This window comes from Aquimonas sp., assembly GCF_044377145.1.
Lineage (GTDB): Bacteria > Pseudomonadota > Gammaproteobacteria > Xanthomonadales > Xanthomonadaceae > Aquimonas.
This window is the reverse complement of sequence record NZ_JBILJQ010000043.1, coordinates 1-43957: the sequence shown is the minus strand read 5'-3', so window position 1 is coordinate 43957 and position 43957 is coordinate 1. Positions and strand designations below refer to the sequence as shown.

At 66.6% G+C, this 43957-nt stretch carries 40 protein-coding genes, 2 tRNA genes and 1 pseudogene; 19 read left to right on the top strand and 24 right to left on the bottom strand.

Annotated elements, in window-relative coordinates; all coding sequences use genetic code 11:
* From ACIQ7H_RS13610 to ACIQ7H_RS13600, 3 genes and pseudogenes are all read left to right on the top strand, one after another.
* A pseudogene (locus tag ACIQ7H_RS13610) lies at positions 1–332 on the top strand (hypothetical protein); the annotation flags it as partial.
* Positions 329–571 carry a cbb3-type cytochrome oxidase assembly protein CcoS gene (ccoS, locus tag ACIQ7H_RS13605; RefSeq protein WP_395792356.1) on the top strand — a complete coding sequence of 81 codons (243 nt, stop codon included), beginning with the start codon at positions 329–331 and terminating at the stop codon, positions 569–571. The pseudogene ACIQ7H_RS13610 and the gene ccoS, both read left to right, overlap by 4 nt.
* Positions 572–843: 272 nt before the next feature.
* Positions 844–1575, top strand: coding sequence for a sulfite exporter TauE/SafE family protein (locus tag ACIQ7H_RS13600; protein WP_395792354.1), 732 nt, complete (start codon positions 844–846; stop codon positions 1573–1575).
* A gap of 280 nt (positions 1576–1855) precedes the next feature.
* Here ACIQ7H_RS13600 and ACIQ7H_RS13595 read toward each other — a convergent pair whose 3' ends face one another.
* Positions 1856–2848, bottom strand: coding sequence for a type II secretion system F family protein (locus ACIQ7H_RS13595; protein ID WP_395792352.1), 993 nt, complete (start codon positions 2846–2848; stop codon positions 1856–1858).
* Positions 2849–2977: 129 nt separating this feature from the next.
* On the opposite strand from ACIQ7H_RS13595, the gene ACIQ7H_RS13590 reads away from it, so the two are divergent.
* On the top strand, positions 2978–4135 hold the full coding sequence (locus tag ACIQ7H_RS13590) for an HD-GYP domain-containing protein (protein WP_395792350.1): 1158 nt from the start codon (positions 2978–2980) through the stop codon (positions 4133–4135).
* Positions 4136–4406: 271 nt separating this feature from the next.
* Here ACIQ7H_RS13590 and ACIQ7H_RS13585 read toward each other — a convergent pair whose 3' ends face one another.
* Entirely contained in the window at positions 4407–4973 is a 567-nt protein-coding gene (locus tag ACIQ7H_RS13585; protein ID WP_395792348.1) for a GNAT family N-acetyltransferase, read from the bottom strand.
* Positions 4974–5181: 208 nt separating this feature from the next.
* On the opposite strand from ACIQ7H_RS13585, the gene ACIQ7H_RS13580 reads away from it, so the two are divergent.
* The 7 genes from ACIQ7H_RS13580 to ACIQ7H_RS13550 all read left to right on the top strand — a co-directional run bounded on the left by ACIQ7H_RS13580 (position 5182) and on the right by ACIQ7H_RS13550 (position 15823).
* Positions 5182–6276, top strand: a complete 1095-nt coding sequence (locus ACIQ7H_RS13580; RefSeq protein ID WP_395792346.1) for an AAA family ATPase — start codon at positions 5182–5184, stop codon at positions 6274–6276.
* A 100-nt stretch (positions 6277–6376) separates the two neighbouring features.
* Positions 6377–9511, top strand: coding sequence for a DUF4132 domain-containing protein (locus tag ACIQ7H_RS13575; RefSeq protein ID WP_395792344.1), 3135 nt, complete (start codon positions 6377–6379; stop codon positions 9509–9511).
* Complete coding sequence (locus ACIQ7H_RS13570; protein WP_395792342.1) at positions 9508–11844, top strand: DUF5682 family protein; 2337 nt, start codon at positions 9508–9510, stop codon at positions 11842–11844. Before ACIQ7H_RS13575 ends, ACIQ7H_RS13570 begins: the two co-directional genes overlap by 4 nt.
* Complete coding sequence (locus ACIQ7H_RS13565; protein ID WP_395792340.1) at positions 11837–13144, top strand: VWA domain-containing protein; 1308 nt, start codon at positions 11837–11839, stop codon at positions 13142–13144. The genes ACIQ7H_RS13570 and ACIQ7H_RS13565 overlap by 8 nt, the downstream gene beginning before the upstream one ends.
* A gap of 43 nt (positions 13145–13187) precedes the next feature.
* Positions 13188–15029, top strand: a complete 1842-nt coding sequence (locus ACIQ7H_RS13560; RefSeq protein ID WP_395792338.1) for a hypothetical protein — start codon at positions 13188–13190, stop codon at positions 15027–15029.
* Positions 15005–15334: a hypothetical protein gene (locus ACIQ7H_RS13555; protein WP_395792336.1), complete on the top strand. Its 330-nt coding sequence runs from the start codon at positions 15005–15007 to the stop codon at positions 15332–15334. Before ACIQ7H_RS13560 ends, ACIQ7H_RS13555 begins: the two co-directional genes overlap by 25 nt.
* 117 nt (positions 15335–15451) lie before the next feature.
* A complete protein-coding gene (locus ACIQ7H_RS13550) occupies positions 15452–15823 on the top strand; it encodes a VOC family protein (RefSeq protein WP_395792334.1) in 372 nt (123 codons plus the stop codon).
* 76 nt (positions 15824–15899) lie between these two features.
* On the opposite strand, the gene ACIQ7H_RS13545 is transcribed toward ACIQ7H_RS13550, so the two are convergent.
* From ACIQ7H_RS13545 to ACIQ7H_RS13510, 8 genes are all read right to left on the bottom strand, one after another.
* Complete coding sequence (locus ACIQ7H_RS13545) at positions 15900–16349, bottom strand: iron-sulfur cluster assembly scaffold protein (RefSeq protein ID WP_395792332.1); 450 nt, start codon at positions 16347–16349, stop codon at positions 15900–15902.
* Positions 16350–16499: 150 nt separating this feature from the next.
* Positions 16500–17747 carry an aminotransferase class V-fold PLP-dependent enzyme gene (locus ACIQ7H_RS13540; RefSeq protein ID WP_395792330.1) on the bottom strand — a complete coding sequence of 416 codons (1248 nt, stop codon included), beginning with the start codon at positions 17745–17747 and terminating at the stop codon, positions 16500–16502.
* On the bottom strand, positions 17744–19036 hold the full coding sequence (sufD, locus tag ACIQ7H_RS13535) for a Fe-S cluster assembly protein SufD (protein ID WP_395792328.1): 1293 nt from the start codon (positions 19034–19036) through the stop codon (positions 17744–17746). Before sufD ends, ACIQ7H_RS13540 begins: the two co-directional genes overlap by 4 nt.
* Positions 19036–19797 (bottom strand): Fe-S cluster assembly ATPase SufC, encoded by a 762-nt coding sequence (sufC, locus tag ACIQ7H_RS13530; protein WP_395792326.1) that lies wholly within the window; start codon positions 19795–19797, stop codon positions 19036–19038. Before sufC ends, sufD begins: the two co-directional genes overlap by 1 nt.
* Positions 19798–20106: 309 nt before the next feature.
* Complete coding sequence (gene sufB, locus ACIQ7H_RS13525; protein ID WP_395792324.1) at positions 20107–21546, bottom strand: Fe-S cluster assembly protein SufB; 1440 nt, start codon at positions 21544–21546, stop codon at positions 20107–20109.
* Positions 21547–21583: 37 nt separating this feature from the next.
* On the bottom strand, positions 21584–22054 hold the full coding sequence (locus ACIQ7H_RS13520; RefSeq protein ID WP_395792322.1) for an SUF system Fe-S cluster assembly regulator: 471 nt from the start codon (positions 22052–22054) through the stop codon (positions 21584–21586).
* Between the two features lie 156 nt (positions 22055–22210).
* On the bottom strand, positions 22211–23119 hold the full coding sequence (gene rfbD, locus ACIQ7H_RS13515; protein WP_395792320.1) for a dTDP-4-dehydrorhamnose reductase: 909 nt from the start codon (positions 23117–23119) through the stop codon (positions 22211–22213).
* Between the two features lie 99 nt (positions 23120–23218).
* The gene (locus ACIQ7H_RS13510) at positions 23219–23641 is read right to left on the bottom strand and encodes a DUF6491 family protein (RefSeq protein ID WP_395792318.1); all 423 of its coding nucleotides are present in this window, start codon (positions 23639–23641) and stop codon (positions 23219–23221) included.
* Between the two features lie 197 nt (positions 23642–23838).
* On the opposite strand from ACIQ7H_RS13510, the gene ACIQ7H_RS13505 reads away from it, so the two are divergent.
* Together ACIQ7H_RS13505 and ACIQ7H_RS13500 are read left to right on the top strand one after the other, a co-directional pair.
* Positions 23839–23914 (top strand) — tRNA-Phe (locus ACIQ7H_RS13505).
* 769 nt (positions 23915–24683) lie between these two features.
* Positions 24684–25862 carry a S8 family serine peptidase gene (locus ACIQ7H_RS13500; protein WP_395792316.1) on the top strand — a complete coding sequence of 393 codons (1179 nt, stop codon included), beginning with the start codon at positions 24684–24686 and terminating at the stop codon, positions 25860–25862.
* A 152-nt stretch (positions 25863–26014) separates the two neighbouring features.
* Here the strand turns inward: ACIQ7H_RS13500 and ACIQ7H_RS13495 are convergent, their stop codons facing one another.
* From ACIQ7H_RS13495 to ccoN, 6 genes are all read right to left on the bottom strand, one after another.
* The gene (locus ACIQ7H_RS13495; protein WP_395792314.1) at positions 26015–27571 is read right to left on the bottom strand and encodes a 4Fe-4S dicluster domain-containing protein; all 1557 of its coding nucleotides are present in this window, start codon (positions 27569–27571) and stop codon (positions 26015–26017) included.
* A 3-nt stretch (positions 27572–27574) separates the two neighbouring features.
* Entirely contained in the window at positions 27575–27874 is a 300-nt protein-coding gene (locus ACIQ7H_RS13490) for a hypothetical protein (protein WP_395792312.1), read from the bottom strand.
* Between the two features lie 153 nt (positions 27875–28027).
* Entirely contained in the window at positions 28028–28942 is a 915-nt protein-coding gene (gene ccoP, locus ACIQ7H_RS13485) for a cytochrome-c oxidase, cbb3-type subunit III (protein WP_395792310.1), read from the bottom strand.
* Positions 28939–29121: a cbb3-type cytochrome oxidase subunit 3 gene (locus ACIQ7H_RS13480; RefSeq protein ID WP_395792308.1), complete on the bottom strand. Its 183-nt coding sequence runs from the start codon at positions 29119–29121 to the stop codon at positions 28939–28941. Before ACIQ7H_RS13480 ends, ccoP begins: the two co-directional genes overlap by 4 nt.
* A complete protein-coding gene (gene ccoO, locus ACIQ7H_RS13475; RefSeq protein ID WP_395792306.1) occupies positions 29118–29768 on the bottom strand; it encodes a cytochrome-c oxidase, cbb3-type subunit II in 651 nt (216 codons plus the stop codon). The genes ACIQ7H_RS13480 and ccoO overlap by 4 nt, the downstream gene beginning before the upstream one ends.
* A 31-nt stretch (positions 29769–29799) precedes the next feature.
* Entirely contained in the window at positions 29800–31248 is a 1449-nt protein-coding gene (gene ccoN, locus ACIQ7H_RS13470) for a cytochrome-c oxidase, cbb3-type subunit I (RefSeq protein WP_395792304.1), read from the bottom strand.
* A 161-nt stretch (positions 31249–31409) separates the two neighbouring features.
* On the opposite strand from ccoN, the gene queG reads away from it, so the two are divergent.
* The gene (gene queG / locus ACIQ7H_RS13465) at positions 31410–32495 is read left to right on the top strand and encodes a tRNA epoxyqueuosine(34) reductase QueG (RefSeq protein ID WP_395792302.1); all 1086 of its coding nucleotides are present in this window, start codon (positions 31410–31412) and stop codon (positions 32493–32495) included.
* Here the strand turns inward: queG and pgi are convergent.
* From pgi to pcnB, 5 genes are all read right to left on the bottom strand, one after another.
* Entirely contained in the window at positions 32492–34000 is a 1509-nt protein-coding gene (pgi, locus tag ACIQ7H_RS13460) for a glucose-6-phosphate isomerase (protein ID WP_395792300.1), read from the bottom strand. The genes queG and pgi overlap by 4 nt on opposite strands.
* Before the next feature lie 414 nt (positions 34001–34414).
* A complete protein-coding gene (gene panC / locus ACIQ7H_RS13455) occupies positions 34415–35272 on the bottom strand; it encodes a pantoate--beta-alanine ligase (RefSeq protein WP_395792298.1) in 858 nt (285 codons plus the stop codon).
* On the bottom strand, positions 35269–36096 hold the full coding sequence (gene panB / locus ACIQ7H_RS13450; protein WP_395792296.1) for a 3-methyl-2-oxobutanoate hydroxymethyltransferase: 828 nt from the start codon (positions 36094–36096) through the stop codon (positions 35269–35271). The genes panC and panB overlap by 4 nt, the downstream gene beginning before the upstream one ends.
* 153 nt (positions 36097–36249) lie before the next feature.
* Positions 36250–36741 carry a 2-amino-4-hydroxy-6-hydroxymethyldihydropteridine diphosphokinase gene (gene folK, locus ACIQ7H_RS13445; protein WP_395792294.1) on the bottom strand — a complete coding sequence of 164 codons (492 nt, stop codon included), beginning with the start codon at positions 36739–36741 and terminating at the stop codon, positions 36250–36252.
* A gap of 9 nt (positions 36742–36750) precedes the next feature.
* Positions 36751–38082 carry a polynucleotide adenylyltransferase PcnB gene (gene pcnB / locus ACIQ7H_RS13440; protein ID WP_395792292.1) on the bottom strand — a complete coding sequence of 444 codons (1332 nt, stop codon included), beginning with the start codon at positions 38080–38082 and terminating at the stop codon, positions 36751–36753.
* Positions 38083–38226: 144 nt separating this feature from the next.
* Between pcnB and ACIQ7H_RS13435 the strand changes: the two genes are divergently transcribed.
* Together ACIQ7H_RS13435 and fdxA are read left to right on the top strand one after the other, a co-directional pair.
* Positions 38227–38302 (top strand) — tRNA-Glu (locus ACIQ7H_RS13435).
* 49 nt (positions 38303–38351) lie between these two features.
* A complete protein-coding gene (fdxA, locus tag ACIQ7H_RS13430) occupies positions 38352–38675 on the top strand; it encodes a ferredoxin FdxA (protein ID WP_395792290.1) in 324 nt (107 codons plus the stop codon).
* Positions 38676–38760: 85 nt separating this feature from the next.
* On the opposite strand, the gene ACIQ7H_RS13425 is transcribed toward fdxA, so the two are convergent.
* Both ACIQ7H_RS13425 and dapA read right to left on the bottom strand, forming a co-directional pair.
* Positions 38761–39255 carry a hypothetical protein gene (locus tag ACIQ7H_RS13425; RefSeq protein WP_395792288.1) on the bottom strand — a complete coding sequence of 165 codons (495 nt, stop codon included), beginning with the start codon at positions 39253–39255 and terminating at the stop codon, positions 38761–38763.
* A complete protein-coding gene (gene dapA, locus ACIQ7H_RS13420) occupies positions 39252–40199 on the bottom strand; it encodes a 4-hydroxy-tetrahydrodipicolinate synthase (protein WP_395792358.1) in 948 nt (315 codons plus the stop codon). Before dapA ends, ACIQ7H_RS13425 begins: the two co-directional genes overlap by 4 nt.
* 238 nt (positions 40200–40437) lie before the next feature.
* Here dapA and ACIQ7H_RS13415 point away from each other — a divergent pair, with 238 nt between their 5' ends.
* The 3 genes from ACIQ7H_RS13415 to ACIQ7H_RS13405 all read left to right on the top strand — a co-directional run bounded on the left by ACIQ7H_RS13415 (position 40438) and on the right by ACIQ7H_RS13405 (position 43006).
* The gene (locus ACIQ7H_RS13415) at positions 40438–40998 is read left to right on the top strand and encodes a glycine cleavage system protein R (RefSeq protein WP_395792286.1); all 561 of its coding nucleotides are present in this window, start codon (positions 40438–40440) and stop codon (positions 40996–40998) included.
* A 2-nt stretch (positions 40999–41000) separates the two neighbouring features.
* The gene (locus ACIQ7H_RS13410) at positions 41001–41468 is read left to right on the top strand and encodes a peroxiredoxin (protein WP_395792284.1); all 468 of its coding nucleotides are present in this window, start codon (positions 41001–41003) and stop codon (positions 41466–41468) included.
* Between the two features lie 140 nt (positions 41469–41608).
* Positions 41609–43006 (top strand): PhoH family protein, encoded by a 1398-nt coding sequence (locus ACIQ7H_RS13405; protein WP_395792282.1) that lies wholly within the window; start codon positions 41609–41611, stop codon positions 43004–43006.
* Between the two features lie 130 nt (positions 43007–43136).
* Here ACIQ7H_RS13405 and ACIQ7H_RS13400 read toward each other — a convergent pair whose 3' ends face one another.
* Positions 43137–43592, bottom strand: coding sequence for a hypothetical protein (locus ACIQ7H_RS13400; protein ID WP_395792280.1), 456 nt, complete (start codon positions 43590–43592; stop codon positions 43137–43139).
* Positions 43593–43957: the final 365 nt, after the last annotated feature.

Sequence of the window (43957 nt, the reverse complement as noted above, 5' to 3'; positions counted from 1 at the left end):
GCGCACCGCTGGCCCACCGCGCGGCCGACATCGTGCTCGGCGGAGAGCGCCTGATGCGCCTGCCGCAGACCATTGCGCTGGCCCGCCAGACCCGCCGCATCATCCGCGAGAACCTGGCCTGGGCCCTGCTGTACAACCTGATCGCCCTCCCCTTCGCCGCGGCCGGCTGGGTCACCCCGTGGATCGCCGCGCTGGGCATGGCGGGATCGTCGCTGATCGTCACCCTCAATGCGCTGCGGCTGGGGCGGGCTTCTGCGCACCAACTGCGCAGCACGCAGCCCGGCCTGGCGCCGGGCCTGACGGTCGAGTCCTCCACAGGCGCCGCCCGATGAGTGTGCTGATCTACCTGGTGCCGGTGAGTCTGGTGCTGCTTGGGCTGGCGGTGTGGGCCTTCTTCTGGGCGGTCAAGCGCGGCCAGTTCGACGACCTGGACACGCCCGCGATCGACATCCTGGCCGAAGACGCCAAGGACCCGACCCTGCGCGATACCGCGGCAGCGCGGGCAGCGCGGGCGGCGCAGACGCAGGCGCAGCACAAGGCGCAGGACGGCGATGACGATCGAATCGCCTGAGCGCCAGCACGCTGCGCGAACCGCATTGATTGAGCTGGCGCATGGCCGGCACGCATGCGGCCTGCTTTCACGAGTTCCACCTGCGCGGATCGCGCGAGCCATGACGGCAACGCCCCGGCCGACAATCGATCTTGCGCCGATCGATGCGGTGCACAGCGATGCGCGGCACACCGTGAAATCACTCCCGCATGGACGGCCTTCGCGCGATGTGATTGCGCGGCGCATGTCACCCGAGCGCGGGTCCGAGCCGCTTCGCCCAGACAGTTCTACCCATGCCAAATGACTGGCTGAGCATTGGCGCCGCCCTGATCGCCGGCCTGCTCGGCGGCGTGCACTGCGCGGCCATGTGCGGCGGCGTGGCGGCGGGTGTGGCGGTCAGCGCACGCGCGCAGAACCCGCGCGAGGCCTGGGCGATGGCCCTGCGCAGCAATCTGGGCCGGGTCACCGGCTATGTGCTCGCGGGGCTGATCGTCGGCGGTGTTGGGGCGGGTCTGTTGGGTCTGCTGCGCAGCGATCTGCTCTTGCTTGGCGCGCGCATGCTGGTCGGTGCGGTGCTGGTGCTGGTGGGCCTGCGCATGCTGTTTCCGGGCAGCGGCTTCAACCTGTTGGCCAAGCCCGGTGCTGCGCTGTGGCAGCGGCTGGCACCCTTGCAGCGACGACTGCTGCCGGCCAACACGGCGCCACGTCAGTTCGCGCTGGGCCTGCTGTGGGGCTGGTTGCCGTGTGGACTGAGCCTGACCCTGCTCAGCGCCGCTTGGCTGTCGGCGGATGCACTGCAAGGTGGGCTGATCATGGCGGCGTTCGGGCTCGGCACCCTGCCGCTGATGGTTCCGCTGACCTACAGCGGCGCGCGCACCTTGCGCTGGCTGCAGAAGCGCGCCACCCGCCGCATCGCAGCCAGCCTGGTCATCGCATCCGGCCTGCTGACGCTCGCGGCGCCCTGGCTGGCACAGATTCCGGCTGTCCATGGCGTGCTCGCGGCGCTCGGCTGTCGCACGCTTTGAGACCAGTCCACCACGTGCGCTCAGCGGCGAAAACTGGCAGCTCACCGGTGGGCCTGCAACAGAAAACGGCGGCCGGCCACAAAGCCGGCCACCCCCTGGGAGCAGCTCCACCATCGATAAGCAACCCTGGAAGCCGGCGAACGCTCCAATGCCCTTGCATCCAAAGAGGCGAGTCGTTCAACCGGGTCCCAGCTACCTACACGCGGTTCGGCGGAAAACCTGATCACGCCCGGCGAAAAATTTTTCGCGGGTCGCTGCGCGCTTCGCTCACCGCCCCGATCTAGTCGATCCGACGCTGCAGAATCCCCGCGAAACTGCCGATCAGCTGTACCGCCAGCCACAGCGCCAGCAGCGCATAGGCGATCCGCGGCAGCCAGGTGGCGATCTGCTCGATCTCGCTCGACAGCAGCGCGGCCTCGCCGTCGGCATAGCGCTGCAGCAGCTCGGGGAGCCGACCGCTGCCCTCGCCGGTGCTGAGCATGCCGAGCACGGCCGTACTGCCGAGGTAGTCGAGCTCCTCGGCAGCCTGGCTCAAGGATGCACCCGCCTGCAGCGCCGGCAGCATCGATTCGAAGTCGGCGCGGATGCACTGCAGGCGCAGGGTGCTGGCCGCATGGGTGACCGCGTCGACCGCCGGCAGGCCGGCCTCCAGCAGCAGGGCCAGGTGCTCGAAGAATCGCTGCGCCTGGGTGCGCACGACCAGGCCACCGATCAAGGGCAGGCGCAGCAGCAGCGACTCCAGCGGTTCGCGGCCCGGCCAGTCTTCAGCCGCCGCCTGGCGGAGGTAGATTTCACGACCTAGCGCAAACAGTCCGGCCGCGGCGGACAGGAACAGCACGATGCGCGCGAGATACCAAACCACGCCGATGTGCCCGGCCACCAGGGCCGGCAGCGGCAGAATGAACAGGGCCGCCAGCAGCACGAAGGCCGGCAGCGCCAGCCGTGCCCGCACCTGTTTGAACTGGGCAGCGCGCGCCGATGCGCGCTCGGCCAGTCGCTGATGCGCGTTCGCCGGGCTGCCGCCCTGCACCGCCGCGGCGATCACCGTGGATTCCATCGGCGTGAACAGTCCGGCGATCCGCCCCGCCATCGCCAGCGGCTGGCCCGCGCGCAGCAGCTGCAGGGCGCGCTGCACGCGCGCTTGTTCGCCGGTTGGAAGCTCGAGCATGCCCAAGGCCTGCAGCACCGGCACACCGGCGCGCTCCAGCGCGGCCATCTGCAGATGCACGCGTGCACGCAGGGCGTCGGGCAATGCGCAGGCCGCCGCGTTCACTCGAATGCCCCCGCGCGGCCTTCCGCTCCCTTGTTCGGGCCTGAGATTTGCATCGCCGTCCAAGCCATCAAAGCCCCATTCGCCGAGAAACGCCGGCCCAACGCGCGCGACATAGGAATCCGACCCCCGGTGCGCCCCATCAGCTCACACGATATCCAGATCGGCCAAGGCCTGAGCTTCGCGGTGTTCGACCGTGACGGCAAGCTGCTGCTTGAGGCCGGCCACGTGGTCCGCAGCGAAGGCCAGCGCGATTCCCTGCTGCAGCGGGGCTTCGTGCGTGACGAAAACGCAGCGCGGCGCGGCGCAGGCAGCAGTGATGTCGCTCAGGAGTCGATATGCACCAGCGCGCCGGGCGCATGGCCGACCCGCGTCGGGCCCGGGCTGCGCCGGCTACGTGATGATCTCAAACCTTTGCTGCAGCGCATGGCGCAGCCGGACGGCGCCGACAACGGCAACGTGGCCGCCGCGCTCGGCGAGATTCGCGAGCGCCTGGGCGCCTATGTCGACAGTGACGCCGACACCGCGCTGGCCACCATGCAGCTCAGCACCCGCGACGATGGCCAATCCGCACGGCCGATCCACGCCACCATCCTGGTTCGGCTGATCGGCCAGTCGATGCAGATGGCCGAGCCGGAGATCAGCTCGCTGATGGGCGCGGCACTGACCTTCGACTGCACCCTGACCCGGCTGGCTGAGATCTTCAACGAGCAGCGCGCGGAACTGACCCCCGAACAGCGACGGGCGATCAAAGACCATCCGGAGTGCGCGGTGCAAGCGCTGCGGATCGCCGGCGTCGAAGACCCGCTGTGGCTGGACGCGGTGCTGCACCACCACGAGCGGCTGGACGGCTCGGGCTATCCGCACGGCCTCGCCGGCGATGCGATCTCCGTCGGAGCGCGACTGATCGCGCTGGTCGACACTTACTGCGCCATGATCCGCCCGCGCGCCTACCGTGGCGCCGTTGCCGCCACCGAGGCGATGCGCGCGATCTTTCTCGAGCGCGGCCGATTGGTCGACGAATCGATGTCAGCACGGCTGATTCGCGAAGTGGGCATCTACGGCCCGGGCGGCCTGGTGCGGCTCGACAGTGGCGAAATTGGCGTGGTGTTCCGACGCGGCCTGCAGGCGGGCAAGCCGCTGGTGCGGATGCTGGTGGACCGACACGGCCGCACCGATGTCGACCGCCCCATCCGCGACAGCAGCCAGCCCGGACTCGGGATCGCCGAGTCGCTGTCGGCGGAACGCTACCAGGCGCTGCTGCCGGGGCTCGAAAAACTCTGGGACTGAGAGCATGTGAAAAAACCATCCGCCTACTGCGGCCGCCTCTGGACGCCCGTGGCTGCAGCGCGCTGCGCGAATTCTGCGGTCACTGGCCCGCCAAACTCCCTTGAATTCACGTACCGCGCTTTGCCACGAACGCCCAGCGACGCCCTCGCTACGGCGCCTGGATTTTTCACACGCTCTGAGCACTTTGCGCGCAAGCCGGCGGGCGGACGAAAGCGCGGCTCCGAGTTCGGCATGAGGTGGGCTCGGCGCGCACCATGCGGCCCGACGCGGCTCAGTCCAGCAGGGACTTCTTCAGGATCTCGAAGCGCAGGTCAGAGCGCTTGGGCAGACCGAAACGTTTGTCGCCATACGGGAACGGCAGGTAGATGCCGGTCCGCTGGTAACCGCGGCGCTCGTACCAGGCGACCAGCTCGGTGCGCAGATCGATCACGCTCATGCGCATTTCCGGCAGGGACCAATCGTTGAGCGCAATGCGCTCAGCCTCGGCCAACATCTGCCGGCCGAGGCCACCGTTCTGCAGACCCGGCCGCACCGAGAACATGCCGAAATACGCATACGCCGGATGGCGCGAAAGGTGCGCGCTGGCAACCAGCTGACGCACGCCGTCGACATCGATCTCACCGAGCAGAATGCGACCGTCGGAATCTGCCAGCACCTCCAGAACGCCGTCGACACTGGTGCGCTGGCCATCAAGCAGATCGGCCTCGGTGGTCCAGCCGCTGCGGCTGCGTTCACCGCGGTAACCGCTCTCGACGAGATCGGCGATTGCGGCGGCATCATCCGTCGACGCGAAGCGGAACTGCAGGGTTGCAGCCTCTTGAATGGATTGGACCGACATGGGCTGAGCGAACCTGGGCGCAGAGGCGTGGCCCTCGATTCTGCCAGCTGCGCTGGCGACGCGGCAGTGGTTGGGCCGATGCGATGCGCGTACAGCGCGCCGCAGTCTCGCGGTTGACAGATCGGGTATTCCACCCTTTTCCGGGCCATGACAGGCTTGCGCTCCGAACCACACGAGCCGGCGCCGCGAGCGCCCGCGCAGAGTCCACATGAGCCCAACCCGAGACGCCCAGCGACTGCCGGCCGAACTTCTGCATGCAGACGAGCTGGCCGCACTGGCGCAGTCCGATCGCGCACCGCGGCCGGCCGGCTGGCGGCTGAGTCCGGTCGGCGTGCGCCGATTCATCCTCGGCGCTGCCGCCGATGCCAGCGGACCGCGCTGCACCCGCAAGATTTTCGGCAACGACATCGCGGTCGAGCGCGCCATCGTGACCTTGGCCGGACAGCGCGGGCTGATGCTGGTCGGTGAGCCCGGCACTGCGAAATCGCTGCTGTCGGAGCTTCTGGCTGCAGCGATCTCGGGCACCAGCACGCAGACGGTCCAGGGCTCTGCAGGCACCGCGGAAGAGCAGATCCGCTACAGCTGGAACTACGCCCTGCTGCTACGCGAGGGCCCGTCCGAGCGCGCCCTCGTTCCCGGCCCGCTGCATCGCTGCATGGCGCAGGGTCAACTGCTGCGCTTCGAGGAGATCACCCGCTGCCCGATCGAGATCCAGGACAGCCTGATTCCGGTGTTGTCCGATCGCGTGCTGCACGTGCCCGAGCTGGGCGATGCCGCCATGCTGCTGTCGCGGCCCGGCTTCAACATCATGGCCACCGCCAACCTGCGCGATCGCGGGGTCAACGAGATGTCGGCGGCACTCAAGCGCCGCTTCAACTTCGAAACCCTGCAGCCCATTCGTGAGCTGAAGGCCGAAGCCGAGCTGGTCGCCCGCGAAGTGGATCGCCTGCTGGCTGACGACGCCATCGACACCCGCCTGCCGCCGGACGTGAGCGAACTGCTGGTGACGGTGTTCCAGGAGCTTCGCAGCGGCGAAGCGCTGGGCGTGCGGCTGGAGCCACTGTCGAGCGTGCTGTCGACGGCCGAAGCCGTCAATGTCGCCTACAGCGCTGCCGCCGAGGCCTGGTACTTCGGCGCGGCCACGCCCAGCCCGGACACCCTGCTCCGCCACATGAGCGGCACCGTGCTGAAAGACGACGCCGACGATCGGCGACGGCTGGCGGACTACCTGCGCCTGGTGCGCAGCAAGCGCGGCAAGCAGCACAACTGGCAGCAACTGCTGGACGGCGAGCGCTGGCTCTGACCCAGATCCGCTGTGAAGCCCGGCCTGCACGCGCAGCAGCGCGCCTTGCTGGGCGACCCGATCGCATACCCCTCCGAACCGCACTGAACAAGGACCTGACGTGACCGAACTGCCGAGCCCGCCGCAACGTATTGAGCAGCTGCCCGAGAAATGCATCCAAGCCTGGCAGGCGCTGGGCGCCGAGCTGAGCGAGTCCAGCCTCACCGGCATCCGCCAGACCTGGACCTCCAAGCACTGGGGGGTGTTCGTCCACTACCTGCGCGGGGTGCGCGAGGGCAGTCCGCCGGTGGATCGATTGCCGGGCTGGCGCGATGCCCTGATGCGACTCCTGCAGGACAATCCCCAAGCCTATGCCAACCACGCCGCGTTTCTGATCGACGCCAGCATCCATCTGCTGTCCGCAAGTGACGTGCTGTCGATCGCTGGCAATGTCGAGATTCTGAGCCGCGAGACCGTGCCGCACATGTGGATGCGCGATTTCATGCCGCGCAATCGCGAAGAGCGCGCCGGGCTGGCGGCGCTGATCGCCTCGACCGACAATCCGAGCGTGCAGGCAGCCGCACTCGATCTGCTGGCGCGGGTGCGCAGCCGTCGCGACGAGAGTGCTGCCGAGAAAGCCGATCGGAATGGCCTGCTGGCGACCGCGATTGCGGCGATCAGCGACGAAGCGCTGCATCGCTTCCACGATGTCGACTCGGGCTTCGGCCGTCTCAATGCCAACGAACTGGTGCGCGAGATCGAACCGACCGACCTGCTGCTGACCCTGGCCGAGCGCGGTGGCCTGGCGCTGCGCCGGGCCGCGCTGGATCACCTCGACGGGCGCATGAGCCACGACTCCGCGAAACCCGATCGCGCGGCGATCGAGCGCTTGAGCGCGCTGCTGATCGCTGATCCGGTGAGCTTCCGCAAGGCCTATGTGACGTTTCCCGATGTCGGCCTGGCCGAGCAGGCCTGGGCGCTCAGCGACGGCGACAAGATGCGCGCCTACGTGCTGCGCTGGGCCGAGCACCTGTTCGAGTACGAACGCTTCGGCGCGGTCACCCCTGAGCACCCGGCCCTGCCGCTGCTGCAGCGGATCCTGGACGCAGCGCCGGACATCGCGAGCGTGTGGTTCTGGAATCGCGAAAATTATCGCCCCGCAGTAGACATCGAGTTCGGCCTGCTGCAGCAGCTGTGGCGCCTGCAGCCGGCGGCCCTGCTGCCGCTGTTCCTCCACTGGCTGGGAGCGCGGCTCGGTGATGACCCCAACTGGCCGGTGGGCTGGCGCGACGAGAAGGCTGGGAAAGCGCGCGTGGCGGCGGTGCACAGCACCTTTGCGACCTTCATGAGCGAGGTCTTGCGCGCGCGATCTGCCGATATCGTTGCGGTCAAGCCCACCGATGCGGTGCACCTGCTGCGATTCCTGCAGGACCCGGATCTACTGCGCCTGCTGAACCCCGGGCTGATGGAGCTTGCGGCCAAGAGCAAACCCATTCAGCGCGCGCTGCCAGCACGGCTAGCCGCTGCCGGCAGCGGACTGCTGTCCGAACTCGGCTGGCTCGATGACCGCCGCAAGGGCGTGCGCGACGTGGGCCTGGAGTCGCTGCTGCTTTGCACCGACACCGCGGCCGAGCCACTGCTGCAGAAGGTTCACGACGACGCGCGCACCGCCGATGCCGATCGCGACCGCATTCGGGCGCGACTGGGCCGCAAGGCCGCAGGCGCGACGACAACGCTCGCGACCGGCGACGACACCGCAACAGTCGACGCGCAGCCGGGCGTGTCGGCCCCTTCCGCCGCAGCCGCCGATCTCGACGCGCTGAAAGCCCGCGTCGCCAAGGCCAAGATCAAACCGGCAGTCGACAAGGTGTGGAGCGAGTCGCTTGCCGCCGCACTGGCGCCGCTGCCGCCGGAGTACGCGCGCTGGCTGCTGACGCTGGCGGTGGACACCAAAGAGGATCGCCTCGCCGACACCGCACTCAGCCTGCTGGCGCATCTGTCGCGCGAGCGTCAGGCGGCGCTGGCCGCGCAGCTGCTGCAGCTGTGGCTGGCGGAGAACGGTGATCGCAAGCTGAGCTGGCTGCTGCTGTTCGTGCCGGCGGGTGGCGACGATCGTCTGGTTGAACCGCTGTTCGAAGCGTTCAAGTCCTGGCACAAGCGCGCCAAGCCGAAGGCCGTCACCGCCCTGCTGACGCTCGGCGGCCTCGACACCGCCTATGCGCTCTCGCATGTGTACGAGGTCTATTCGAAATCGATCTACTCGGATGCGATCCATCAGGGCGCCCGCGCAGCCCTGCTGGCCGCCGCCAAGCGCCGGGGCTGCGACCTGGCCGGTCTGCTCGACGAGATCACGCCCGATTTCGGTCTGACCAACAGCGGCCGCGTGTTCGACTTCGGCCCCTGCAGCTACACCATGCGGGTCGGCACCGATCTGGAACTGAGCTTCACCCACAGCCTGAGCGGCAAGACCAGCAAGACCCTGCCGAAAGCCAAGGACGGCGAAGACCTGGACGCCCGTGCCGCGGCCGACGCGGCGATCAAGCTGCTGCGCGGCGGGCTGAAGAAGGTCATCAAACTGCAGGCGCAGCGGCTGGAGGATGCAATGGTCAGCGAGCGCCGCTGGCCGGCCGCGCGCTGGCGGGTGCTGTTCGTCGAGCACGCCGTGCTCGGCCTGATCGGCCAGGGCCTGATCTGGACGCGTCTGGCCGCCGATGGTCGGGCACTGGGCAGCCTGCGCATCAGTGAGGACCGTTCGCTGATTGATGCCGCCGACCAGCCGGTACAACTGGCGGACGACGACTGTCTGCGGCTGTGGCACCCCGCACTCGCGGAAGCCGGCGAGGTGGATGCGTGGACCGCGCACCTCAAGGACTACGAGATCAAGCCCTTTCTCGACCAGGTCGGTCGACCGGTGCTGGTGCTGAGTGCGGAGGAGATGAACTCCACATCGCTGCATCGGCATGCGGGCCTGCGCGTTGCCCAATCCACGCTCAAGTACGGCCTGGAAGGCTGGAACTACCAGATCCGCGACCAGGACGGCAGCCACATCTTCGGCTACCAGCGCCGCTTCACCGACGGGCTGCGGGTGCAGATCGATACCGAGGACATGGACGCCAGCCTGTACGGCGATGCATCGGTCGGTGCGGTGGAGTTCTACCGCGGCCAGCAGGTGCAGTTCCTCAGCCAGGTGCCAGCGCCGCTGCTGTCGCTGGCGGCCGAGCACGTCGGCAAGCTCGCGCTCAAGGCCAGCAAGTGAATTCAGCGGCGCCCGCTGAGCTGATGCAGCGGCTGGCGGCGATTCCCGCCAGCGCGCAGCTGCGGCTGGTGCCGGTGCGCCACCACAGCCCGCTCTGCGCCTGGCAGCTGCGCGCGCTGATCCGCAGCGAGCGCCCACAGCGCGTGCTGATCGAGGGCCCGGCCGAGGCCAATGCGCTGCTGCCCTATCTCGCTGCATCCTCGGCGCGGCCGCCGCTGGCGCTGTACACCTGCAGCCGGGCCGCGACCGACGGCAGCGGCGAGCGCGCGCGCCGCGCGTTCTACCCGCTGGCGGAGTTCTCGCCGGAATGGGTGGCGCTGCGCGAGGCGGTACGGATCCAGGCCGAGGTGATCTTCATCGATCGCCCGGCCGCAGCGCTGATGGAGCACGCAGAGCCAGGCGTACACGAGGCCAGCCTGCTGGACGACCACGGGCTCGGCGAGGGCGAACCTGCCGAGCGCGTGCTTGCGGCCAGCGGCTGCCGCGACTTCGACCATTGGTGGGACTGTCACTTCGAAGCCGGCTGCCAACAGCTGACGCCGCAGAACTACTTCGAGCGGCTGCAGCGCTGGTGTCTGCTGCTGCGCGAGCGCCCCGACTCCGCCCAGTGCAGCGCGCGTGAGCGTGCAATGGCCGCGCACGTGGCCGCGGCCTGCGCTTCCGGGCTGCGCACCCTGGTGGTGACCGGCGGCATTCACACCGAAGCCATTGCGGTGCTGCTGGCTCAAAGCACCCCACCCTTGATCGAGCCGGCCGACGGCCGCGCCGAGTGCTATCTGCTGCCCTACGCGCTCGACCGCATCGATGCCGCCCATGACTACGCCGCCGGCCTGCCCGACACCGGCTACTACCAGCTGTACTGGCAGGCGCTCGAACGCGCCGATGCACGGCCGGAGCGCGCCGCCGCCGAGGCCGCCGCGCAGCGCGCGCTGCATGGCCTGAAGGCCGAGGGCGAAACTACAGGCCTGCCCGACGCCATTGAAGCCGTCCTGATGAGCGAGCGGCTGGCGGCGCTACGCGGCGTTCCGCTCGGCCGCGCCGAGGTGCTGGATGCACTCGGCGCCTGTCTGCTGCGCGATGGCCTCGACAGCACCGGCGAGCAGCTGCGTCAGCAGCGCCTGCGTCGGCTGCTGTCCGCCAACGTCACCGGCAGCCTGCCATCGCGCTATCCGCGTGCGCCCCTGGTCGAAGACTTCCGACGTCGCGCTGGCGCGCTCGGCCTGCCGCTGCTCCCCGGCGGCGAGCGTGAGCGCGCACTGGATCTCTACCGCAGCCCCAAGCACCGGCAGATCTCGCAGCTGCTGCATCAGCTGCGCGCGCTCGGCGTGCCCTACGCGGAGCTGCACGCCGGCCCGGACTTCGCGGCCGGCACTGACCTGGAGCGCGTGCGCGAAATCTGGCAGCTGAGCTGGCGGCCCGAAGTCGATGCGCGTCTCACCGAGTGCCAACACTTCGGCGCGCAGTTGCCCGAGGCCGCCCTGGCCGCCCTGCTGCAGCGCGCAGCGCGCCACCCGGCCGAAGCGCCGCGCTGTCTGGTCGAGGCCCTGCGCATGGGCCTGCACGCCAGCGTGCAGCCGCTGCTGCAGCGGACCGCCGACTGGAGCCAGCGCTGCGCGCACCTGCCCGAGCTGAGCCTCGGGCTGGCCCTGCTCAGCGGCGCCTGGCGCGCGGCAGAAGTGCTGCAGGCCGCGGCGCTGAGCACCCTGCCGGAGCTGCTCGCCCAGGTGTTCAGCCGCGCCTGCCGACAGATCCACTGGCTGGGCCAGATGGACCGCCCTGCCGCGGCCGAGGTGATGCTGGCGCTGGGCACCCTCAACACGCTCTGCAGCGAGCGCTGGGCTGCGCGCGAGACCTTTCTCGACGCCCTGCACAGCCTGCAGGACGCGACCTTGCCGGCGATGCTGCGCGGACGCGCGGTCGGCATCCTCAGCGCGCGCGGGCGACTCACCCTCGACGCTACCCGCCAGCGCCTCGCCGCCGCGCTCGACAGCGGCCTGATCGATGCCGAATCCCTGTGCGACTACCTGCTCGGCTTTCTGCCGCTGGCGCGTCAGGTGCTGACCTCCAGCCCGGCCCTGCTCGAGGCCTTCAATGCGGCGCTGCTCGAATGGGATGAAGCGTGTTTCCTGCGCGTCCTGCCCGGCCTGCGCCTGGCCTTCACTGCGCTGAAGCCCCGTGAGGCCAGCGCCGTGCTGGCGGCGGTGCTCGCGCTCGAATGCGCGTCAGCGCGCGCGCCTGAGCGCGTCACCCTGGATGCTGCCGTGCTGACCGAATTCGCCGCACTGCTGCAGCGCCACGACGCCGCGGTTCGCCTGTGGGGCCTGCATGACTGAGCTGCAGCGACGCTGGCGCTTGATCCTAGGGCCGGCCGCCGAGGCCGCCGGAGACACCGGCGCCGGAGCGCACAGCGCGTCTGACACGCCCGCCCAGCCGGGCGATGCCGATGCCGATGCCGATGCGGATGCGGAGGCCGATGCGGACGCCGAGGCCACCGGTTCGCGGTCGTCCGCGGATGCCGAGGCAGTCGAGCGCAGCGGACGCGGACAGGGCGTCGGCCCGTCCGCGGGCGGCATCGCCCAGCTCAACGCCGAAGACGCCGAACGCGATCGCCTGCTCGACTACCTCTACCGCCACGAGTACGCCGAGTGCGAGTTCGAGCCCACAGCGCGCAGCCGCCGCGGCGGGCGCAGATCTGGCGGGCTCGGCGCACCCGAGTGGCTGCGCGGCGTGCGCCGATTGTTTCCCGCCAGCACGGTGGAGCATCTGCAGCGCGAAGGCCTGCAGCGCTACGGCTTGACCGAGCTGCTGACCGACCCCGAGGTGCTGGCGCAGGCGCAGCCCAGCATGGACCTGGTGCGCACCCTGCTGAGCTGCCGCAGCCTGCTGCCGCCGGAAAGCATGGGCGAAGCGCGGCGCCTGATCCGCAGCGTGATCTCAGAACTCGAAGCGCGGCTGGCGCGTTCGATCCGCGCGCGCTTCCAGGGCCGCCGTCGGCGCGGCCAGCACGGCGGCCGGCGCAGCTTGGCCGAACTCGACTGGCCGACCACTCTGCGCCGCAATCTCAAGCACTACGACCACACCGCCGACGCGCTGGTGCTGCGTCAGCTGTACTTCCACGCGCGCCAGCAGCGGCAGATGCCCTGGGAGCTGGTGCTGCTGGTCGACCAGAGCGGCTCGATGCTGGACTCGGTGATTTATGCGGCCGTGGTCGCGGCCGTGTTCAGCGGCCTGTCAATGCTGAAGACGCGCCTGATCCTGTTCGACACCCGAATCGTCGATCTCGGCGAGCAGCTCGCCGATCCGGTCGAAACCCTGCTCGGCCTGCAGCTGGGCGGCGGCACCGACATCGCCGCGGCCATGGTCTACGCTGCCGACCGCATCCAGCAACCCAGCCACAGCCTGCTGGTCTTGATCAGCGACTTCTACGAAGGCGGTGACGGTGCGGCGCTGCTTGAGCAGACGCGCCGCCTCGCCGGCAGTGGCGTCAAGCTGCTTGGCCTCGCGGCCCTGGATCGCGAGGCGCAACCCGACTACGACCACCAGCGCGCGCAGGAACTGGCCGCGTGCGGCATGGCGATCGGCGCGATGACGCCGGACCACCTCGCCGACTGGGTCGCGAAGGCGATCGCATGAGCGCGTGCCTGCTCACCCATCCCAATGACGTGGCAACAGCCGCATGAACCGCGCCGCCATCGACGCCTGGCTGCAGCAGCTGGACGAGGGCTTCGTGCTCGGCTGGACCAATCGCGGCCTGCTGCGCCGCGGCCGCGGCCTGCTCGCGCAGTGCGAGCCCGGCACGCCGGACTGGAGCAGTGAGCGCGGCTATCAGCTGGCGCTGGAGCAGCACCAGCAGGCGCTGAGCGGCCCCGGCTTCCAGCATCTGCACTGCAGCTGTCCGGCGAACGGCGCCTGCCACCATGCAGTCGCCGCCCTGCTGCACTGGATGGCGCAGGCGGCCGCGCCCCACCCGACGCCTGAAGACGTGCCGGCCATCGCCGATTCCGCACCTGACGACGCGGAAGTGATCGCGGTTGCGGACGCACCCGCGCTGCGCAGGCCGCCGATCTGGCTCGACCCCGATTGGCCCGCGCTGGCCAAGGCGCTGGGCGCCGCCGCCTTGCGCAAGGCCAGCGAGTGGCAACTGCAGGGGATCGGCGTACAGGTCGAAGCCACGGACGATGAACTGCGCGGTGGGATCGAACTCGAAACCGTTGTTCGGCTGCGTCTCAACGCCACCGGAGGATTGGCGGCGGCGCTTTGCGACTGCGGCCAACGCCGCTGCGCCCATCTCGCGGCGCTAATCCTGCAGGCCCGCGCGGAGGCCGGACTGGCGCCGCCCACCCTGCCCGGCCCCGCGCTCAGCCGAACCCAGGCCGCGGTGTTGACCGCGCTTGAGGCCTGGTGCCTGCAGCTGACGCGCACGGGCAGCGCGCAGCTGTCGCCGGCCGTGCTCGAGCAGGCGCGCGCCTTGAGCACGCGCAGCCGGCAGGCCGAGCTGCCGGCCGTGGCGGGCGCGATGCAGCCGCTGCTGCGCTGGCTCGAAGACGAACTCGCCGGACGCAGTCGCGCCCGGCCCGAGGCGCTGCTGTCGGCACTCGGCCCGCTGTGGGGGCGTCTGCGTGCACTCAAGGCGCAGCCGCTGCCGCAGCCGCTGATCGAACTCAGCGGCCGCCATCGCCGCACCTACCGCGCCGCGCCCACGCTGCAGCTGGCGATCCTCGCCGTCGAAGCCTGGAGCCACGAGGACGGCAGCGAAGGCTTGAACCTGCACGCCTGGTGCGCGCAGAGCCACCGCTGGCGGCGCCTGCCGCTGGTGCAGACCGTCGCCATGCGCGGGTTCGAGACATCGCTGCTGCGGCACTGGCGGCAGCAGACCTGGGCCGGATGTGAACTGGGCCAGCTGCTCGGTGGCTGCCAACGGCTTGAGGGCGCGTGGTGCAGCGAAGACGGCAGCGTCAGCGCGCGAGCAGAAACACGCTGGCACGACATCGAGGGCCTGCCCGGCGCAGTGAGCGCGCAACAGCCCCCAGCAACGCCCGCCGCGGAGCCGACCGGCACCGCCACACCTGAGCAGAGCGCAGCCGAGATCGCCGAGGCCGCGGCCTGGCTCCGCGACCGCCGCGCGGAGGCACTGCAGTCACGGCTGCCCGCACCGATGGACTGCGCCCAGCTGGCCACGCGGCTTCGAAACGCCGCCGAGCGCGGCGGTCTCAAGGGGCGAGCACCGGTGGTGCTGGCCGGGCCGTTCGAGAGCGAGGCGCCGCAGTTCGATCGCGCCCAGCAGTGCTGGACCCAGCGCCTGATCGATGCGCGCGGCTGCAGCCTTCAGCTGCTGATCGAACCGAACGACGCAACGCGGCGGCGCGCGATCCGTACGCTGCAGCAGGCTTGGGACAGCGGCCGGCGCTGGCGGCAGGTGTTCGGTCGGCTCAGTCATCAAGGCGGCTGCATGACGCTCGAACCCATTGCGCTGCAGTCAACCGAGGATTCGACGTGGTTCAGCCCCGGCCTGCGCTAGCAGATCCCATCGCCGACTGGCTGCAGCAGTGGTCGCAGTGGCTGCAGGCCTGGCTGTCGGCGGGCGTCGAGCACCCCGATGCAGCGGCCGTGCTGGCGCTGCAGCGCTGGTTGCAGCACCCGCTCAGCCTGCAGGTGCCAGCGCTGCAGATCGCCGCGGCGCGCCTGCTCGACGCCGAGCAGACGACGGCGCTGCGTTGCAGCAGCCTGCTGGATCTGTGCAGCCGACAGGTGCTGCTGTCGGCCGATTGGAGCCTGCACCAGCTCGACGCCTGGCCCACCACGGCGGACCATTGCGCCGATTGAATCAGGCCTCGAAGGGCGTTCTAATCGACCGCCGGTCGTACGGCGCTTGCGCCAGAAGACCCGCCCCGCCACGAAGTCTTCCGCTCAACAAAGGTCAGCTCGACCACAGGAGCCGCCATGAAACTCGGTGCATTTTCGATCAGCCTTGCGGTCAAGGACATCGCCGCCTCGCGTGCGTTCCACGAGAAGCTCGGCTTCAACATCTTCGGCGGCGATCAGGCGCAACGCTGGCTGATCATGAAGAACGGCGACACCCTGATCGGGCTGTTCGAAGGCATGTTCGAGAACAATCTGCTGACCTTCAATCCGGGCTGGGACAGCAATGCGCAGCCGCTCCCGGACTTCGATGACGTGCGCGCGATCCAGCGCCATCTGCAGAGCCAGGGCATCGCTCTGACCACCACCGCCGACGCATCCAGCAGCGGCCCCGCACATCTGACCCTGGTCGATCCCGACGGCAATCAGATCCTGATCGACCAGCACCGGTAGCGGCCGAGCCGAGCGCCTTCGCCATCGTCGGCCCTTGGGCTCTTGCGGCGACTCAAGCCGTGAAGTGATGTTCTGACTATGTCGAGAGCGCCGCGCGCACCGCTTCCAGCGCCAGCGTCACGCAGCGGTGCCGGCGCGGCAGCGCGCGCATTTCCTCAAGCTCGGCGAGCGGCCCAAGCCGAGCGTGCAGCGCATCGGCCGCAGCTGATTCGGCCACGGCGTCCGCGCCCTCGGCGTCGCTCGTCAGCAGCGCGCGCAGGTCATCTGCAACTCGATCGAAGTCGCTCCGCGAGCGACCCACGAGTGCGTCGCCCAGCATCGAAGCCGTCGCGATCACGATCGCGCAGGCTTCGGCTTCGAACGCGTAGTCGCTGATGGTGTCGTCGGTGACGACGAGCTCAACCTGCAGGCTGTCACCGCACAAGGCATTTTTACCGCAGCCACAGTGGCTGGGATGCGCCAGGCGCCCGCGCCGATGCGGTGCGCGATTGTGGTCGAGGATGGCGCTGCGGTAGGGGGTGGGCATAGGGCCGGGATTCGGGATTCGGGATTCGGGATTCAACAACAGGCTGCTGCGAAACTGCGATGGGGGCGCTGAGTAGGTTGAACTGGAATCAAACTCAATCTGCCCACCTTCGGCGAATCCCCAATCCCGAATCCCCAATCTCCACCGCCCTCACCCCAACAGCTTCCGCACCTTCTCGATCCCCCGCACCAGCGCCTCGATCTCGTCCTCGGTATTGAAGTAGGCGAGGCTGACGCGCACCGTGGCCGGCACGCCGAAGTAGCTGAGCAGAGGATGCGCGCAGTGATTGCCGGAGCGCACCGCGATGCCTTCGAGGTCGAGCAGGGTCGCGAGGTCATGCGCGTGGGCGCCTTCGACCAGGAACGAAATCACCGCGGCCTTCTCGCGCGCTTCGCCAAAGATTCGCAAACCGGGTATCGCCTTCAAGCGTTCGGTGGCAACGCGCAGCAGCTGCTGCTCACGCTCGGCGATTGCCGCCATGCCGATACCGCTGAGGAAATCGACCGCCGCGCCCAGACCGATGAAGCCCGAGATGTTCGGCGTGCCGGCTTCGAACTTGTGCGGCGGATCATTGAAGGTGGTGCCCTCAAAACCGACCGTGCGGATCATCTCGCCGCCGCCGAAGAAAGGCGGCATCGCCTGCAGATGCTCGGGCCGCGCCCACAGCGCGCCGGTTCCGGTCGGGCCGGCCATCTTGTGGCCGGTGAAGGCGTAGAAATCGCAGCCGATCGCCTTGATGTCGACCGCCATATGCGGGACCGCCTGCGAGCCGTCGACCACAGTCGGCACGTCATGGCGACGCGCCATCGCGCAGATCTCGCGGATCGGCGTCACCGTGCCCAGCACATTGCTGACATGGGTGATCGCCAGCAATCGCACACGCGGGCCGAGTTTGCGCTCCAGATCGACCAGATCGAGCTCGCCATTGGCCAGGATCTCGACCGGCTCGACCCGCGCACCAACGCGCTCGGCAATCAGCTGCCAGGGCACGATATTGGCGTGGTGCTCCATGCGGCTGGCGAGGATCACATCGCCCGCCTGCAGCTTCGGCAGCAGGTAGCTGTAGGCGACCAGATTGATCGCCTGGGTCGTGCCCGAGGTGAACACCAGCTCGTCGGCGCGAACGTTCAGGAACTTCGCAAGTTTGCCGCGCGCCGCTTCGTAGGCCGCGGTGGCCTGCTCGCCCAGGCTGTGCACTGCGCGCGCGACATTGGCGGTGTACTGACTGTAGTACGCGTCCATCGCGTCGATCACGCACTGCGGCTTCTGCCCGGTGTTCGCGTTGTCGAGGTAGACCAGCGGCTTGCCGTGCACCTGCCGGCTGAGCACCGGAAACTGCGCGCGCAGCGCAGCCCAGTCGGGCGCGGCGGCGGCGTGGGCGGCGGGCGCTGCGTTCAAAGCGCGGCTCCATCCAGACGCGCGATCAGCACGGCTCCGAGCGCCTCCGCCAGCTCGGCGTGGCCCAGCGCATCCAGCGCCTCGATGAGGAAGGCGCGAGTCAGCAGCGCGCGCGCCTCGGCTTCGGGCAGGCCGCGCGAACGCAGGTAGAACACCGAGCCGGCATCGAGCTCACCGACGGTGGCGCCGTGCGCCGCCTTGACCTCGTCGGCATCGATCACCAGCACCGGCTGGGTGTTGATCTCCGCCTGGTCCGACAGCAGCAGATTGCGGTCCGACAGCGCCGCATCGGTGCCATCGGCGCCAGCGCGGATATGGATCCCGCCGAAAAAGCTCAGCTTGCCGCGCGCCCCAGCGAGCCCGCGCCAGCGCAGGTCGCAGCTCGTGTTGCGGGCGACGTGGTCGATCTGCAGCCGGCTATCCAGCGCGCGACGTCCATCGGCCAGCTGCGCGCCGCCGGAAATCACGCTGGCCGCCTCGCCCTGCAGCGCGGCGTTGAGCTCAAGCCGCGACAGACCTGCGCCGAGATCGAGATCGACCCGCCGATACAGCGCACCGGCCGACAGCGCGGCATCCACCCGCGCAAACAGCTGCGTCCCGTGCGCCGCGTTCTGCAGCCGCGCATGGCGCAACTCCGCGCCGGGCTTCAGATGCACCTGGGTCACTGCGGTCTCAAGGTGACTGTGCGCATCGCCGGCCAAAACGTGCTCGACCACGGTCAACGAGGCATTGGCGCCGAGGTCGATCAGATGGCGCAGGTGCCAGGCCGCATCGGCGCCTTCGGGCGCTCCAATCGAGACGACATGCAGCGGCGTTTCGATCCGTGCATCGGCTTCGACCCGAATCAGCGCGCCTTCGACCGCGAGCGCGGCGTTGAGGCGCGCAAACACGTCATCGGCGGCGGCAAAGCGTCGGCCCAGATGTACCACGTCGCGCGCATGTGCCTGCGGCAGGACGCGCCCCAGCGGCACGAACTCGAGCCCGGACGGCAGCGCCGAGAGATCGCTGAGCGCCGAATCCAACCAGCCATTGACGAACACCATGCGTGGACGCGGCACATCAGCGATCAGGGCAGCATCCACCGCGGCCCCGGCGGCAGCGCGATAGCTGCGCGCCGAGAGCGCACGCAGATTGGTATAGCGCCAGCTGCCGGCGCGGCCAGCAGGCACGCCGTCGGCAATCGCAGCGGCCAGCGCCGCCGTGCGCGCTTCGGCCAGACCGCCGGCGTCACGCAGCGCCTCCGGCAGTTCGGCGAAACGCTGCTGGAAGCTGTCGAGCAGCGCGGACATCAGACGTGCTCCGGGCTCTGCCGGTCTTTGACCCAGGCGTAGCCGTGCGATTCCAGCTGGTGCGCCAGTTCAGGCCCACCGCTCTCGACGATTCGGCCATCGGCCAGCACGTGCACGGCATCAGGCACGATGTAGTCGAGCAGGCGCTGGTAGTGGGTAATGACCAGGAAGGCGCGCTCCGGCGAGCGCTGTGCATTGACGCCGGCCGCGACCGCCTTCAGCGCATCGATGTCGAGGCCGGAATCCGTTTCGTCCAGGATCGCCAGCTTCGGTTCGAGCACGGCCATCTGGAAGATCTCGTTGCGCTTCTTCTCGCCGCCGGAGAAACCCGAGTTCACCGCGCGGTGCAGCAGGTCCTCTTTCAGGCTGAGGATCTGCAGCTTCTGCCGCACCAGCTTGAGAAACTGCATGGCGTCGAGCTCGGGCTCGCCGCGCGCCTTGCGCTGCGCGTTCAGGGCTGCGCGCAGGAAGTAGGTATTGTTCACCCCCGGAATCTCCACCGGATACTGGAAGGCCAGGAACACACCGGCAGCGGCACGCTCCTCGGGCTCCAGCGCCAGCAGATCGACCCCGTTGAACTCGACCGAACCGGCCGTGACCTCATAGCCCTCACGGCCCGCGAGCACATGGCCCAGGGTGGATTTTCCGGCACCGTTCGGACCCATGATGGCGTGCAGCTTGCCGGGCTCAAGCGTCAACGACAGACCCTTGAGAATTTCGCGCTCACCGGCACGGACGTGGAGGTTTTCGATCTTGAGCATGGGATTCGGGATTCGGGATTCGGGATTCGGGATTGGGGATTGGGGATTCGGGATTGGGGATTCGGGATTCGGGATTCGATACAGAGCGGCGCGCGGCGCAATGCGCCAAAGCGGCGAGATGGAAGCCCCTCTCCCCGTGGGAGAGGGGTTGGGGAGAGGGTCCGGGCGAAGCGGAAACGGGGGACATAGCGGAAGAGTTGGAGGCTCGGGCTTCGAATCCCGAATCCCGAATCCCCGCAGCCCCGGCCCTCGCGCGCAGCGCTCGGGCGTTCGACGGCGCACGCGGCAATGCCGCGTAAGCGCGCCGCCTCACCCCACCGCGCCCTCCAAACTCACCTCAAGCAGCTTCTTGGCCTCCACCGCGAACTCCATCGGCAGCTCCTTGAACACCTGCTTGCAGAAGCCGTCGACGATCATCGACACCGCGTCTTCCTCGCCGATGCCTCTGGCGCGGCAATAGAACAGCTGGTCGTCGGAAATCTTCGAGGTGGTGGCCTCGTGCTCGAGGATGGCGTCGGGCCGGCGGACCTCGATGTAGGGGAAAGTGTGTGCACCGCAGCGCTTGCCGATCAGCAGGCTGTCGCACTGGGTGTAGTTGCGCGCGTTGGCCGCGCCCTTGGCGATGTGGACCAGGCCGCGGTAGGTGTTCTGGCCGCGGCCGGCGCTGATACCCTTGCTGATGATCTTCGACTTGGTGTTCTTGCCGATGTGGATCATCTTGGTGCCGGTGTCGGCCTGCTGACAGTGGTGGGTCAGCGCCACCGAGTAGAACTCGCCGACCGAGTCATCGCCGATCAGAACGCAGCTCGGGTATTTCCAGGTGATCGCCGAGCCGGTCTCGACCTGGGTCCAGCTGATCTTCGACTTGGTGCCGCGACATTCGCCACGCTTGGTCACGAAGTTGTAGATGCCGCCGACGCCGTTCTCGTCGCCTGGGTACCAGTTCTGCACCGTCGAATACTTGATCTCGGCGCGCTCCAGCGTCACCAGTTCAACCACCGCCGCGTGCAGCTGATTCTCGTCGCGCATCGGCGCGGTGCAGCCTTCCAGATAGGACACATGGCTGCCCTCATCGGCGATGATCAGGGTGCGCTCGAACTGTCCGGTTTCGGCGGCGTTGATGCGGAAGTAAGTGCTGAGCTCCATCGGGCAACGCACACCCTTGGGGATGTAGACAAAGCTGCCATCGGAGAACACCGCCGAGTTCAGCGCAGCGAAATAGTTATCCGCCGTGGGCACCACCGTGCCCAGGTACTGCCGCACCAGCTCGGGGTGCTCGTGCACCGCCTCGGAGAAACTGCAGAAGATCACGCCCGCCTGGCCAAGCTCCTTCTTGAAGGTGGTGCCGACCGAGACCGAATCGAACACCGCATCGACCGCCACGCCCGCCAGTCGCGCGCGCTCATGCAGAGGCACGCCGAGCTTCTCGTAGGTCTCCAGCAGCTTGGGATCCACCTCGTCCAGCGACGCGTACTTCTTCTTGGGCTGGGCGAAGTAGCTGATGTTCTGGTAATCGATCGGCGCGATGTTCAGCTTGGCCCAGTCCGGCGGGCTCATGGTCAGCCAGTGGCGATAGGCCGCGAGCCGCCATTCGGTCAGCCACTCGGGCTCATTTTTCTTGGCCGAGATCATCCGCACCACGTCCTCGGACAGGCCCTTGGGCGCGATCTCGGTTTCAATGTCGGTGACGAAGCCGGCGTCGTACTGCCGCGCCAGGACTTCTTCGATTTCTTTGCGTTCGGTGGCCATCGGGCTGCCTATCTGGAGTTCTGCTGCGCCGGCGACATCAGGCGCTGGTAACGATGAGTGGAATCGGTTGCTTGCTGCTGCCTGCGCGGCGCACCGGACCGCGTGGCGGCGGTGACAACAGGTCGACCAGGCTGACGCTGGTCAGGGCTTCGGCGATCACGTCATTGATGCGTCGCCAGTTGGCGCGTACTTCGCAGCGGTGCTCGATGCCGCACTGGCCGGATTGACCGACGCATTCGGTGACGGCAAGCGGACCTTCGATCGCTTCCAGCACGTGGATCAGCCGGATCTGCTCAGGTTCGCGGGTGAGTCGGTAACCGCCTGCGGCGCCGCGAAAACTCTGCACCAGCTGCGCCTGTGCCAGCAGCTTGAGCAGCTTCGACACCGTCGGCAGTTCGAGCCCGGCTCGCTCGGCGAGATCAGCCGCGCTGTGCACGGCCGCCGGCGTTGAAGCCATGGCGGTCAACACCAGGGTGGCGTAGTCGGTGAGCTTGGTGACGCGCAGCATACGGACGGCCCGCTGAATACAGGACCGAAATTGTACCCTTTGAACATGGCTGACTCAATCGACGGCGCGTGAAGCACTGCAGCGCATCGCGACTGGTCTGCTCGATGGAGCCTCATCCCAGTCGGCCAACCCTCTGCCGACGACCAAGGCTGAGGTCTACCTCGATGCCAGCTCGGCGATGACCTGTCGCAGGCCGACGCGCCACTCCGGCAGGGCGAGGTCCCAGCATTCCTTCAGGCGCGCGTTGTCAAGCCGCGAGAACGCCGGACGGCGAGCGCGGGTCGGGTATTCGGCCGTCTCGATCGCATGCACGGTCGGCGTGACAGCAAGCAGCCCGGCGGCGTGCGCGTCCTCGAATATCGCGCAGGCGAACTCGTGCCAGCTGCACTCGCCCGCCGCCGTGAGGTGCAGAATTTCGCGCGGCGGCGAAGCAGCATCGAGGCGTGCAATCAAGGCTGCAGTCGCCGCGGCGATCCAACGCGCCGGGGTCGGCGCGCCGCGCTGATCAGCCACCACCGACAGCTCGGTGCGCTCAGCGCCGAGGCGCAGCATCGTGCGAAAGAAGTTCTGTCCGCGCGCCGCGTACACCCAAGCGGTGCGCAGGACCAGATGCGCGCAACCGCTGTCGGCAATCGCCAGCTCCCCTGCCCGCTTGCTTGCGCCGTAGACGCCCAGCGGCGCCGTCGGATCGGACTCGGACCAGGCGCGCTGCGAGCGGCCGTCGAATACGTAGTCCGTTGAATAGTGCACCAACATCGAACCACGCCGAGCGCAGGCCTGCGCGATCGCAGCCACCGCATCGGCATTGGCGCGGAACGCTCGCTCGGGCTCATCCTCGGCACGATCCACCGCGGTGTAGGCGCCGGCATTGACGATCACATCGGCAGCGGCGGTCTCCACGCAGTCGTTCAGGGAGGACGCATCATCAAGGTCCAATTGCAAGCAGACGGCTCCGCCAGGCAATCGGCCGCTGCGAGTGGTGATCTGCAGGTCTCCAAGCGGCGCCAGGCTGCGCGCCAACTCGAAGCCCACCTGTCCGTTGCCGCCTATGAGGAGCAGTCGCATGGGTCCGCCATCGCCAAGAGGATGCGCAAGCATACCTAGCGCGTCCCGAGCGCTGGGGCCCCGCCGTCAAGAAGAAGCCGAACGCGGCCGCAGCCAGGCTCAGCTGGAAGCGGACTCCGCGCGACGAGCGGCCTTCATCGCGCGCGCATCGACCTTGCGAATCTGCTCGATTCGGCAGGTCTCCTGCTCGAAGCGGACCGAATCGAAACGTGCGTATACGCGAGAACCGGTCGAAGTCAGCGAGATGGCATGCGCGAAATCGAGCCCGTTGCAGGGCTTCCAGACCTCAATCAGCCAGGCCTCGTTGAGACTGGTGTAGACCGCGAAGTGCTCCCGCCCCAGCGAGACCCAGTTCTGCAGGGTTCGCAGATGGAAACTGTCGACCGGCTCGCCGGCAAACTCCTGATATCGCGCGAGGTTGTCGGCATCGCGCTGCTTGGGCGATGAAGACGCGCAGCCTGTCATGGTCAGGGCGCAGCTCAGGAGCGAAAGCAGTGCGGTTCGTGCAGGGGTGGGCTTCATGGTCGCTCTCCAGGTCGGGTGGGCAGGTACGACAGTGGCGTCAACGCAGGCACACGCCTTGCTCGACGCAGGTCAGACTGCAACAGCGCACACAGATACACGGTGAACAAAGGTTCGTGCGCCTCGAAGGCTTGACGGATTCAGGGCTTGCCGCTTTAATAGCGCGCTCTGCGGCGCCCTTCTGGCTCCGCTAGATCGGCCAGGTAGCTCAGTTGGTAGAGCAGGGGATTGAAAATCCCCGTGTCGGGGGTTCGATTCCCTCCCTGGCCACCAGATAACCCCGCGCCCCGCCTAGGTCTTTCCTACGCGGGGCGTTTTTTTTGACCGCCAGTCGCGTCGCGCGGTGCGCGCTGTGGTGATCTGCGGGCGGGCGAACTCGCTCGATCTACGTCTGTGCGCCGGCTGTGTAGAGCAAGCACGCCGGCCTTGACAACCGGGCCGCCCACTGTACGGCGCCGGATCCCGCGCGAATCCGCACGAAGATCGGGCTTTCCCGCTCCGTGGGGCTATCCGGAACCTGTCTGATTTGACGGGTTGATGCTGTGTTGCACCGCAGAACTTCGACTTCACCGGCGTCAGCACTCTTGTTCGCAGCCGCAGGATCGTCCGCCTACGGACCATGACCAGCTGCACCGCATGCCTACGCCTTCACAAACGCGATTGTAATCGCGCTACGGCCGCCGATTCGCGGCAATTCAGACGCTTGCAGCGGGCCCTGTGCCACCGGGTGGAACAGACCCATGACCGGGCACATTGTCCGACGCCACGAATCCGCTCTGGTGCGAGGCAACAGCGCCAGAAGCACGGCGAACTCGGCGCTGCAGACGCACCGCACACGTTTGCGCAATGCGGGCAGATCGCAGCGAAGCTGAACATTGACAGCCCCCCGACCCTTCGTATACTCGCTCCGGGCACTGGCCTGGCATCGGGGGATGTCCAGGCTTGTCAAGGGGAGCAAACCTCCAGACGGCAGCGCCTCCAACGGGAAAACAACCATGCGGGCCGCAATGGCCTGCCCACTCAAGATTTGGGGAACTACCAGATGAAGATGCAGTTCGCAGTGCTGTGCACGATGATCGCTGCCGCGCTTCCGGCCGTGGGGGCTGAGCTGAAGAAAGTCGAGGCGCCCATCAAGGGCCAATACATTGTTGTGTTGAAGGCCGATCCGGATGCACAGAGCCGCCAAGCCTCGCGCGCACCGGGTGCAGTGGATGCACTCTCGGTCGCCGCTGACATGGCGGTCGCCTACGGCCTGGAAGTCGAGCGCGTTTACGAGAACGCACTCAAAGGATTTGTGGTGACCAATGCCAACGAAAAGATCATCAGCCAATTGCTGTGGGATGACCGCGTCGCCTTCGTCGAAGAAGACGGTATGGTCTTTCTGAACCCCACCCAGACTGGCGCGACCTGGGGTCTGGATCGCATCGATCAGCGCGCCCGTCCGTTGAACGGCACCTACATCTACAACACCACCGCCACCAATGTGCGCGCCTACATCATCGACAGCGGCGTGCTCAACTCGCACTCCCAGTTCGGTGGTCGCTCCAGCGGCGGCGCCAGCTACATCAGTGACGGCCGCGGCACCACCGACTGCAACGGTCACGGCACCCATGTCGCCGGCACGGTGGCGGGCTCGGTGCACGGCGTCGCCAAGGGCGCACGGATCGTGCCGGTGCGGGTGTTCGGCTGCACCGGTGGTAGTTCGAACTCGACGATCATCGCGGGCATCGACTGGGTGCGTGCAAACCACATCAAGCCGGCGGTGGCCAACATGAGCCTGGGCGGCGGCGCTTCCGCGGCCACGGATACGGCCACCAACAACCTGATCAACGCGGGCGTCACCGTGGTTGTTGCGGCAGGTAACAACAATGCCAATGCCTGCAACTACTCACCGGCGCGCGTGGCCAATGCGATCACGGTCGGCTCCACCACCAGCACCGATGCGCGCTCGTCGTTCTCGAACTTCGGCACCTGCGTGAATATCTTCGCCCCGGGCAGCAGCATCACCTCCGCCTGGTACACCAGCAATACGGCCACCAACAGCATCAGCGGCACCTCGATGGCGTCGCCGCACGTCGCCGGCGTTGCCGCGCTGTACCTGGCTGGTGCGCCTTCAGCCACCCCGGCCACGGTGCGCACTGCCATCTACAACAACGCCACTCTCAACGTGGTTACGAGCCCAGGCACGGGTTCACCGAACCGCCTGCTGTACTGGCAGTAAGCCGTCCTGTCAGATCTGACAGGCGCGCAAAAACCCGTTTAGATGCAAGATCTCTGCCGCAGCCTTCTGGCTTGCATGCAGCAACCGATGGGTAGGTTTCGCGGCGGCCTCAGGGCCGCCGCTTTTTTTGCTCGGCTACGTGGAGCACCAGCTTAAGGAGCCGGTCCGAAGAACCGTGTCGTATGCTTGATGACCAGCTCGGGGTTGTCGACGCTCTCGATTCGCAGCTGCACGTCGCGGCGCCCGACGACAGCGCCGGCTTCCGCGCGCAGGGTAAAGGAGCGATTGACGACCTCTTCGGCGGCTGCCGCAATCTCCAGCGGCTCTTCCACCAGCATCACCCCATTGCCCTCCTGCACGATCACCCTGAAGAGCTGCGGCGCGGGCTGTTTGTTGATGAGCTTCAGCGTGTAGGCGTTCTCAATGCTGCCGTCTCCTGCGACGCGATTGAGGGCATTGCGGTCACGCAGCACGTCGACATTGACGGGTTGCAGATGGGTGACGCCCCACAGCCAGCCCGCGAAGATCACAGACAGCAGTAGACCGTAGAAGATCACTCGTGGACGCAGCACCCGGGTCGGCCTGTCGTCGACCGCATTCTGGGTGGTGTAGCTGATCAGACCGCGCGGGAAGTTCATCTTGTCCATGACTTCATCGCAGGCATCGATGCAGGCGCCGCAGGCGATGCACTCGTACTGCAGACCATTGCGGATATCGATGCCCGTGGGGCACACCTGCACGCAGATCGTGCAGTCGATGCAGTCGCCGAGATCGTCCGTGCTGCGTACCTGTGGGGCAGCGCTGGTGTCGAGATCATCCACCGCCAGCGCGGTGGTGGCGCGCGCGGCCACCCGCGACTGCCCACGCATTGCAGCGTGCGCAGCGGCAATCACAGCCGCCGTGGCGGCCCGCACGTCCAGCAGCCCGCGTGCGCGTACCAGCACACTGCCCAGGCCACGCTTGCGCGGCCCCCGCGGCTCGCCGCGCATCGGGTTGTAGCTGATGATCAGGGTGTTGCGATCGAACATCGCGCTCTGGAAGCGCGCGTAGGGGCACATGTATTTGCAGACCTGCTCGCGCAGCACACCGGCATTGCCCCAGGTAGCCAACGCGTAGAACAGCACCCAGAAGGTCTCCCACGGCCCCCACGAAAAGCTCAGCAGGCGCGCGCCAAGATCGGTGATCGGGGTGAAAAATCCGACGAAGGTGAAACCGGTCCACAGCGCGAACACCAGCCAGACGCTGTGCTTGCCTGCCTTGCGCAGCAGCTTGTCGCGCGTCCAGGGCGAGGCGTCCAGCTTCATCTGCTTGGCGCGGTCACCCTCGAAGAAGCGCTCCATCCACACGAAGACCTCGGTCCAGACGGTCTGCGGACAGGCATAGCCACACCATAATCGCCCGGCCAGGGCGGTGAAGAAGAACAGCGCGAGGCCGGCGAGGATCAACAGCACCGCCAGGAAGATGAAATCCTGCGGCCAGAAGTTCAGCCCGAAGACGTAGAATTTGCGCGCCGGCAGATCGAACAGCACAGCCTGACGGCCATCCCAGCGAAACCACGGGAACACGTAATAGATGCCCAGCAGCACCCACACCGCGAGGTTGCGCAGGCGCGTGAAGCGGCCCTTGACCTCACGCGGATACACTTTGCCCTCGGATGCGTAGAGCGCATTGCCGCCACCGGTGAGCACCGACGGAATCTCGGTTGCCATGGCTCAGCGCTCCTCAGGCAGCGGACGGTTGAAGCGGCTGGCCGGCCGCAACAGGATCCAGGTGAACAGGCTGGAGCTGGCCGTGCACAGCCAGAACACGAAGAACCCGAAGCTGTAGCCGAACTCGCGGCTGATGGCCCAGTCCGGGAAAGTCAGCTCCTGCAGCGCCAGCGGGTCGACGAAGGCAAAGAACACCATCGTGGCGACGCCGGCGGCAAAGAAACTGGGCCACAGGATCGCGCCGAGTCGCTGGACCAGCGGGCGCGGTGGATGATCGAAATGAACGGGGGTGTCGGAACTCATGGTCGGCAGCCTTCTGGCCTGGGCCTGCGGGATGCCGAAGCTTCCCACGCGCTTGCCGCTGTCCACCCCCGGTTGGATCAAATTCCGGCGCACAAATGCGCGTGCGCCCGGGCCGATGCCCGGGCGCACGCGTGGTTCTGCCAGTGAACCGGATCAGTGCCCGCTGGCTTGGGCGCCTCTGCCTTGGCTCAACGAGTACACGTAGGCCGACACCAGGCGCGCGCGATCGGCACCGATGATGGGTTCATGCGGCGGCATCATGCCGTTGCGGCCCTTGATGATGCCTTCGCGAATGCTGGCCAGATCGCTGCCATACAGCCAAACGTCGTCAGCGAGATTGGGCGCGCCAAGCATCGGATTGCCCTTGCCGTCGACGCCATGACAGGCCGCGCAAACGCCTTCGAAGCGGGCTCTGCCGGCGGCGGCCAGCGCCGGGTCGGCGCGCATGCCGGACAGGCTCTGCACGTAGACCGAGACCTCGGCAATGGCCTGGTCCGAGCCCAGCACCGCGCCGAAGGGCGGCATGGCGGCCTGACGTCCATTCAGCACCGTGTGCAGGATGTCGTCCGGGTTGCCACCCCAGTTCCAGGTGTTGTCGGTGAGGTTCGGAAAGCCGCGGCTGCCGCGTGCATCCGAGCCATGACACATGGCGCAGTTGTTGGCGAACACCGACTGCCCGAGCGACAGGGCCTTGGCGTCCGCTGCCAGCTGCGGAATCGCAACGCTGGCGAACTGGGCGAACAGTGGCGCAACTCGTGCTTCGTTCTCGGCCTGCTCGACATCGTGCTGTCCCACCGATGACCAGCCACCGATGCCGGCGAACGAGCCCACGCCCGGGTAGTAGATGAGGTAGCCGACGCTGAACACGATAGTGATGTAGAACAGGTTCACCCACCACTTCGGCATCGGCTTGTTGTATTCAGTCAGGTCACCGTCCCAGGTGTGGCTGGTGTCCTCCGCCTTTGCATCGCCGGGGCGGCTGCGTCCGGTGAAGTAGATCAACAGCACGCAGCCGACCAGATTGATGACGACCAGGGCTGCGATGTAAGAGGTCCAGAAGGCGCTCATGGGGCTTTCTCACGTGTGCGTTGGGTGGTGCCGTGGGACGGTGGGCCGTCTTCCAGCGGCAGCTGCGCAGCGGCGTCGAATTCCGCCTTGCGCTTGCTGCTGTAGGCCCAGAACACCCCGACAATGAAGGCGATGAACAGCGCGACGGTCAGTAGCCCCGAGAAGGTTCCCTGGCTCATGGCGCACCCGCCTGTTCAGCGACAGCGGGCGTCACACCAGGCCGTGGAGCATGCTTGCCCAGCCCCTGCAGGTAGGCAACCAGCGCGTCCAGCTCGGTCTTGCCGGCCAGCACCGCGGCAGCGCCTTCGATCTCTTCCTCGGTGTAGGGGTCGCCGATGGTGCGCAATGCCCGCATGTGGCTGACGATGCTGTCGGGGTTGATCTGGTTGTCGGCAAGCCAGGAGTAGGCCGGCATATTCGACTCCGGAACAACATCGCGCGGGTTCAGCAGATGCACGCGGTGCCAGTCGTCCGAGTAGCGGCCACCGACGCGAGCCAGATCCGGCCCGGTGCGCTTGCTGCCCCACTGGAAGGGCCGGTCGTAGACCGACTCACCCGCCAGTGAATAGTGGCCATAGCGCTCGGTCTCGAAGCGCAGCGTGCGCACCATCTGCGAATGGCAGTTGTAGCAGCCCTCGCGGATGTACACATCGCGCCCGGCAAGCTCCAGCGGCGGGTACGGTTTGATACCCGGGAGCGGTTCGATTGCTTCAGCCTGGAACATCAGCGGCACAATCTGCGACAGGCCGCCAAAGGAGATCGCGACAGCGATCAGGATGCCCATCAGGCCGATGTTTTTTTCGATCTTTTCATGGTTCATGGTCATTCCCTTTGGGGCGCCGCGGCGCCCCGCGACGTCAAGCGTGGGCCGGCTCGATGGCGGGCGGCAGGACCGGTGTGTCTTCGACTTGCTTGGCCAACTGGTAGGTCTTGAAGACGTTGTAGGCCATCAACAGCATCCCGCTGAGCACGAGCACGCCGCCGAGCAGTCGCACCAGGTAATAGGGATAGGTGGCGACCAGCGACTCCACGAAGGTGTAGGTCAAGGTGCCGTCTTCGTTGTTGGCGCGCCACATCAAGCCCTGCATCACGCCAGCGATCCACATCGAGGCGATGTAGAACACCACGCCGATGGTGTGCACCCAAAAGTGGGTATCGATCAGCTTGACCGAGTACATCTGGGTCAGGCCCAGCAGGCGGGGCATCAGCGCATACAGCGACCCGACCGTGATCATCGCGACCCAGCCCAGCGCACCGGAATGCACATGACCGATTGTCCAATCCGTGTAGTGCGACAGCGAGTTGACCGTCTTGATCGACATCATCGGGCCCTCGAAGGTGCTCATGCCGTAGAACGACAGGGCGACGATAAGGAACTTCATGATCGGGTCAGTGCGCAACTTATGCCAGGCACCCGACAGGGTCATCATGCCGTTGATCATGCCGCCCCAGCTCGGCGCCAGCAGCACCAGCGAGAACACCATACCCAGGCTCTGCGCCCAGTCGGGCAGCGCGGTGTACTGCAGGTGATGCGGGCCGGCCCACATGTAGATGGCGATCAGGGCCCAGAAGTGCACGATCGACAGCCGGTACGAGAACACCGGGCGGCCGGCCTGCTTTGGAATGAAGTAGTACATCATTCCGAGGAAAGCGGCGGTCAGGAAGAAGCCGACTGCGTTGTGGCCGTACCACCACTGGGTCATCGCATCGACCGAGCCACTCAGGATGCCGTAGCTCTTGAAGCCCGACACCGGCAGCGCGAGGTTGTTGCCGATGTGCAGCACGGCGATCGTGATGATGTAGGCCGCGAAGAACCAGTTGGCCACGTAGATGTGCTTGACCTTGCGCTTGACGATGGTGCCGAAAAACACCACCCCGTAGGCCACCCAGATCACCGTGATCAGCCAATCGATCGGCCACTCCAGCTCGGCGTACTCCTTGCCTTGCGTCAGCCCCAGCGGCAGGGTGATCGCCGCGAGCACGATCACCAGTTGCCAACCCCAGAAGGTGAAGGCCGCCAGCTTTTCGGCGAACAGGCGTGCATGGCATGTGCGCTGGACGATGTAGTAACTGGTGGCAAACAGTGCCGAGCCACCGAAGGCGAAAATCACCGCATTGGTATGCAGCGGACGCAAGCGCCCGTAGGACAGCCAGGAGATCCCGGCCGTGAGATCAGGCCAGTACAGCTGGGCGGCGATGATCACCCCAACCAGCATGCCCACGATGCCCCAGATCACGGTCATCACCGCGAACTGGCGCACTACCTTGTCGTTGTAGAACGCAGATTTATCTATCGCCATCGCCATTGGGGCGTCCCCTCGTTCCAGGTCGGAGGCAAGTGTGGCGGTGCGACATTCGGCCGCAGTTGATCTGAGTCAAAGGCCTTGCCGCACAGATCGCTTCGCATTCGGCGCAAAGTGCAAGCTATTGATTCCAATGGATCGCTGCCCCCTATACTGGGCACGCCATGACGCCCGAAACGCTCCCGTCGGACACCCGCTGCTCCACCTTGGTCGAACGCGAACAGATCGAGGACTGGGCGCGCGCACTGGGCTTCCAGGCAGTCGGTGTCAGCGGCATCGATCTGGGCGCTGACGAGGCCCATCTGATCGATTGGCTGCAACAGGGCTGTCACGGCGAGATGGACTACATGCAGCGCCACGGAACGCTGCGCTCGCGGCCCGCCGAACTGGTGCCGGGAACGCTGCGGGTGATCTCGGCGCGGATGGACTATCTACCGGAAGGACAGGCCGAGGCCGAGGCCGTGCTGGCCGACCCGCAGATCGGCTATGTGTCGCGCTATGCGTTGGGGCGCGACTATCACAAGCTGCTGCGCAGTCGGCTGCAGAAGCTGGCCGACCGCATCACCGAGGCCGCAGGCCCGTTCGGCTATCGCGTGTTCACCGATTCCGCACCGGTGCTGGAGAAAGCGCTGGCGCGCAACGCGGGCCTGGGCTGGATCGGCAAGCACAGCAATCTGATCGACAGCCGCAGCGGCAGCTGGTTCTTCCTCGGCGAGATCTACACCACCCTGCCGCTGCCGGTCGACGCGCCCGCCAGCAACCACTGCGGCAGCTGCACGCGCTGTATCAGTGCCTGCCCCACCGCAGCGATCGTCGCGCCCTACCGCGTCGACGCGCGTCGCTGCATCTCCTACTTGACCATCGAGTTGGGCGGGGCGATCCCAGAGGAATTCCGCGCTCCGATGGGCAACCGCATTTACGGCTGCGACGACTGTCAGCTGGCCTGCCCGTGGAACAAGTTCGCCCGGCTCAGCGCCGAGCCCGACTTCCGCGCCCGACATGCGCTGGACTCCACCAGCCTAGTAGAGCTGTTTGGCTGGGACGAAGCGGAGTTTCTGCGCCGTACCGAGGGCTCGGCGATTCGCCGCATCGGCCATGAGCGCTGGCTGCGCAACATCGCGGTGGCGCTGGGCAATGCACCACCCTCGCCCGCCGTTGTGCAGGCGCTGAGCGCACGCGCCAATGACGCTTCGGAACTGGTGCGCGAGCATGTGCAGTGGGCGCTGCAACGCCAGCAATCGGCCGGTTAGCGCAGCTCGGGCACCAGCGACTCGAGCAGGCTGCGGGTAACTGCATCACCGGCGGGCTCACCGCCCGACAGAGCCGGCAGCAGTTGGTTCGCAAGACGCTTGCCAAGCTCCACGCCCCACTGGTCAAACGCATTGATGTCCCACAGCAGCGATTGCGCGTACACCGAGTGCTCATACAGCGCCAGCAGCGCGCCGAGGCTGTGCGGTGTGAGCGCGTCCAGCAGCAGCAAGATGCTAGGCCGTCCGCCCGGGTAGTGCCGGTGAGGATCGCTGCTGGCGCTGCCGCAGGCCAAGGCCTCGCACTGCGCCAACAGGTTGGACAACAGCGCCCGATGATTCCCGGCGTAGGCGTGTGCAGGCTTGACCACGCCGATGAAGTCAGCCGCCACCACCTGGGTGCCCTGATGCAGTGCCTGGAAGAACGAATGCTGGCTGTTGGTACCGGTGCCGCCCCAGACCACCGGAACCGTATCGACCGCCACCGCATTGCCCGACAACTCGACTCGCTTGCCCAGACTTTCCATCACCAGTTGCTGGAGGAAGGCAGGCAGCAAAGCCAAGCGCTCGTCATAAGGCAGCACGGCTTGAGTCGACAGACCGAGAATGTCGCGATTCCAAACCGCCACGAGCGCATGCAGCACCGGCAGGTTCCGATCCAGCGGCGTCTGCAGTGCGTGCGCATCCATCGCTGCAGCACCCGCCAACAGATCGTCAAAGCCGGTGCGCCCCAGGGCCAGCCGGATCGACCAGCCCACCGCTGACCACAGCGAAAAACGCCCGCCGACCCAGTCCCACATCGGCAGCACGCGCGTTTCATCGATGCCGATCGCCGCAGCGCGTTGCGTATTGGCGGTGACTGCGTAAAGCCGACTGTCGTCGCCCAGCCAATCTCGCAGGATCGCGCCGTTGAGCTGGGTTTCCTGGGTGGTGAAGCTCTTCGAGACCAGCAGCACAGCGGTGTGCTTCGGGTCCAGCCGGGGCAGCAGGCGCGCGGTGGCGCTGCCATCGACATTGGTCAGGAAATGAATGCGGAAGCGGCCATTGGCGAACTCCTGCAGGGCGTCGACCACCAGCCGCGGCCCGAGATCGCTGCCGCCAATGCCGACGCTGACGATGTCGGTCACGGTGCTGGATTCTAGTTCCACGCACAGCTGTTCCATCCGCTGACGCGTTGCCAACACTTCAGCGCGGGCGGCCCGGGCGATCGGGCTTTCACCGAGGTCTGAGCGCAAGGCCGTATGCAGTGCAGGCCGCTGCTCGGTCGGATTGACCTCGTCGCCATTCATCAGGCGCTCGAATCCGCCGACGAGATCGGCCACTTCTGCCGACGCCAGCAGCACCTGCAGTGCCTCGGCATCAAGCTTCTGCCGGGCCAGTCCCAGCCGGATGCCAATGGCGGACACAGCGAACTCGCGTTCCCGCTGCGGCTCGGCGCAGAGTTCGGACAGCGGTAGGGCAGCAAGCCGTGCGGCCTGCTGCTGCAGCCGTGGGAGGTCCAGTTTCATGCAGGGGTCGGCCTTCAGCGTGGCGGGCGTTGGCCGGCAGATTATCAGCCGCGGACTGCTCTTGATGGCGCTCGGAGCGTGCAGGGCGACACGGCCAATTGGCGACTATGCGTTGCTTTCGCGCAACACCACCAGAAAGGGACCGTGTCTGCTCCGCAAGCAAGCCGATTCGGAACACGCAACCCGTTGAAAAGAAAAAAAACCCTCGCAGGAAACCCTGCGAGGGTGGAAACGGAGTGACGATTACCTAGCGATACGCCCTGCTGCTCTAGAAGTCTTCGCGCTTTGAGGTCGCGCAGACCTGTCGAGACAGTGGCTAAGCTACAGGCACTGACGAAAAAAAACAACACCCGCGACGTTTTTTTGCAACTTGACTGTGTATTGAGGTCTGGAACCGTAGAAACGCAGTCCAGATCAGCTGCAGGCGAAGCTGAGATTGTCGATCAGCCGCGTGGCACCCAGCCGTGCAGCGATCAATGCGACCCGCGTGCCGGGTCCGAGCGCATCTGGCTCCACCAGGTTGTCCGGCTGGCGCAACACCGCGTAGTCGACCGTGAAGCCCTCTGCCTCCAGCGCAGCATTGGCCCAGGTTTCGACCTGGATCTGCGCTTCGCCGGCCTGCGAACGCCGCGCCATTGACTGCAGCGTCTCGAAGATGCGCGCGGCGCGTTGACGCTGCTCAACATCCAAGTACTGATTTCGCGAACTCATGGCCAAACCGTCGGTCTCGCGTACGGTGTCCCCCGCCACGATCTGCAGCGGGAAGCCCAAGTCGCTCACCATATGGCGGATCACCTGCAGCTGCTGGAAGTCCTTGCTGCCAAACACCGCCAGGTCCGGCTGGGCCAGATTGAACAATCGAGCAACCACGGTGGCCACGCCGGCGAAATGGCCCGGCCGGTGTGCGCCGCACAGGACGTTCGACAGTCCCGGCACCTCCACCTTGACCGCACGCTCGATCCCCAGGGGATACATGACTTCCACCGAAGGCAAGAACAGAAGGTCGCATCGGGCGGCATCCAGCGCAGCTGCGTCGCCCTCCAAGGTTCGCGGGTAGCGCGAGTAGTCTTCGTTCGGGCCGAACTGGGTCGGGTTGACGAAAATGCTGCAGATCACGCGCTGCGCCAGCCCGCGGGCCTGCTCGATCAAGGCCAAATGGCCGCGATGCAGGTTCCCCATCGTGGGCACGAAGGCGATGCGATCGCCCGCAGCTCGCCACTGCGCCACTCGCGCGCGCAGCTCCGCCGCGCTTTCGATGCGTTCAAGACTCATTGGAAGCTGTGCTCCTGGGTGGGAAAGCTGCCTTTGCGCACCGCTTCAGCGTAGGCCACGAAGGCTGCCTCGACGGTGCCGGCGCCGGCCAGGAAGTCCTTGACGAAGCGCGGCCTGCGGCCGGGCGTGACGCCAAGCAGGTCATGCATCACCAGCACCTGCCCGTCGCACTGCAGACCGGCGCCGATGCCGATGGTGGGAATGGCGATATCGGCTGTGATCTCAGCGGCCAGCGCCGCCGGCACGCATTCGAGCACCAGCATTTCGGCGCCGGCCTCGGCGACCCGCCGCGCATCCTCGCGCAGCCGCAGGGCTGCTTCGGCATCGCGACCCTGCACCCGATAGCCGCCGAGCTTCAGCACCGACTGCGGCGTCAGGCCCAGGTGCGCGCATACCGGGATATCGCGGGCGCTCAGGTATTCGATGCTGTCGAGCACATGCCCTGCTCCCTCCAGCTTGACCAAGGCGGCGCCACCTTCGGCCTGCAGGCGTGCAGCGGCCTCCAGCGCGCGCTGCGGACTGGCGTAACTCTGATACGGCATGTCCGTCATCAGCACCGCTCGGCGCAGGCCGCGGGCCACGGCAGCAGAGTGATAGACCATCTGATCGACCGTCACCGGCAAGGTGCTGGAGTGGCCCTGAACCACCATGCCAAGCGAATCGCCCACCAACACGAGATCAACGCCGGCGGCATCCATCACCGCCGCAAAGCTAGCGTCATACGCGGTCAGGCACACGATGCGCTGCGCCTGGGCTTTCATCTTTCGGAATGAAGGAACGTTAAGCGGGGCGGCGATCGGCGCTCCCGGTTCGGCGCTGTACATGGCGAGGGTCCTGGGGCAGAACGGCTGCAGCCGAGGGCCGCAGCTCGCGAAACGTCTCGGCGCGGGCGTCTCCGGATCGCTCCGGCCACGCCGCGGATGGGACACGCATGCTACCGAATCAAGCCCGCCAGCTGGCGGCCCGCCGCCGCGCGATCAAGCTTCCAGACGGACGATGCCCTGTGCATCCAATGTGGTGGCAATCTCGGCTGCACAACCGTGTGGATCGAGCCGCAGCGTCGGGGCGATCTCAGCCAACGGCAGCATCACGAACGCGCGCTCATGCATGCGTGGATGCGGCAGCTGCAGTCGCGGCAGGTCGATGCGTTCGCTGCTGAACAGCAGAAGATCAAGATCCAGCACACGCGGACCCCAGCGCCGCGCACGCACGCGGCCTGCGGCGCGCTCGATTCCCAGCAGGGCGTCCAGCAGAGCCAGTGGCTCGAGCGTGGTCTCAAGCTCGGCCACGGCGTTGACGAAATCAGGTTGATCGAGCTCACCCCATGGTGGAGTGCGATACAGGCTGGACCTCCGCAGCACTTGCGTGCCGGGCAGTCGCCCCAACTCGGAAATGGCCTGCACGAGCTGGCGCCGGGGCTCGCCGATATTGCTGCCCAAAGCGACAAAAACGCCAGGCACTGCGGCCATCACCAGGAATCAGCTGCGACGCCCACCGCGACGGCGGCGACGCGGTCGGCCAGCGCTCGGAGCTGCCTGCTTGTCCAAGCGCTCGGACAGGCTGGTGTCGTCCAGTTCCAGTGTGTCACGCCACCACTCGCACTCGGACATCAACTCCGGCACCACGGTCGCGCGCAGCTCCAAGAAGTCGAACGCAGCCTTGAAGCGTGGATGCTGGCGCAGGCGGAATACGCGCTTGCGCTGGCGCAGGGGGAAGCGAGACTGCAGGAACCAGATCTCGTGCATCGGCACGCTGAAACGCCGCGGGATGCCGATGCGTTCGGTCTGACGCAGGGTGACGCGATCGGCAGCACGCTGCTCCGCTACCGCCAGATCGGCCCCCTCATCCAGCATGCGCGCCAGCTCCTGCGCATAGGCAGGCCACAACAGTGCCGCGAACAGATAGGCCGGCGTTACCGGCTTGTCCTCGGTGACCCGCAGGTCGGTATTGCGCAGGCCTTCGATCATCAGCGCGCGGCACTGACCGCTGCCGTCCGCGGCAAGTGCATCCGCGGCATCCGGGAACATCACCGGCAGCAAACCGTTGGCTTCAAGGCTACGCAGGCTGGGCACCCCGTGCCCGGACATGAACATCTTCAGCGACTCGTCGAACAGTCGCGCGCTGGAGGCATCGGCGAGCAGGCCAGCCATGCGCGGGATCGGCTCGGCGGCTTCAGGCGAAATCGTGAAGCCCAGCTTGGCCGAAAGCCGCACCGCGCGAAGCATCCGCACCGGGTCTTCGCGATAGCGCTCTTCGGGATCGCCGATCAAACGCAGCCGCCGCGCCATCACATCGTCGTAGCCGCCGACGAAATCGCGCACCGAGAAGTCTTCGATCGCGTAATACAAGGCGTTGGCGGTGAAGTCGCGGCGCACCGCATCGTCCTCGATGCTGCCGTAGACGTTGTCGCGGACGAGCACACCGTTGTCGATTTCGCGATCGCCCGAGCCATCGTCGGCGCTGGCGCGAAACGTGGCGACTTCGATGATCTCCGGCCCGAACACCACATGGGCGAGGCGGAAGCGGCGACCGATCAGCCGGCAGTTGCGGAACAGATGCCGCACTTCGTCGGGCGTAGCGCTGGTGGCGACGTCGAAATCTTTGGGCGCGCCGCCGATCAGAAGATCTCGAACGGCGCCGCCGACCAGATATGCGCCGAAACCGGCCTCATGCAGGCGGTACAGCACTCGCAGTGCATTGGGGCTGATCTGCTTGCGCGAGATGCAGTGTTCGGAACGCGGAATGATACGCGGCTGAAGGATTTGTGGATGCACGGGGTAGTCAGGACTCGAACGAATGGCCCACTTCAAGGGCAGACTGCAGTGGCGCGATTGCGCAGCACTGTCACGGGCGGGCAGAAGCAGGGCAAAGCCATGCACTGCAGGTGCGCCGGAGCATTGTCAGCCGGCGTCATCCTGCCTATACTAGCGGTTCAACTTGAGGCTGAACACCACGCTCCCTTCGTCTAGCGGCCCAGGACGTCGCCCTCTCAAGGCGAAAACACGAGTTCGAACCTCGTAGGGAGCGCCACCTCTTTCTTCGTTCAGCTGCATCCGACCTTTCGGTCCAGAGCGCCCCAATGCCCTTCGTCGTCACCGAGAATTGCATCAAATGCAAGTTCACCGACTGTGTTGAAGTTTGCCCGGTCGACTGCTTTCACGAAGGCCCGAACTTTCTTGTGATCGATCCAGACGAGTGCATCGACTGCACCCTCTGCGAACCCGAGTGTCCGGCCAACGCGATCTTCCCACTGGATGATGTCCCGGCCGGCCAGGAAGCTTTCATCACCCTGAACGCTGAGCTCAGTCCGCTGTGGCCGGTGATCACGGTTCGCAAAGAATCTCCAGCCGACGCCGAGAGCTGGAACGGCAAACCGAACAAGCGCGACCTGCTCGAACGCTAGCTGCCGGCCCCACCCTCTCATCGAAAACGCAGAAGGCGAGCCGCGGCTCGCCTTCTGCTTTTCGGCGGCTCTCAGGCCGCGCGAATCACAACAGGCGCGTGCGCAGCTCGCCGAGCAGAGCAGCCGCAGCCGAGGTGGTCGCTTCGCGACCGTCCGTGGTGACTGCCGAGATCCGCGCGCCTTGGCCTTCTTCAGCGGCACGGACCAGCAGGCTCTCGCCGCGGAAGGTGATGTTGTAGGCACCGACCAATTCAACCCGCTCGCCGATCACCACACCTTCGATCCGATCCAAGGCGAGACCGACCCGGCGCCACGCCGAGGCTTTGCTGTCGGCGACCACGAAGGCCGCCGAGGCCACGGGCGCGGCGGCAGATGCCGCCGGCGTGGTCGCTGCGGGAACCCGCATCGCCTGGGTGGTGTTCGGCAGGCTCAGGTCGGGCGGAACCTCCAGCGGACGGTTCTCCGGGCTCTGCGCGTAGGGACTCGCCGAGCGGAACCAGCTGCACCCGGACAGTGCCAGCAGGCTGGCGGCCAGGGCGATCGAGATCGCGGTGCGCGACAGCGCGTTGGGTTTGGTCATCGTGACTCTCCAATGAAAAGCGGATCGATCGAAAGCTCGGCGGATGCCGCGAACTCGGTCGTAGCGAGCTCGGGCAGCAAAGCCTCGAGCGCGGGTCGGTTGTCTGCCGAAAGGCAGGTCAGTGGCAGGCGCGGCACATCGCTGCCGAGCCCCTTGTGCGCCAGCAGCGCCTTGAGCGGAACGGGGTTGGATTCGCAGGCCAGAAAGGCGAACAGCGGCGCCAGCTTGGCTTCAATCGCGGCCACCGCATCGGCACGCCTGGCACGCGCCAGATCGCTTAGCCGGCGCATCGTCGCGGGTACGACGTTGGAGGCCACCGAAATCACGCCATCAGCCCCCGCCAGCATCGCCCGGCCACAGGTCGGGTCATCGCCGCTGAGAATGGTGAAATGATCCGAACGCAACGCCAGCAGTGCCTGCATGCGCTCGTGCTCGGTGCGCGCTTCCTTGATGCCGATGATGCGTGGGTGCCTGGCAAGCTCCGCGACAGTCGCAGGCAGCAGGTCACAACCGGTTCGCGAGGGCACGTTGTAGAGAATGATCGGCAGCTCGCCTTCATCGGCGACCCGCTCGAAGTGGGCGCGCAGACCGTGCTGGCTGGGCCGCACATAGGGCGGTGTGACCACCAGCGCCGCATGCGCACCGGCGCGAGCCGCCAAACGCGTTTGAGAAACCGTCTTGCGGGTGTTGGCCAGGCCGGTGCCGGCAATCACCGCCATCGGTCCGGCCAGGCGCAACGCGATCTCGATCAACTGCTGCAGCTCGGCATCGTCAAGCGCGCTGCCTTCGCCGGTGGAGCCGGCGACGACCAGCCCTTCTGTACCGCCAACGCGCTGCGCATCTACCAGGCGCGCCCAGGCATCAAGGTCGAGCGCGCCGTCCTCAGCGCCGCGGGCCGCGACAAAAGGCGTCGCAAGCGCGGTCAGACAACCGGTGATTCGCACGAGCAACCTCTCGATCCAGATGGGGTGCGACCCGCCGGGCGGCGAATCGGGCGGCCTCGCGCGCGCTAGTTGCGAGCCAAGGCAGCCCGCGATGGTACTGGCGCCGACAATCGGCGGACAAGTCCGGCCCCGCTCGCGTCACCCGCTGTTCATTTGCCACGCCGCCAGCGCCGCAGCCGCACTCAGGGTGCGCGAGCGGTTAAGCTAGCGGCCGAACTGTTGATGCCCGGAAACCGTCTTGAGCGACCCCTCGCCCCGCCCCCAAACCAATGAGAACTACCTGCTGATCAACGCGTTCTCGGTGCATCCCGAGTCGCCTCTGCTGTCGGTTTCGCGCCGGATTGCCGACAGTGGCTGCAATCTGGTCGACGCCCGGCTGTCGACCGTGGGCCGCGATGTATCGGTCGTGGCGCTGGCCGTTGGCTCATGGGACGCTGTCGCCAAGCTTGAGTCCGCGCTGGCCCGCCTGGAACGTGAGGAAGGACTGCGTCTGGTCTGGTATCGCACCGGCCCAAAGCCGCTGCAGAGCAACCTGCTGCCCTACATTGTCGAGGTCGTGGCCGCCGACAAGCCGGGCATTCTGTTCCAGCTGGCCGACTTCTTCGACCGCCAGGGCATCACCATCGAAAGCCTGCACAGCACCCGCTACCGCGCAATGCAAACCGGCGCCGACATGTTTTCGGCCCAGGTCACCATCGGCATTCCCGCCAACATGCACATCGCCGCCTTGCGCGATGACTTCCTCGAGTTCTGCGACCACCTGAACCTGGACGCGATCATGGACCCGATGAAGTTCTGAGCATGGCCGAGACCCTGTCCCTGCCCGCACTCAGCGTTGCGCTCGGCAACGGCAGCACGCTTGATCTGGCCAGCTTGCGCGGGCGTTGGGTGGTCATCTATGCCTACCCCAAGGACAGCACGCCCGGCTGTACCCGCGAGGGCCAGGATTTCCGCGATCTGCAGACGCAGTTCGAGGCGCTCGGCGCGCAGGTGTTTGGCCTCTCGCGAGATTCTGTCAACTCACACGCCCGCTTCGCCGAGAAGCAGGGTTTCAAGTTCGATCTGATCAGCGACCCCGACGAAACGCTGTGCAACGCGCTTGGCGTGATCCAGGAAAAAAGCCTGTACGGCCGCCGTTTCATGGGCGTCGAACGCAGCACGTTCCTGTTCGCGCCGGACGGCAGCGCCGCGCGGATCTGGCGCAAAGTGAAGGTGCCGGGCCATGCGCAGGCGGTGCTCGACGCACTCAAGGTGCTGGCGGATGGCTGAGCGCCCCTTGCGCCGGCCTGCGGTTTCGCGTCGGCCTGCGGTCGGCGTTCGCTCCTACAAAGCCCCACGGCCCGCAGCGCCAAACGCTGCGGGCCGTTTCGTTTCCCCCTGCCCCACCGCCTGAGGAAGACGCGCCGATGATGAGCCATGGCAAGCGGATCTACGTGCTCGACACCAATGTGCTGATGCACGACCCGACCGCGCTGTTCAAGTTCGAGGAACACGACGTCTACCTGCCGATGGTCGTTCTTGAAGAGCTCGACGCCGGCAAGAAAGGCACCTCCGAGGTCGCCCGCAACGCCCGCCAGGTCAGCCGCTTCATCAATGAGCTGATCGAAACCAATGGTGCGGAAAACATTTCTTCGGGCCTGCGTCTGGTGCGCCCGCAGGCGCTGCAGCTGCGCGCGAATCCGACGATCGGCCGGCTGCTGTTCCAGACCGCTGCACTCGACACCCAGAAGCGCGCCGGCAATCCGCTGCCGGACAACCAGATCCTGGCCTCCTGCCTGGTCCTGCGCGAGCAGCGCGCTGACGGCGAAGTGGTGCTGGTGTCGAAAGACATCAACCTGCGGATCAAGGCCAGTATTGTTGGCGTGCCCGCTGAGGACTACGAGAACGACCGCGCGCTGGATGATTTCAGCCTGTTGTTCAGCGGCGTACGCGAACTGCCCGAAGACTTCTGGGACACCCACGAGCAGGACCTGCGCTCGTGGATCGAGCGTGGCCACACCTACTACGAGATCCGCAGCAGCGAGGCAGAGGACTGGCGCCCGAACGAGTTCCTGTGCTTCGCCGGAGATGAGGAAGCCGAACTGCGGGTGGTCGGCCCGCGCGACGACCGCGTGGTGCTGCAGCTGGTCGACAACTTCCGCAGCAGCGCGCGCCAGGTCTGGGGCGTCAGCGCGCGCAACCGCGAGCAGAACTTCGCGCTCAACGCCTTGATGGACCCGGAGATCGACTTCGTCACCCTGCTTGGCACCGCCGGAACCGGCAAGACCCTGCTGGCGCTCGCAGCTGGCCTCGCGCAGACGCTGGATCAGCAGCGCTATCGCGAGATCATCATGACCCGCGCCACCGTCAGCGTCGGCGAGGACATCGGTTTTCTGCCCGGCACCGAAGAGGAAAAGATGACGCCGTGGATGGGCGCGCTGACCGACAACCTCGAAGTGCTGACCAGCCCGCAGGAAGGCGGCTCCTGGGGCCGCGCGGCGACCAATGAACTGCTCGCCTCGCGGATCAAGATCCGCTCGATGAACTTCATGCGCGGACGCACGTTTTTGTCACGCTACGTGATCATCGACGAGGCGCAAAACCTGACGCCCAAGCAGATGAAAACCCTGCTGACCCGCGCCGGCCCCGGCACCAAGATGATCTGCCTCGGCAATGTCGAACAGATCGACACGCCCTACCTGACCGAGACCACCTCCGGCCTGACCTATGCGGTCGACCGCTTCCAGAACTGGCCGCACAGCGCGCATATCACCCTGCGTCGCGGCGAGCGCTCGCGGCTGGCTGATTTTGCGTCTGAGGCGTTGTAGCTGGAGAGGATTGCCACCAAAGAAAAAGATCCGCTTGCTGGATGTCCCAGCAAGCGGATCTGATGGTCAAACAGTAACCAACCACGACTACAGCCCGCACCACATGTGCGCGCTACCAGAAGTGAAACGACTACCCGGGAATCTGGTCGGGTCGTTCGAAGAACGACCAGTCTCCGTTTTGGTCACGCGTCAACACGCCCTGGTATTCACCGTCTACGAAAAGCAGCCATGCACCACTCCCGTCGTCCCCGATGACGAGGGGGATAGGTTCGTAGGTCGGGCCATCGCTCTTGGCAGCAGCATCGCTGCCAGCCGACCGCACTGCGAGCTGCAGCACGAAGGTGCGGGAGGTCCTGGCATCCGCGATTTCCAGAAGTGAGACGCTGGGTGAAACCCGGTAGACAGCGAACTGTCCGGCGGCAAAGCTGCCCTCTGCGAGCGATGAACCCTTCGGGAGTTCGACAGAAGTAGTCACTTCGATCAGGGGAATGCCGCGGCGAGCACCATCGTCTGCGAGCGACGATTTCGAGACGCACGCCAACGGGGCAACCAACAAGCCAAGCAGTGCAAGAGTCCATGCTTTCACAACAGCTATCTCCAAGTTAGCAGGAATACCTACGATCGCCGCCCGCAGGTTTCACACTGCGGAGAAGGCGCCCAGACGGTAGCCAAGGTAGGCGCTCCACATCACCTGTAAGAACCTACAGGGTATGAAGGTCTCAAGTGATGCGCAGCAACTGCAACGCGCAAAACCGGGCATCCCAGGCGCGGGTGTAGGGGGGCGACGCCGCCTCCCCTCTCTCGCGACATCCAACCGCCTCTAGGGAAGCTCTGATCTATCCGTCCCGACAGCTACCATAGCCCACCGCCCGCAGAATGTTCAGCCGATGAAGCAGACCACCTTCGACTCCCTGGCCTACACCGCGAAGAAGAAGCAGACGCGTCGCGAGA

What these genes read in the sequence shown, in the direction of transcription:
- ccoS (WP_395792356.1), top strand. Translation starts at nt 329, where the DNA reads ATGAGTGTGCTGATCTACCTGGTGCCGGTGAGTCTGGTGCTGCTTGGG.
- ACIQ7H_RS13600 (WP_395792354.1), top strand. Translation starts at nt 844, where the DNA reads ATGCCAAATGACTGGCTGAGCATTGGCGCCGCCCTGATCGCCGGCCTG.
- ACIQ7H_RS13585 (WP_395792348.1), bottom strand. Translation starts at nt 4,973, where the DNA reads ATGTCGGTCCAATCCATTCAAGAGGCTGCAACCCTGCAGTTCCGCTTC.
- ACIQ7H_RS13580 (WP_395792346.1), top strand. Translation starts at nt 5,182, where the DNA reads ATGAGCCCAACCCGAGACGCCCAGCGACTGCCGGCCGAACTTCTGCAT.
- ACIQ7H_RS13565 (WP_395792340.1), top strand. Translation starts at nt 11,837, where the DNA reads ATGACTGAGCTGCAGCGACGCTGGCGCTTGATCCTAGGGCCGGCCGCC.
- ACIQ7H_RS13560 (WP_395792338.1), top strand. Translation starts at nt 13,188, where the DNA reads ATGAACCGCGCCGCCATCGACGCCTGGCTGCAGCAGCTGGACGAGGGC.
- ACIQ7H_RS13550 (WP_395792334.1), top strand. Translation starts at nt 15,452, where the DNA reads ATGAAACTCGGTGCATTTTCGATCAGCCTTGCGGTCAAGGACATCGCC.
- ACIQ7H_RS13545 (WP_395792332.1), bottom strand. Translation starts at nt 16,349, where the DNA reads ATGCCCACCCCCTACCGCAGCGCCATCCTCGACCACAATCGCGCACCG.
- sufD (WP_395792328.1), bottom strand. Translation starts at nt 19,036, where the DNA reads ATGTCCGCGCTGCTCGACAGCTTCCAGCAGCGTTTCGCCGAACTGCCG.
- sufC (WP_395792326.1), bottom strand. Translation starts at nt 19,797, where the DNA reads ATGCTCAAGATCGAAAACCTCCACGTCCGTGCCGGTGAGCGCGAAATT.
- sufB (WP_395792324.1), bottom strand. Translation starts at nt 21,546, where the DNA reads ATGGCCACCGAACGCAAAGAAATCGAAGAAGTCCTGGCGCGGCAGTAC.
- ACIQ7H_RS13520 (WP_395792322.1), bottom strand. Translation starts at nt 22,054, where the DNA reads ATGCTGCGCGTCACCAAGCTCACCGACTACGCCACCCTGGTGTTGACC.
- rfbD (WP_395792320.1), bottom strand. Translation starts at nt 23,119, where the DNA reads ATGCGACTGCTCCTCATAGGCGGCAACGGACAGGTGGGCTTCGAGTTG.
- ACIQ7H_RS13510 (WP_395792318.1), bottom strand. Translation starts at nt 23,641, where the DNA reads ATGAAGCCCACCCCTGCACGAACCGCACTGCTTTCGCTCCTGAGCTGC.
- ACIQ7H_RS13500 (WP_395792316.1), top strand. Translation starts at nt 24,684, where the DNA reads ATGAAGATGCAGTTCGCAGTGCTGTGCACGATGATCGCTGCCGCGCTT.
- ACIQ7H_RS13495 (WP_395792314.1), bottom strand. Translation starts at nt 27,571, where the DNA reads ATGGCAACCGAGATTCCGTCGGTGCTCACCGGTGGCGGCAATGCGCTC.
- ACIQ7H_RS13490 (WP_395792312.1), bottom strand. Translation starts at nt 27,874, where the DNA reads ATGAGTTCCGACACCCCCGTTCATTTCGATCATCCACCGCGCCCGCTG.
- ccoP (WP_395792310.1), bottom strand. Translation starts at nt 28,942, where the DNA reads ATGAGCGCCTTCTGGACCTCTTACATCGCAGCCCTGGTCGTCATCAAT.
- ACIQ7H_RS13480 (WP_395792308.1), bottom strand. Translation starts at nt 29,121, where the DNA reads ATGAGCCAGGGAACCTTCTCGGGGCTACTGACCGTCGCGCTGTTCATC.
- ccoO (WP_395792306.1), bottom strand. Translation starts at nt 29,768, where the DNA reads ATGACCATGAACCATGAAAAGATCGAAAAAAACATCGGCCTGATGGGC.
- ccoN (WP_395792304.1), bottom strand. Translation starts at nt 31,248, where the DNA reads ATGGCGATGGCGATAGATAAATCTGCGTTCTACAACGACAAGGTAGTG.
- queG (WP_395792302.1), top strand. Translation starts at nt 31,410, where the DNA reads ATGACGCCCGAAACGCTCCCGTCGGACACCCGCTGCTCCACCTTGGTC.
- pgi (WP_395792300.1), bottom strand. Translation starts at nt 34,000, where the DNA reads ATGAAACTGGACCTCCCACGGCTGCAGCAGCAGGCCGCACGGCTTGCT.
- panC (WP_395792298.1), bottom strand. Translation starts at nt 35,272, where the DNA reads ATGAGTCTTGAACGCATCGAAAGCGCGGCGGAGCTGCGCGCGCGAGTG.
- panB (WP_395792296.1), bottom strand. Translation starts at nt 36,096, where the DNA reads ATGTACAGCGCCGAACCGGGAGCGCCGATCGCCGCCCCGCTTAACGTT.
- folK (WP_395792294.1), bottom strand. Translation starts at nt 36,741, where the DNA reads ATGGCCGCAGTGCCTGGCGTTTTTGTCGCTTTGGGCAGCAATATCGGC.
- fdxA (WP_395792290.1), top strand. Translation starts at nt 38,352, where the DNA reads ATGCCCTTCGTCGTCACCGAGAATTGCATCAAATGCAAGTTCACCGAC.
- ACIQ7H_RS13425 (WP_395792288.1), bottom strand. Translation starts at nt 39,255, where the DNA reads ATGACCAAACCCAACGCGCTGTCGCGCACCGCGATCTCGATCGCCCTG.
- ACIQ7H_RS13410 (WP_395792284.1), top strand. Translation starts at nt 41,001, where the DNA reads ATGGCCGAGACCCTGTCCCTGCCCGCACTCAGCGTTGCGCTCGGCAAC.
- ACIQ7H_RS13405 (WP_395792282.1), top strand. Translation starts at nt 41,609, where the DNA reads ATGAGCCATGGCAAGCGGATCTACGTGCTCGACACCAATGTGCTGATG.